Genomic DNA, 55,848 nt, shown 5'->3' on the forward strand with positions numbered 1-55,848 from the left:
GGCATTCTTTTCGCTGCTCACAGCCAGGCGAGGGGGGCACAGCGTTCACGCGGGCTACCAGGCCATGTACGGTGACAGCCCGTTCCCCAGGGTATTCGCCAATATTTCCCCGCTGGGCAATGAGGTGCCGACCTATGAATTCGCCTACACCGATGAGCGCTCCTATCAGCTGCGCTATGACTACAACTTCGCGGCCATGGGCATCCCGGGGCTGACGGCGACGGTGCGCTACATCACCGGTAACAACGTCGACACAGGCCAAGGGTACGAGGGCAAGGATCGCGAACGAGACATCGATCTGGGGTATGCGGTGCAGAGCGGTGTGCTCAAAGGGCTGGGAATTCGGGTGAGAAATGCCATGGCGCGGTCCAATTACCGCAGCGACATCGATGAGAACCGGTTGATCCTGGTATACACCTGGCAGCTGTTCTGAGCCCGTACCGGCCACGCGTTGTCACACAGCAGCAATTGCATCAACGGGGTTCGCAGGGTTAGGTTTCCAGTATTGCCCGCTCAGGAAACCTTCCCTTGGACTCCATTACCCAAGCCGTACTCGGCGCCGCGCTGCAAGGCACAGTGCTCGGCCGTATCCAGGGCCGCCGCTCGTTGATCTATGGCGCCGTACTGGGCACCGTGCCGGACCTGGACGTGGTCATCCGCTACGCCGACCCGGTGTCGCAAATGACCTACCACCGGGGCTTTTCCCACTCGATCTTCGTGCTGACCGGCCTGGCCCTGGCGCTCGCCTGGCTGGTCAACTGGCTGGGGCGCAAGCGCTGGCCTGACAAAGGCTATACCTTGCCCAGGCTGTTCCTGGCGTTCTGGCTGGTGCTGGTCACCCACCCGATCCTCGATTCATTCACGGTATACGGCACGCAACTGTTCTGGCCATTGCAGTGCACCCCGCAAAGCTGGGCCAGTGTGTTCATCATCGACCCTGTCTATACCGTGCCCCTGCTGGCGGCCGTGCTCTACGCTGCGGTCAGGGGCGTCAGCGCCCAGGCGCTGCGGCTGATGAGCCTGGCCCTGGTGTTCAGCACGGCCTACCTGGGTTTCGGCCTGGCCGGGCGCATGGCAGCCGAGCAGCGTTTTCAGGCGGCCCTCGACCAGCAGGGGGTTGTCGCCAGCGACGTGCGTGCGGTACCAATCGCGTTCAACAGCCTGGTCTGGCGCGTGCTGGCCAAAACCCCGGAGGGTGACTATTACGAGGGCATCAGCAGTGTGTTCGACCGTGCGCCCCCGGAAATGCAGCGTCTGCCGCGTAACCTGCAGCTTGCCGCTGCATTGGCCGACAACCCCCTGTTGCAGCGGCTGCGCTGGTTTACCGATGACTGGCTGCGCTACGACGAGGTGGGCGGTGCGCTGGTGGTCACCGACCTGCGCATGGGGATCCCGGGCAATTACACCTTCCGCTTCAACATGGGCCACCGCGATGCTCAGGGGCAATGGGTTGCCGACACGCCCACCGCGTGGCGTGGCAGCGGAGCAGGCTCGATGTTCAACCGCCACGACCTGGCGTTGATCTGGCGCCGCATCCTGGACCAGCAACCCCCGCTGCCGTTGGCCGCCTGGACCACCCAATACCTGCATCAGGCCGACGGCCCCGGGCGCTGAGGCGTGCGTTCGGCAGGGCTGGACCTGGTCAAGTGGACGGCGATCGTGACCATGGTCGCCGACCATCTACGTTTCATCTGGCCAGCCGCGGACGGGCTGTTCATCGTCGGTCGCCTGGCCTTCCCCTTGTTCTGCCTGGCGATCGCTGTGAATGTCGGGCGCAGCCCAGCGGGTCGGCTGTTCACCCGCACCAACCTGCGCTACCTGGGCTGGATGCTGACGTTCATGGTCCTGTCTGAAGGCCCTTACCGTTGGCTGGACGCCACCACCCAGACCTTCAGCGTGATCCCCACACTGACCTTGGGGCTGCTGGTGGCGTGGGCGGTGCACCACCCAACGGCGGCAGCGCGGCTGATCGGCCTTGTCGCCTTGGTGATCGCAACGTTGGGCAGCGCGCAGCTGATGTATGGGTTGCCCGGCGTCCTGCTGCCTAGCGCTTGGCTGATGGCGCGCAGCCGAGGTGGCGTGGCCTGGCTGCTGCCGTGCCTGTTGGCTGTGGCGGGCAACCTGACCAACAGTTGGTTGTTCGAACACCTGCTGGCACCGGTCACGTTGCTGACCATGGCCGCTGCAGCCCTGGCCATTCCTGTCGGGTGCAGATTGCTGCGCCACGACCACTGGCCCGTGCCTGCGGTGGGGCGTTGGGGGTATCTGTTCTACCCGGTGCACCTGCTGGTTATCAAGGGCCTGCAGTGGATGCTGTAACGACGCCCTTGCATTACTGCAATATGCACCCATCTAAGCGGGTCTTGAGTCTCTGCAGGTACCGGACATGGAACCCAACCGCTTCGGCGACATCACCGCTTTCGTCAGTGCCGCGAAGGCGGGCAGCTTTACCGCTGCAGCGGCGAGCCTGGGGCTGACCCGTTCAGCCGTGGGCAAGAGCATCGCGCGGCTGGAGGCGCGCATGGCGGTACGCCTGCTCAACCGTACCACGCGCAAATTGAGCCTGACCGATGAGGGTTTGGTGGCGTATGAGCGCTGGCGGCAGATTCTGGATGACCTGGACGAGGTGGAAACCACCATGGCCCAGCGGCGCGGCAAGCCCAGCGGCACACTGCGCCTGACCGCGCCGTTATCGTTGGGCCAGCGCCATGTGCTGCCGGTGCTCGATGCTTACCTCAAGCAATGGCCGGAACTGCGTGCCGAAATCCGCTTTACCGACCGGTTCGTCGACCTGGTCGAGGAGGGCATTGACGTGGCCGTGCGGATCGGTGCACCCAAGGAAGACTCACAGCTGCTCACACGCACTGTGGCCTGGCAGCAGTTCGTCACCTGCGCTTCGCCCGATTATCTGCGCCGGCACGGGGTGCCGCAGGTGCCGGCAGACCTTTACGGGCACGACAAGATCGCCTTCCTGACAGGTGAAAAATCCATGCCCTGGCGCTTTCACACCCAGGAGGGCCTGCACCTGTGCGAGGAGCCGGGGCGGCTCAATATCGACAGTTCCGAAGCCATGCTCGATGGTGCACGGGCAGGGTTCGGGCTGATTCACCTGCCCACCTACATCACCGGGGAGGACCTTCGCGCCGGCACCCTGGTAGAAGTGCTGCACGCCTACAGGCCGCCGGCGGATCCCATTCGGGTGGTGTACCCCAGCAAACGCCACCTGTCGCCGCGCGTACGCGGGTTCATCGATCTGCTGGTGGCGAGCTGGGAGCAGGGCGTGCCCTGGGAACAATGATTGCGCACGTCAGGCCCCTGAAGCCGGGTTCATCCCGGCTTCCTCTACGGCGTCTGATCCGTAGATGCGGGGCCGGTCATGCCATCAAGCCTGTTGCAGGAACGGGTAATCCGTATACCCCTGCGGCCCGTTCGCATAGTCGAACTGTGGCCGATGTTCATTCAGTGGCGCCTTGATCAGCAGGCGTTCCACCAGGTCCGGGTTGGCGATGAAGCTGCGGCCGAACGCCACGGCGTCGATCAATCCACGCCCGATCAGGTCTTCGCCTTTCTCGGCGGTATAGGCGCCTGCGGCAATGATCACGCCTGGGTAAGCCGCCCGGATAGCCTCACGGAAGCTATCGCGCAGCGGCTTGCCACCCGCCCAGTCCGGCTCGGACAGGTGCAGGTAGGCCAGGTTGCGCTTGGCCAGTTCCTTGATCAGGTACAGCCCTGCGGCCTCTTGATCTTCGCCATTGTCCACGCCATTGAAGCCACCCAACGGGAAAATGCGGATACCCACGCGCTCGGCGCTCCAGCCGGCAATGGCGGCATCCACCGCTTCGAGCACGATACGGGCGCGGTTCTCGACACTGCCGCCATAACGGTCCTCGCGCTGGTTGGCGCTGGGGGTGAGGAACTGATGCAAAAGGTAGCCGTGGGCGGCATGCAATTCGATGAAGTCGAAGTCGGCTTCGCGAGCATTGACCGCGGCCTGGCCGAAATCGGCGACGATGCCGGCGATTTCTTCCTCGCTCAGCGCACGCGGTGCAGAGGTCTCGGTGCGTACCAGGTTGCCTTGTTCGTCCCGCAACGTGGTACGGGCATTGGCAGCCAGGGCGCTGGGCGCCACAGGTGCCTGGCCACCAGGCTGCAAGGACGTGTGCGAAACACGGCCGGTGTGCCAGACCTGCACGGCGCTGTGGCCGCCTGCAGCATGAATGCCTTCGTTGACCAGGCGCCAGGCGGCGATCTGCTCGGCGCTGTGAATGCCTGGCGAGCCCGAGTAACCCTTGGCCTGGAAGGAGATTTGCGTAGCCTCGGTGATGATCAGGCCGGCACTGGCACGCTGGGCGTAGTACTCGGCCATCATCTGGGTGGGTACATCACCAGGCTCCCGGCTACGCAGGCGGGTGAGGGGCGCCATGAACACGCGGTTGGGCAACGTCAGTGGGCCGATCTGCAAGGGTTGGAAGAGTTTCATTGCCGCTCCGAAGGTGAAAAACCAATGGCGCGCACGATACCGGGATGATTGGGGAATGGGGGGACCGGCACCCCGGCTGCGGGCTCCCCAATGGTTTTTGTTCATGCAACTCGGCACCTTTTGGGCCGGCGAACGGCTGGCACACCTGTGTCATGCCTGCAGCAATTGTTTCATCGCTGCGCCAGTGGCACTGGCCTGGTGTTTCCCTGCAGGGCAGTGCAGAACCGCTCTGGCATGGAGGTTTGGCGAGCGCGTGCTATCAGTGGCACGGCCGTTGCTCTGCGTGTTACCGACGCCTGATGCGGTGTCCATAACAAGAACGGAGAACCGAGCATGAATCGAACAGGCCCACACCGTCGGCCTCTGCCGCATTTGCTGAGCTGCCTGGCCTTGAGCCTGGCGTGCAGCGCACCTGCTTTAGCCGCCGAAGTCGACGGCCAGCGCATCATCGACGCCGACAAGGAACCCGGCAACTGGATGAGCCACGGCCGAACCTATGACGAGCAGCGCTACAGCCCGCTCAAGGCGATCAACCAGGACAATGTCAACCAGCTCGGTCTTGCCTGGAGTTACAAGCTAGACCTTGACCGTGGTGTGGAAGCGACACCGATCGTGGTTGACGGGGTGATGTACACCACCGGGCCGTTCTCGGTGGTATACGCCCTGGACGCGCGCAATGGCGCACTGCTGTGGAAGTACGACCCGCAGTCCGACCGCCACCGCGCCGGTGAAGCCTGCTGTGACGCGGTCAACCGCGGGGTGGCGGTGTGGCAGGGCAAGGTCTACGTTGGCGTGCTCGATGGCCGCCTGGAGGCGATCGATGCCAAGACCGGCAAGCGCGTGTGGTCGGTGGACACCCGCGATGACACCAAGCGCAGCTACACCATCACCGGGGCACCGCGCGTGGTCAATGGCAAGGTGATCATTGGCAATGGCGGCGCCGAATTCGGTGTGCGCGGGTACGTGACGGCGTACGACGCCGAAACCGGCAAACAGGCCTGGCGCTTCTTCACCGTACCGGGCGACCCCAAGCTGCCGCCCGAGAACAAAGCCATGGCAATCGCCAGCAAGACCTGGCACGGCGACGCTTATGTCGAGTGGGGCGGCGGAGGTACCGCCTGGGACTCGTTCGCCTACGACCCGGAACTCAACCTGTTATATATCGGCGTGGGCAATGGCTCGATGTGGGACCCGAAATGGCGCAGCCAGGCCAAGGGCGACAACCTGTTCCTGTCCTCGATCGTCGCGGTCAACGCTGACACCGGCGAATACGCCTGGCACTACCAGACCACGCCAGGCGATGCCTGGGATTTCACCGCCACCCAGCACATGATCCTGGCCGAGCTGCCAATTGACGGCAAACCACGCAAAGTGCTGATGCAAGCCCCGAAAAACGGCTTTTTCTACGTGCTGGACCGTGCCACCGGCGAGCTGCTGTCGGCGAAGAACATCGTGCCGGTCAACTGGGCCAAGGGTATCGACATGAAAACCGGGCGGCCGATCCTCGACGATGAGGCAGCGGCCTACTGGAAGGACGGCAAGCGCAAGCTGGTGACGCCGGCGTTCTGGGGCGCCCACGATTGGCACCCGATGTCCTACAACCCCGACACGGGCCTGGTGTACATCCCGGCGCATATCATGTCGGCCTACTACGAACACATCCCCGAGGCGCCCAAGCGCAACCCGTTCAAGAGCGTTTACCAGCTGGGGCTGCGTACCGGCATGATGCCCGAAGGCGCTGAAGGCCTGCTGGACATGGCCAAGAGCTGGTCGGGCAAGCTGATCGCCTGGGACCCGGTCAAGCAAGCGCCAGCGTGGGAAGTACCGTACATCACCATCTTCAACGGCGGCACACTGAGCACTGGCGGCAACCTGGTGTTCGAAGGCAGCGCCGATGGCCGGGTGATCGCCTATGCCGCCGATTCAGGCAAAAAGCTCTGGGAGTCGCCCGCCGCCAGTGGGGTGATGGCAGCGCCGATCACCTATTCGGTGGACGGCGAGCAGTACGTGACGTTCATGGCCGGCTGGGGGGGGGCGTTCTCCACCTTTGCCGGGGCGCTGTCGCTGCGCGCCGGGGTGCAGCCGTTCGCCCAGGTGCTGACCTACAAGATCGGCGGTACCGCCAAGCTGCGCGAGCCGGCTCCACCGGCCGATGCACCGGAGCCGCCCGCGCTGAGCGCCGATGCGCAGACGGTCGCTGCCGGGGCAGCGCTGTATGACGGCAACTGCTCGCAGTGCCACGGTATTCACGCCGTCAGTGGCGGCGTGCTCCCCGACTTGCGCAAGCTCACTGCCGAAAAGCACCAGATGTTCCTTGGCATCCTCTATGGCGGCCGGGTCCCCGATGGCATGCCTTCGTTCGCCGACAACCTCAACCCCGAGCAGGTCGAGCAGGTGCACCAGTACCTGATCAAACGCGCCCATGACCTGAAGGCCGAAGGCGATGCATGGCAGCGCTTCAGCGCTAAGCCCGTCGCCCAGCCGCCCCTGGCCGACAACACACCACAGGAGTGACCCAAGCATGACTGACACGACCTACCAGAACTTCATCGACAACACGTTCGTGCCCAGCGAGGCGCTGATCGAGGTGTACAACCCGGCCAACGCTCAGTTGCTCGGCCGGGTGCCGGAAACCCCGGCTGAACAGGTGGAGCGCGCCATTGCCGCGGCGCGCAAGGCGCAAAAGGGCTGGGCGGCGAAGACAGCCATCGAACGGGCAGGCTACTTGCGCCAGATCGCCAACAAGGTGCGGGCCAATGCCGACCGCCTGGCGCGGATCATTACCCAAGAGGGCGGCAAGGTGCCGGCGTTGGCCCAGGTCGAGGTCAGCTTTACCGCTGACTACCTGGACTACATGGCTGAATGGGCGCGGCGCCTGGAAGGCGAGGTACTGAGCAGCGACCGCGCCCACGAACACATCTTCCTGATGCGCAAGCCATTGGGCGTGGTGGCGGGGATTCTGCCGTGGAATTTCCCGTTCTTCCTCATCGCACGCAAGATGGCGCCGGCGCTGCTCACCGGCAATACCATCGTGGTCAAGCCCAGTGAGGAAACGCCCATCAATTGCTACGCGTTCGCCCAGTTGGTGGCCGAGACAGACCTGCCTGCGGGGGTATTCAACGTGGTCGGTGGCAAAGGGGCGAGCGTTGGTCACGACCTGTCGAGCCACGCCGGTGTCGATCTGGTGAGCTTCACCGGCAGCGTTGCGACTGGTGCACGGATCATGGCTGCGGCGGCACCGAACATTACCAAGCTCAACCTCGAGCTGGGCGGCAAGGCGCCGGCGATCGTGCTGGCTGATGCCGACCTGGAACTGGCGGTGAAAGCCATCGTGGCCTCGCGCGTGATCAACACTGGCCAGGTCTGCAACTGTGCCGAACGCGTGTATGTGCAGCGCAAGGTGGCCGACGCCTTCGTCGACAAGGTAGGCCAAGCCATGGCGGCCACCCGTTATGGCGACCCCTCGCGCCAGGCCGACCTGGACATGGGGCCGCTGATCAGCCAGGCCGGCCTCGACAAGGTGGCGCAGATGGTGCGCACGGCTGTAGGGCAGGGCGCGCAGGTGGTGACCGGGGGGCAGGTGGCCGACCTCGGCGCCGGTTTCCATTACCAGCCGACCGTGCTGGCCGGGTGTACGGCGGACATGGAGATCATGCGCAAGGAGATTTTCGGACCGGTATTGCCGATCCAGGTGGTCGATGATCTGGACGAGGCGATTGCCTTGGCCAATGACAGCGAGTACGGGCTGACTTCGTCACTCTATACCCGTGACCTCAATGCCGCGCTGAAGGCCTGCCGCGAGATCGACTTTGGCGAGACCTACATCAACCGTGAGAACTTCGAAGCCATGCAGGGCTTCCACGCCGGTGCGCGCAAGTCCGGCATCGGCGGGGCGGATGGCAAGCACGGGTTGTATGAGTACACGCGTACGCAGGTGGTGTATATCCAGGGGTGAGCGATCACGGCATCTCGCTGTCGCCAGCCAGCTGAGTAGGGGTTGGCGACGGGCTGCAAAGCCGGCGCAAATGCTCGCTGGTCCCGTCGAGCGCGCTCGGGCTATTACAGCTCTGCTATGGGGGCTGCTGCGCAGCCCATCGCCGGCAAGCCGGCTCCCACCCCGACCGAGCAGTTCTTCTGGCCTGCGCTTTACCTGCGAAAGCAACGGTCTTACCCATTTCTAGAAGCCGGCGCAATCCAGGTGGGAGCCGGCTTGCCGGCGATGGGCCGCACCGGTCACACCATCAGGTTCGGCTGCACGATCCCGTAGCGCTTCATCTTCCGGTACAGCGTCGAGCGCGAAATGCCCAACGCCTGCGCCGCTGCACTCATGTTCCAGCGCTCACGCTTCAAAACCTCCAACAAGTGCTGCACCTGAAGGTCTTCCACCCGCTGCTCGAGCGCCCCAGGCGGCGCCAGCGCTGGGCTGTCCAGCAACTCCTGGGGCAAGTCGGCCAGCTCGATCACCCCGCCTTCGGCCAGCGCCACCGCCTGGCGCAATGCGTTGAGCAGTTGGCGCACATTTCCCGGCCACGCATGCTCCAGCAGGCAACGATGCGCCTCTGTGCTCAAACGCAAACGCGACCCCGCCGACACGCTACACAGCAGTGTATCGATCAGCTCGCGGCGGTCGCTGCGTTCACGCAGGGCCGGCAACCGCATGCGCATCCCGCACAGGCGATAGTAAAGGTCCTCGCGAAAGCGCTTCTCGCCAATCATGGCCTGCAGGTCCTGGTGCGTCGCCGATATCACCTGGATATCCAGCGGCACCGGTGTTTCGGCCCCCAGCGGTACCAGTTCACGTTCGGCCAGCACTCGCAGCAGCCGCGTTTGCAGGTGTGCAGGCATGTCACCGATCTCATCGAGAAACAGCGTGCCGCCATTGGCGTGCTCCAGCTTGCCTTTCATGCCTTTGCGGCTGGCACCGGTGAAACTGCCAGCGCGGTAGCCGAACAGTTCGCTTTCGATCAAAGACTCGGGTATCGCCGCGCAATTGAGCGCCACGAACGGCTTGGCATGGCGCTGGCTGGCCTGGTGCAGGGCGCGGGCGAACGCCTCCTTGCCAGTACCGGTTTCGCCGTTGAGGAGGATGGCGATGTCCTTGTCCAGCACCTTGCGCAGCCGGCGCACGCCTTGTTGCAGTTGCGCGTCCTGGCCGGCCAACTGATCGAGGCCGGGGTGGCCAGCCCGCGCTGGCATCGGCGGTGCAGCCCGCAGCGGGCGGTAGCCTGCCGGGACGCGCAGGCCCACGTCCAGTAAAAGCGGCTGAGCCGGGCCACGCAACTGGGTACCGCGGGCGCCGCCACGGGTGAGCTCAAGCAATTGGTCGATATCAGCGTGCAACAGCTGTTCGACAGGCGCCCCTAGTAACGTGCCGCCATACGCCAGGAAGGCTGCCCGATTGGCTCCGATCACCCGGCCACCCTCATCCAGCGCCAGCAACTGCTCGGCCGCCAGGTCCGAGAACTCGTCACGCGGTTTCAGCGCCAGGGTCAGGCGGTCGCGGTAGCGTTCGCGGAAATGGCTGTTCTCGATCAGCCGGGCGTAGAGGGTCACCAGTTGCAAGGTCAGGTGCTGTGCTTGCTTGGGGCCATCGTTGTACAGGCAGGTGGCATTGAGGCAACCGAGCAATCGATTGTGGGCATCGAAGATCGGCGACACCGAGCAGCTCAGGCGCGCGTTGGCGGCCAGGAAGTGCTCTTGACGGTGGATGGTCAAGGCCTGGCCGCACGCCAGCGCGGTGCCGATGCCGTTGGTGCCGGCTACCGACTCGTCCCAGCGCGCGCCAACGATCAGCCCCGAGCGCGTATAGCGTTGCGGGTCGGGCGGCAAGCGGGCATCGAGGGTAATACCCTCGGCGTCGCTGAGCAGCACGGCGAAGCCTGCATCCACCACCCGCCGCGCCAGGCCGCTGACACCCTGGCTGGCGATGGCCAGGTAGGCCTCATGCTGGGCTTGGTGCAGGCGGATTTCGGTTGCACTAAGTATGTTGTCGACATGCCGCAGTTCAGGGTCCAGGTGATGCTGGTTGATGCTGCGGTACCAGGACTCGGCGATAACAGGTTCTGGCATCAGGCCGCGTTCGGCGAAATGGCAATCGACGAACGCAGCCAGCTCACTGGCGGGGGGTGAGGCGGTGTGCGCGGCCATGGGCGCTCCACGAAATTCTTGTTATTGGAGGTGGGGAAAACCATAGCTGATTTTTGCAGGCTCGGCAGCCAGGCTGGCCCGTGGCGAAAGCGTTCAACCGATCAACTCAAGCGCCTGCGCCAGGCTCAGTGACCGCTTCATGCGCTGGGACAACTGCGCCATGGCATCGGAATAGCCCCTGGCGATCACCGCTTGCACCTGCTCACCTGCACATTGCAAGGCAATGAAGTCGCCTTGTTCCGGCTGCCCGACAAATTCGATGCGGTCCCAGTCGCGCGCATGCCCCAGTACTTCATAAGTGAGCCCATGCTGATAGGTCCAGAAGAACGGCACGTCGTCATACCGGCGCTGCTCGCCCAGCATGTTGGCAGCCGCGATGACACCGTGTTGCTGAGCCAGGCGCCAATGCTCGATGCGCACCGGGCGGCCGGTGAGGGGGAAGGTCGCGATATCGCCGGCAACCCATAGCCGATCGGCGGCCTGCAAGTGGGCGTCCGCTGAAATGGACCGGTCTTCGGCCAATTGCACGCCCTGCACGAAGGCAGTGGCCGGGGTGACGCCGGTACCGAGCAAGACCAGTGACGTGTCGAGGGTCTCACCGCTGCTCAGCTGCACGGCTTCGACGTGCTGCGTACCGACGAAGCGTTCGACCTCGGTCGGGCCATGAAACACCACGCCCTTGCCCTCATGCAGCGCGCGAATGGAGCGGCCGATGCGCTCCCCCAACGGCGTGCGTAACGGAACTTCGTGGCGGGTGACCACGTGGACCTGTGCGCCGTATGCGCACAGTGCCGATGCGGCCTCCAGGCCGATGAAACCGTCACCGACGATCACCACGGGCTGGCCGGGTTCGGCGGCATCGAGCAGGCGCGCTGCATCTTCGCGCGAGCGCAGCGTGAGGATGCCCGCCAGGCCTGCACCGGGCAGGTCTGGGCGTTTTGGCTTGCCGCCGGTGGCCAATAATGCTGCGTCATAATCGATGCGTTGGCCGTCAGCGAGGATGATCTGGCGCTTTTTGGCATCCAGCAGGCGCACCTTGGCCGAGCGCCGTTCCAGTTGGCCGGTGCGCAACTGGTCAGCGTCAAGCAGCGCCGGCACCTCGTCCGGCGGCATTTCGCCGGCAATCACGAATTTGCTCAGCGCGGTCCGGTCATACGCCGGTTGCCGTTCCTGGTCGAGCCACACCAGGCGCCCGCCGAACCCATGGGCCAGCAGCGTGGCAACTGCCGCCGAGCCTGCGGCACCGGCGCCGATGACGACGAAGCAGCGCGCATCGCTGTGGCGCGGTGGCTCGGGTTGCGGCAGAGGCTGGTCATCGACCCAGACATCGCCATCCTTGACCCAGGCGCGGTAGCGGCGCAGGTCTGCCAACGCCGGGGGCTCGCAGACCACACCCTCGTCGATGGCGAAAGCAGCCTTGTGCCAGGGGCAGACCAGCAGGCCGTCGCACACCACGCCTTCATCCAGCGGCGCGCCGGCGTGCGGGCAATAGGCCTGGTAGGCGCGGACCTGCCCGGCGCTGCGGATCAGGATCACTTCTTCGCTCCCGGCCTGTACCCGCAGGGGGCGGTTGGGGTCCAGCTGGTCGAGGCGGGCCACGGCGTAGGCGGTCATGGGAGTCTCCAAAGGGGGCCTTTGGGATCATTTGACGCCTCGGACGGGAGGGTGATGCGTCGACCTGACGACCGGAAGCGCCGAGTCGCTTCCCGGCGACACACGCCCCTGCGGCAGCCGCCTTGCCGTCAATGGGCCCGGGCCGTCGCCAGGGCACTGCCGCGCGTCACCCGCAGCGCCACGAGGCTCCCCAGCACGATCAGTGCTGCCAGTGAATACAAAGCGGCGTCGGTCGAACCGGTCTGGTCCTTGATGAAGCCAACCCAGTACGGGCTGAGGAACCCGGCCATCTGCCCCACCGAGTTGATGATCGCCAGGCCCGCGACCGCGGCACTGGCGCTGAGCAGTGCGGTGGGCATCGGCCAGAACATCGGCAGGCCGGTGAGGGCCCCCATGGTGGCGATCGACAGGCCCAGGATGGCGATGGCCGGTGTGGCGGCAAAGTTGACCGCAATCAGCAAACCGACAGCGCCCATCAGCATCGGGACCACCAGGTGCCAGCGCCGTTCGTTGCGCAGGTCCGCCGAGCGGCCACAGAGGATCATGAACACACCCGCCAGCAGGTACGGAATGGCGCTCAGCCAGCCGATCAGCAGCGGGTTGTCGAAGCCCATGTTCTTGATGATCGACGGCAGCCAGAAGTTGATCGCGTAGACACCGCTCTGAATGCAGAAATAAACGAAGCCGAAGGTCCAGATCAATGGGTTGGTCAGCACGGCGAGCACACCGTCGCCATTGGCGACGGGTTTGCTGGCGGCATCTGCCTTCAAGTCGGCCTCGATCAGCTGGCGTTCGGCGGGGCTCAGCCAGGCGGCTTTGTGGTAACCATCGCTGAGCATGCCAATGGCCAGGAAACCCAGCGCCACGGTTGGCAGGCCCTGTATCAGGAACATCCACTGCCAGCCTGCCAGGCCATGCTGGCCCGTGGCGAAGTGTTCGAGAATCCAGCCGGAGAAAGGCCCGCCGAGCAGGCCCGATACAGGGATCGCCGACATGAACAAGGCCATGATCCGGCCACGGCGGTCCGCCGGGAACCAGCGCGAGAGGTACAGCACCACACCCGGAAAGAAGCCTGCTTCAGCAGCGCCGGTCAGCAAGCGCAGGGTGTAGAACTCGGTCGGGGTGGTGACGAACAGCAGGCAGGTCGAGAGACTGCCCCAGGCGATCATCATCGCCGCAATCCAGCGCCGCGGGCCGAAGCGGTTGAGCGCCAGGTTGCTTGGCAGGCCACAGAGCACATAGCCGATGAAGAAGATCCCGGCACCTAAGCCGTAGACGGTTTCGCTGAATTTGAGCGCGTCGAGCATTTGCAGCTTGGCGAAGCCGACATTGACGCGGTCGAGGTAGTTGAACAGGTAGCAGATGAAAATGAACGGAATCAGCCGCAGGGTGATGCGCCGGTAAAGCGCGTTGCGGGTGATGTCTGTGCCTTGGTCAGGGGCAGGGCTGTGTGCCATGATCGGGTTCTCTATTGTTATGGTTGTCGCCGCGTCGCCTGTGCCGGCGCTCGCCCTGATGAGTCTCGGGCAGTGCGACGCAGCTGTCTTTGTGCTTTTGCACAGCCATCTGGGCACGGCGCTGTGCTCACGAACAAAGCCTAACACCCTCAAGGATCATCGAATGTTCGAACTGGACCATGACCTGGCGCAGGATATTGTCGATCGGGCAATGGCCATTCTGCCGTGCAATGTCAATGTCATGGACAGCCAGGGGCTGATCCTGGGCAGTGGCGAACCGGAGCGCATCAATACCCGCCACGAGGGCGCGCAACTGGTATTGGCCAACGGCCGAATCGTTGAGCTCGATGCAGAGGCCGCCAAGTGCCTCAAAGGTGTACAACCGGGAGTGAATTTACCGCTGATGCTCGATGGGCGGCTGATCGGGGTGCTGGGGTTGACCGGTGAGCCGCAGCAGCTGCGCACCTACGGCGAACTGGTGCGCATGACCGCCGAAATGCTCTTGGCTCAGCGCCACTTGCAGGTTGAACAGCAATGGCGGCGCCAGCGTTGTGACGACCTGCTGGCGTTGCTGCTCGGTGGCACCGGCGACTCGCCGCGGCTGCTGGACGAAGCGCAGCAATTGGGCCTGAAACCGCAATTGCCGCGGGTGCCGTGCTTGTTCGAACTGAGCGCCGGCCCGGCGGCCGAGGCCTTGGCCGCCTGGTTGATGAGCCGTTACCCGGACAGTTGGTGCGTGAGCCCGGCGCGCGATTCCTTGCTATGGTGCCGCCCGGCCGGTGTCGTGCTGGACGATCAGCGCCTGTTCGAGCGCGTGCAGCGCAGCGGCTGGCAGATCGAGCGCCTGGCGCTGGGCAGCCCGGCACAGAGCCTTGAGCAGTTGCGCCGCGGTTACCGGCGGGTCCATGATCTGCTCGCCTATGGCCGCGAAGTGTTGCCGGGCGAGAAACTGTTGAGTCTTGCGCGTTACCGTCTGCCGGCTTTGCTGTGGCGCCATCGTAATGAAGACGCGCTGGATGAGCTGCTTGAGCCGCTGCGCCGCATTGGCGCCAAGGATGCCAGCGGGCAATTGCTCGCCACCTTGCGCGCGTGGTGTGCGCATGATGGCCAGAGCCAAGCCTGCGCCGATGCCCTTGGCATCCACCGCAACAGCCTGCGCTACCGCCTGGAACGCATTGCCGAGCTGGGCGAGGTCGATCCGCTGCGTCTGGAGGGCATGTTGAGCCTGTACCTGGGGTTGCAGCTGTTGCCAGCGGCTTGAGCGGGGCAAAAAGGCATTTGCCCAAACAAGCTACCGGCCATTTGTGCATCCGACCGAGGCCCGCACGCCAGACAACTGTCAGCATGCGGCTATCTGGACAGGAGAATCCCCATGAAAATCGTCATCGCCCCCGACTCGTTCAAGGACAGCCTCGATGCTGCCGGTGTCGCCCGTGCCATTGCCGCCGGCCTGGCCGAAGCGCTGCCGACCGCCGAGTTGCTCGAGTGCCCCATGGCCGATGGTGGCGAAGGCACCATGCAGGCGATTGTCGCTGCCAGCCACGGCGAGCTGCGCCGGCAAACCGTTCGCGGGCCACTGGGCCAGCGCGTGCAGGCCAGCTGGGGCTGGCTGGCCGACAGCCGCACGGCAATCATCGAGATGGCCCAGGCCAGTGGTATCCAGCTGCTGCCGAGTGCGCAGCGCGATGCCTGCCGCAGCTGCACCTGGGGTACCGGCGAGCTGATCGACGCTGCACTCAGCGCAGGGGCACAGCGCATCGTCCTGGCGATTGGTGGCAGTGCGACCAACGATGGCGGCAGCGGCATGCTGCGGGCCTTGGGCCTGCGCTTGCTGGACGCCGACGGCCAGCCACTGGCAGACGGCGGCCTGGCCCTGGCCGGGCTGGCACGCATCGATGCCAGTGGCTTTGACCCACGCCTGGCGCAGGTTCAGGTCGACGTGGCGGCTGACGTCGACAACCCCCTGTGCGGGCCCAATGGTGCTTCGGCGATCTTCGGGCCACAAAAGGGCGCCAGCCCCGAGCAGGTCCAGGCCCTGGACAAAGCGCTGAGCCACTTTGCCGACCATTGTGCGCAGCTGCTCGGTCAAGACGTGAGAGCACTGCCAGGATGTGGCGCGGCCGGCGGCATGGGCTTCGCTGCCAAGGCCTTCATGCAGGCGCAGTTCCGCCCAGGCGTGGAAGTGGTCGCGGAGCTGGCCGGCCTCGATGCGCTGGTACAAGGCGCCGACCTTGTGATCACAGGTGAGGGCCGCTTCGATGCCCAGACCCTGCGGGGCAAGACCCCGATGGGCGTGGCCCGGGTCGCCAAGCGCCACGGGGTGCCGGTGGTGGTGCTGGCGGGCACGTTGGGCGACGGCTATCAGCAGTTGTATGCGCATGGCATCGATGCGGCCTTTGCCCTGGCCAGCGGGCCGATGACCCTGGAGCAGGCGTGCGCCGACGCCGCGCACTTGTTGCAGGCCCGGGCAAACGATATCGCGCGGGTATGGCGGTGCGCCCAAGGGCGTTGAAGCCTCTGCGGCAAATATGGCGATGCGCCGCGTGGGCGGCGCACGATCGCAAAGATGCGGATAAAGCCCTTGGCATGCCCTAAATACCTCACCTGCTCGACAGCCTGCCTGGCTGCGTGGCGATAGTGCTGCAGCCGGACACCCTTTGGGAAATACCAAAAACATCTTTATCTGATATCCCGCCGGATCCACGGCGCGATGAGGGAAATGCGTTCGGAAAAAGCGCACTTAATGATCAGGTTTTACCTGCTGAAGTTGCTGAATAATACCCCGCGCCTATCACCGGCGGTTTCAAATAAGTATTTTACTTGAGCCGGACGCTCGCCAATTCTCTGCGCTGTTCATTCGAGAGGGCGAGTCGATGTTAGTTCATAGCGACCAGGATTACGGCGTGCTGCAGGCCGCGGAACGCGAGCTTCAGCTGCAAGCGGGGCAGGTGCCCGACGCCGCATTTTATGAACGCAAGTTGCAAGCAGTTTGGACGCGAGCACAACACAGCGCCCATTACGCAAACATAGGTCCTTACAGTGCAACGGCCTTCCAGCAGTTGCCTGTGACCGCCAAGGCATTGCTCAAAGACCAACCGCTCAAGTTCTGCACCGTAGAACTCGGTGATGCGGCCAAGTATTACGCGACCACCGGCACCACTGGCGAGCCGACACCAACCCCGCGTGTGAAAGAGGACATCATCTGGAACGCCGTCAGCGTCGCCAGCCATTGGCGGACAGTGCTGCGCCCGGGGGCTCGGGTGGCCAACCTGATGCCATCGGACATCGTGCCGGTAGGTGACCTGATCGCCAATGTCTGCGAGTACCTGGACGTTTCCCACGTGCGCCTCTATCCCTTTACCACCGGTATTACCGACTGGGAGCGCGTGTGCAAGACCTTCGACACGTATCGGCCTACGGTGCTGTTCATCGCGCCGGGTGTCTTGGTGCAACTGACCCGCTACCTGAAACAGCGCGAAATGCTGCACAGCTTCGCCGGGTCGGTGCGCTCGATCATGTTGCTTGGCGAGGTCAACACCCAGCCGTTCCGTGAACGCCTGGCGCGTTGGTGGCAATGCGATGTGTTCGATGCCAGCTACGGCAGTACCGAAACAGGCACCCTGGCCGCAGTGGGCGAAGACCTGCAGATGCGCCTGGCCACGGCGAGCAATCATTTCGAGCTGCTGTTGCCCGACGGCAAGCTGGTGACCCCGGCCGAGGGCCTCACGGGCCGCCTGGTGGTTACGCCGCTGAACCTCTATGCGCGGCCGCTGTTGCGTCTGGACACCGGTGACAGCGTGACTATCACCTCGCCTTGGACGCCAGGCCGGATCAGCCCGACACTGCAGGTCAACGGGCGTGACAGCGACAGCGTCCGGGTGGCGGGGGTAGGCCTTGAAATCCGCGCGGTCGAGGAGGTGGTCTACGGCAGTTGCGATGCCACCGGGTATGTTATCGAAGTGGACCGCCAGGCTGACAGCGCCGCGCTGATCCTCGAACGTGACGTGGTCTGGGACACCCGCCAGGAAGCGCGCCTGCAAGCGCATCTGCTGGAGCGCTCCGAGCAGCACATGGGGGTGCGCTGGAGCCGTGTACTGTTCGTCAACAACCTGTCGGCGCTGAACAAGAGTGGCGGGTCGCAAAAGAGCTGGAAGAAAACCAACCTGCGCTACGTCGGTGGCCAGCAATGACGCCGCCACGCTTCCCTGCGGGGCAGGGCCTGGGCAACGGCCAGGCGGATTTGTGGTGCACCTATGCGGCCATCCGCAGCCTGGCCTGGGTCGAGCGCCTTGAGCAAGCCGATGCACCGGTATTGCAGGCCTACATCCTGTCTCGGCGTAACCGCGATGGCGGCTTTGCCTGGAGCAAGGGGATGCCGTCCGATGCCTGGGCGACGTTTTACTGCACCGAAACCCTGCACGACCTGGGCGTTGCGGTTGAAAAGAGCGACGAGACAGCCGCCTGGATCACTACCCTGTTCGATGGAAACGCCTATGCCATGTGCCCGGGGCAGACGGCGGACGTGTGGGCCAGCCACTACGCGCTGCGCACCCTGATCGAAGTGTGCAAGGGCCAGGTAGCGGACCCCGCGCCCCTGTATGAATGGCTCGAAGGGTTGCAGTGCGCCAATGGTGGCCTGAGCTGGTCGGCGGATTTCGCCCGACGCAACCTCGCCGACACCCGTGCCTGTTTCTACGGCGTGATGGCTGCGCGAGCGTTGGCGCGCCAAGGCTTGCCGGCGCCGCAATGGGACGTGCCACGCTTGATCGGCTGGCTGCAGGCGCAGCAGCTGGAGTGTGGCGGCTTTCGCTTCAGCGAAGCGGCGGCTGTGCCATGCCTGTGGGCGACGTATCGCGCCACCGCCAGCCTTGCTGCATTGCAGGCGCAACCGCTGGGCCGTCAGCGCTGCGCCGAGTGGATCGATGCCTTGCGCGGCCCGACCGGTGCGTTCGTACGCTGGGCCGGTTATGACGGTGAGGACGTCTGGGCGGCATTCTGCGCAGTGGGTTCACTCAAGGCACTGGGCGAGCCGCTGGCGCACCTGGCCGATGACGTGGCTGCATTCATCGCCACGTTGTGCATGCCCCAAGGCGGTTATTCGTATCGCCGCGCCGACACCGCCGCCGACGTGCTGACCACTGCGGCCGCTGTGCTGGGCGATCGCCTGGCCCCGCAGCAGCGCGATGCAGCCCTGCGCTGGATCGAAGGCTGCCAGATGCCCAACGAAGCCGGGATCATGTACATGCCAGGCCGCGGTGCCGAGGTGCGGTGCACCAACTGGGGCCTTGCAGCGGGCGCCTTCAGTGGCCAGCCCGGGCCTCGCCAGGCGATCGGCCGCTGGCTGGCCTCGCTGCAGAACCCTGACGGCGGCTTCGGGTTCTGGGAGGGGCGCGGCTCGGACATGGTGTCCACCGCATCGGCCGTGTCGATCGTGCGGCAGTTGGGCGATGACAACGGCGTGGACCTCGCGGCCATCGAACGCTTCGTCGGCAGCTGCCGGCAAGCCCATGGCTACGCATCGTTCCCGCGGGGCGAAGTGTCACTGCGCGCCGGGTTGCAGGCCCTGGCCTGCCTGGCCCACACCGGCAACGACGTCACTGAGGCGGCCGCCGCGTTACTGGCTGCGCACAAAGTGCGCCAGGGGGGCTTCGCCAACCAGGGGCAGCGCATACCTGACCTGCTCAGTACCTACCAGGCGGTGGCCCTGGCTGCCGAACTGGGCCTGCCGGTGGACCTTGCCCACCTGCGCTTTTTCCTCGACAAGGTGCACGGCGACGCCGGCCACGCCTGGTCGCCCTTGTTCCTGCAAGGGGTGGACGCGCTGTCCATTTGCCTGGGCCGCCTGCTCGACGCCTTTGCCCAAGGCCTGCGCCAACAGCTGCCCAGCTTGCAGTTGTCGTAAGGAGCCGCCATGCCCACCCTCACTGTTAGCTGTGCACCGCTGCAACCCTTGGAGCGCAAGCGCCTGGCACTGGCCTTTACCCGCCAGCTCAAGCAACTGGGCGCTGACACTGCGCATTGCATGGTGTTCTTCAACCCATTACCTGAGGCCAGTGTGTTCAGTGCCGGCATGCCGATGCCGGTTGCCGACCGCGACGGCGCACCGGCGCAGTTCCATGTGCGCATCACCCTGTCGCAGGCCCGCGATCGTCACGCCCACCAGGCGCTGGCTGAAGGGCTGCACGGCTGCCTGCGCACGCAGTACCCCAAAGCCTTCATTTACCTGCATTTCGATCCGATCCTGCCCGAGCACGTGTTCTTCAGTGCCGGAGCGGAATTGACCAACGCTGCCCACCAACAAGGAAAGACCGGCTCGTGAACGACCTCAGCATTGAACAGCGTATCCGCCAAACCCTCGGCCAGTTGCTTGGCGAGCACGTCGACGCGATCGACAAGCGCGACAGCTTTCGTGACTTTCTTGGTGAACGCTTCGACAGCCTCATGGCTGTTGAAGTGATCACCGCCATCGAAGGCTGCTTCGACATCGAAGTGGACTACCTCAGCGACGATGTGCGCTTCTGGTTCGAAACCCTGGAAAAGATGGAACGCTTCGTCGGGCAAAAACTGGAAGATCAACTGACCCTGCAGGCCGCCAAGTGAACGCCGAGCATCTGTTCACCACCTCCGGCTCAACGGGTGCGCCCCGGCAATGGCTGCGCAGCCAGGCGCAGATGGCGTGCGAAGCGGCCTTGATCCTCGGCCGCTGGGCGCCTGATGCACGGGAGATTTTCTCGTTCGCGCCGGCCTGCCACAGCTACGGCATGATCCTTGGCGAGGTCGGTGCGCGGGTTTTGCATGCGCGGTTGCACGCCTGTTCGCTGGAGCAGCAGCGCCTGCCAGCGCTCGAGGGTGACGGGCCGTGCGTGATTCTGGCCATTGCCAGTACCTGGCGCGTGCTGCCGGCGCTGCTGGCCCGGCTGAGCACCCGGCGTCAGGTACTGGTGGTGCACAGCGCCTCGCTGCTGCCCGCTGGTGCCATGGCCACGGTGCAGCGCCATGCCGGGCCCCAGGTACGTTTCATCGAACTGCTCGGTTCCACCGAAACCGGGGCCATGGCTTACCGCGAGCTGGATGCGCACAGTGACGCTGAGCAGCCCTGGACGCTGCTGGACGATGTGACACTGCTCAGCCCCCCTGGCCAGCCCTGTGCGCTGAACGTGGCCAGCCCGCGCATCGCCCGCCAGCCGGGCCAGGCACGCGCTGCCGCGACGCACCGTTGCGATGACCTGGTACGGGTGCTGGACGCACAGCGCTTCCAATGGTTGGGGCGGGCCAGCAGCCTGATCAAGGTCAATGGCCTGCGTGTCGATCTGGCCCGCCTGGCCAGTGATCTCGCCCAGCGCCTGGACTGCCCGACGCTAGCCTGCGTTGCCGTGGCCGATGCCTTGCGCGGCGAAGCGTTCGAGGTGCTGTACAGCGGCGAGACCCTCACCGAGCACGCGGTGCGGGAGGCTTTGCGCCAATTACCGCCGGGCCATCCATGGCCGGTTGCGGTACGCCGTGTCACCGATCTGCCTTTGTCCGCCACCGGCAAGCCTCTGCCGTGGGCGGCTTCTACCTCAGTCAAGGAATGCACCCATGAACCACGTTGACACCCAAGACGCCATCGCCCACTACCTGAGCAACTGCGGCGCCGACGCCACCCGCGGACGTGAGCAGCCCGAATACCTGGGATTGAGCCTGCGCAAACGCCATGAATTGCTGCAGCGCAACCCCGAGCTTGCCGCGGACTGGGCGCAGCAGTACGCACACTGGCGCGTGCATGCCGACAGCCACTACCGTTGCCTGACCAGCACCCGCGAGGTCGAGGCACCGTGGTACCGCCTTGGGGTGAAGGACACCGTCGATGTGCAAGGTTTGCCGACCCGCCTGGGCCTGCGCAGCTACCGCCACTACCCCCAGCGCAGCGCCGAGGCGCTGGCTTTTCTCGACCCGCGCATTGCCCTGACCTGTAAGGTCGCCACTACCGAGCTGAACATTGCCTTCGGCGCAGGCTGCCGCAACCCGCGCTTCCCGAGCATCGATCCGTCTGGCTCCAGCACCGGTTCGGCCGTGTCGGTGGCAGCGGGGCTGTGCGATATCTCGTTGGGCACCGATGTGCTCGGCTCGGTACGCTGGCCGGCCTCGCACTGCGGCATGGTCGGCCTGCGCATGACCCAGAAGCCGGAGAGCCTGGCCGGCGTGTTTCCGCTGTCACCGCGTATGGACGCGCTGGGGTGGGTGGCCCGCAGCGCCGACGATCTTGGCCTGCTGTTCCCGTTGCTGGGGCTGGAGCCGCTGCTCGGCGAGCAACAGCCACTCAAAGAGCGCTATCGGGTCGCCATGCTGGAGCATGCGCTGGACCCGGCGCTGACCAGCGCGGCCATGCTCGACATGCTGGGCCAGGCGCGCAACGCGCTGGCAGACCTGGGCATGACGCCCGGTGAGGTTGCCATGCCGGACCTGTGGGCCTGCCGTGGCGACGCCTGGCAGCTGTGCGCGCGTGATGCGTGGCTGGCCTCGGCTGCCTGGGCACGGCGCTTCGACTGCGAGCTGCACTGGTCCACGCTCAGCGCCCTGAAGGTGGGTGAGGGCGTGAGCGATGCTGACTACCGGCGCATCCACCAGCGCATGGACAACGTCCGCGCCGGTATCGACGCCTGGTTCAACGAGGCCCAAGTGGACTTCGTGGTATTCCCCATGGACCCAAACCGACCCTTCGACCGGCGCAACCCGCAGCCAGGCGATTCGACCATCCCTTCGCCCGCGGACGAAGGCTATGAGCAGAAAATCAGCTTCACTCCGCTGGCCAGTTTCAGCGGCCTGCCGGCCATTACCGTGCCGATCTGCCTGAGTGCCGACGGCAAGGCACCGCTGGCCGTGCAGATCATGGGCCGGCGTGACAGCGAGCGCCAGTTGCTGGATATCGCCAAGCGCCTGCAGGCCCTGACCGGCCTGCTGCCAACCCGTCGTCTTCACGTGTAAGGAGCACAGCATGTGCGGAATCACAGGCTGGGTGGACTACACTCGCAACCTGAGCCAGGCCGGCGAGATCATCGACGCCATGACCGATACCCTGGCACTGCGCGGGCCGGATGCCAGTGGCAGCTGGCGGCATCGCAATGCCCTGCTGGGCCATCGGCGGCTGGCGATCATCGACCTCAGCGGCGGCGTGCAGCCGATGACTTACCGCTGCGCCAGTGGCGAGGAAGTCGCGCTGATCTACACCGGCGAGGTCTACAACCACGACGCGCTGCGTGAGCGTCTGCGCCTGGCGGGCCACCAGTTCCAGACGCGCAGCGACACCGAAGTGGTGTTGCACGCTTATCTGGAATGGGGCGAACACTGCTGTGAGCACCTGAGCGGTATGTTCGCCTTCGCGGTGTTCGACGGGCGCGACGGCCACTTTTTGCTGGTGCGTGACCGGTTGGGGGTCAAGCCGCTGTACTACGCCCACCACCAGCAGGGGCTGCTGTTCGGTTCGGAAATCAAGGCAATCCTGGCGCACCCAGCGTTCGCCAGTGCGCTCGATGTGGTCGGCCTGGTGGACGCGCTGAGCCTCTCTCGCGGCACGGCGCGTACGGCCTTGCGCGGGGTCAGCGAACTGCCGCCAGGGCATCGCCTGTCCTGGCGGCCCAACGGGCGCGCCAAACTCAGCCGCTATTGGCAGTTGCAGCGCCGCGAACACCAGGATGACCTGCCCGGCACTGTGGCGCGCACCCGCGCGCTGCTCGGCAAAGCGCTGGGCGAGCAGTTGCATGCCGATGTGCCGGTCTGTTCGCTGCTCTCCGGGGGGCTGGACTCGACCATCCTCACGGCCATGGCGCAACAGCGCCTGACGGCAGCGCAGGGCGGCAGGGTCAATTCGTTCTCGGTGGATTTCGTTGGCCAGGCCGAGCAGTTCCAGAGCGACAGCTTTCGCCCGGAGCGCGATCAGCCCTATGCGCTGGCAGCTGCCGAACACATTGGCAGCCATCACCAGACCATCCTCATCGACAACGGCGAACTGGTGGCCGAGCCTGCGCGCAGCGCGGTGTACCGGGCCAATGATTCGGCGGCCACCTTTGGCGATGTGGATACCTCGTTGTACCTGCTGTTCAAGGCCATCGGCCGCCATTCGACAGTGGCCATTTCCGGGGAGGCAGCAGACGAAGTGTTTGGCGGCTACGCCTGGTTCCGCGACCCGCAGGCACTGGCGGCGCAGCGCTTCCCTTGGCTCTCGCGCATGCAGCTGCTGCAGCCTGAGCTGATCAACCCGGACTTCAACCGGCTGTGCGACTTTGCCAGTTACCAGGACGGGTGCTATCACCAGGCGCTGGACAGCGTCGAGCACTTGCCCGGCGACAGCCCGCAAGAGCGGCGCATGCGTGAGATCTGCCACATGCACCTGCAACGCTGGCTGCCGATACTGCTCGACCGCAAGGACCGCCTGAGCATGGCCGCCAGCCTGGAGGTGCGTGTTCCGTTCACCGACCATGAGTTGGTCGAGTACGTTTACAACGTCCCGTGGTCGATCAAAGGTAAAGACGGTGTGGAGAAGTGGCTGCTCAAGCTGGCCTGCGTCGATATCCTGCCACCGGCCGTGCTACAGCGGCGCAAGAGCCCTTATCCGACATCGGCCAACCTGGGTTACGAACGGTTCCTGCGTGAGCGGGCCAGGCGCCTGCTTGGGCGGGCGGACAGCCCGGTGTTCCAGGTGATCGACCATGGTCGACTGGGCGCTGAGCTGCATCAGCCCGAGGGCTATTTCAACTCACAGTTGCGCCGTAACAACCTTGAGACCGCTCTGGCACTGGATGCCTGGCTGCGCGAATACCGCTTAGCGGTGTGATTCGCGCTTGTCGCTGCCATCCAGAATGAACGGTTGCTGGATGGTGTCGACGAATCGACGAGGGGCCCCCAGGTCGAGCATCGATATGAAACTGCCCAAGGCTGGGGAGGCGTTCTGGATGTTCCAGTTCATGTACAGCCCCATGGTCGGCGTGGGCTGGTCCTTGATCGGCCGGATAGGGCGAAACTGCACGCGCTCGCGCAGCGTCGAGTAAGCGATCGATTCAGGCACCAGGGCAACCCCGAAGCCGCACGCCACCAGCCCGATCAGGGTGTGGATCTGCGCCGCTTCCTGCACCACTTTAGGGTAGAAACCGGCCGATTCGCACAGCGCGATCAGCTGGCTGTGGTAGCCGCTGCCAAGCGCTTGCGGGGTGAAGACGAAATCCTCTTCGGCAAAATCGCGCAGGTCGACCACAGGCTGATGCACCTTGGCGTGGCTGGCGGGCAGCGCCATGACGATCTGCTCATTGAGCAGCAATCTGGATTCGATGGTGTCTGGGGGCATCGGCAGCTTGCGCATGAAACCGATGTCCGCTTCACCGGCCATCAACGCCTTGGCCTGGGAGGCTGACGGCATTTCGCGAATGGTAAGCCGCACGTTCGGGTAGGTTTCGCGAAATTTCTTCAGGGTATTGAGCAGCGACTCGTAGTAAGCGATGGAGATGGCGGTGATGGTCAGCTTGCCGCAGATGCCCTCGGACACGTTACGGGCGTATTCGATGCCTTGCTCCAGCTCCTTGAGGGTACGGTAGGCGGTTTCCAGGAAGGCCATGCCTGCGGCGGTGAGCTTGACCCCGCGCTTGTTGCGCAGGAACAGGCTGAAGCCCAGCTTCTCTTCGAGTCGGTTGATCGCCTGGCTCAGGGGCGGCTGTGCCATGTGCAGGCGGATGGCTGCCTTGTGAAAGTGCAGCTCCTCGGCCACGGCAATGAACTGCCTGAGCAAACGTGTCTCGATCATTCTACGTTCCTTCATCGAGTCGAACGGGGGCCGGGAAAGCGTTCACCGGCGGCCGACCCTGCAAGGCGGCCATGATAGTGCGTGGCATCGCGGCGACAAAGCCTCTGCTGCAAACGGCTGATCCGGGGGCCTGAGGTTGCAGGTCGGGGTGTATCGGAAGATGGCAGGTCTCAGGTGATATCCAGCAGATATCAAAGTTGCATGCTTTTAATATTAAGTCATTGATTTTTTTATTGTTATCGTAAAAAAGGAGAATCGGAAGGGCGCTACAATGCCAAGCACAGACCCATTCAAAGATAAAGTCGCCATCGTCACCGGTGCCGCCCAGGGCCTGGGCCTGGATTACGCCATGGCGCTGGCCGCGCGGGGAGCGCGGGTAGTCATCAGCGACCTGGGCACTGACCGCTCAGGTGAAGGGCAGAACCCGGCGGCGGTCAGCGTCGCGCTCGAAACGCTGCGGGGGCAGGGTTTCGAGGTGGTCGCTCATGCCGGCCACCTGGAAAACGAAGACGATTGCCGCGAACTGGTGGAACTGGCCATCGCGCATTTCGGCGCGCTGGATATCCTTATTCACAACGCCGGTTGGGTCGATTATCAAGGCATCGAGACCCAGGAGCAGGCGTTTCTCGATCGCGCCCTGGGCATCAGCGTGCACGCCCCGGTCTGGCTGGCCAAGCATGCCTGGAAGCACCTCAAGCAAGCCGAAGCACCACGCATAGTGCTCACCACCTCGGACCGCGCCATGTATCAGCGCTATGCCCAGCCAGGCCTGGTCGCCTACTCGGCGGGCAAGATGGCCCAGGTGGGCATCATGAACGCATTGAGCATGGAAGGGCTGGAACACGGCATCCTGGTCAATGCGGTCTCGCCGGTGGCCAAAACCAGGATGTGGGGCGTGACCCAGCCACCGGAAGAACTCAAGCCGCAATGGGTGACACCGGGCGTTCTGTACCTGGCCAGCCCGCTTTGCCGGGATACCGGGTACATCCTGCGGGCCAGCAATGGCCAGTTCACCGCCACGCGTTTCAGCGAGAACAGCGGCGTGAGCTACCCGCGTGACCTGGCGCGCGTCGAGGCTTCCAGCCTGGGCGAAGTGGCCGAACGCTGGAGCCTCATCAAGGAATGCCACTATGTGCCGACCAAGGTCGCCAACACCCGGGCCGACCTGGGAGAGAGCCCTGTGTGGGATGCGCGCACCGGCGCGTTGTATTTCGTCGATATCACCGGCGGGCGGATTCACCGGCTGCTACCGGATGGCGAAGTCGAGACCCTCTATGAATCCGCTGCCCGTATCGGTGCCTTGGCACTGACCGACCAAGGCAACCTGATATTCACCGAAGATGCCAGCGTTGCCATTCTGGATATGTCGTCTTGCAAGGTGCGCCAGTACTCGGCGCCTGTGCATCACCGCCCGAGCTACCGCTTCAACGACGGCGCCTGCGACCCGCAAGGGCGCTTTGTCACCGGGCTGATGGACGAGGGCCCGAGCGGCAAGACCGGCGCGCTGCTGCGCTTTGACGGGGAACTGCACGATGTGGTGATCCATGACGGCATGGCGTTGCCCAATGGCATTACCTGGTCCGCCGATGGCAATACCGTTTTCTTCGTCGACTCCGCTGCTCGCTCGATCTACCGCGCCGAGTATCTGCCCGAAGGGCGGCTGGAGCAGGTCAGCCTGTTTGCCGAGACGCCTGCCGAACTGGGGCGCCCTGACGGCATCGCGCTGGATCGTGAAGGTGGGTTGTGGGTGTGTCAGTTCAATGGCAGTTGCCTGCTGCGCTATGACCGCGACGGCCATTTGACCGAACAGGTGGTGATGCCAGTGCCGCGCCCGACCAGTTGCTGTTTCGGTGGCGAAGGCATGAGCACGCTGTACATCACCACGGCCCGGGTCGGCATGTCGCCGACCGAGCTGCGGCATTACCCGGACGCTGGCGACCTGTATGCGATTCGCCCGGAAGTGGGCGGTGTTGCCCGCTACACGTTCACGGAATGAGCGCTTGCCCCTGGCTGGCCGGTAATACGGCCAGTTCGCCAAAACGCTGGCCCGAGTCGATATAGCGCAACGCCGATTTGGCATCCTTCCAGCCCACGTAACTCATCAGTGACTTCAGCTCCCAGCCGTTGGCCGTGGCCCAGGTGGCAAAACCACGGCGCAGGGAATGGCCGGTGTACAGCGCCGCCGGCACGCCGGCCCGTTCGAGCATGCGCCGCAACAGGCCGACCAGGCTGTTGCTGTTGAGCGCTGTGTCGCCCAGGTTGCCCCAGCGGTCGAGCTTGCGAAACACCGGGCCGTGGGCGATGCCCGCCACTTCGAGCCACTGCAGGTAGGCTGCGACAGGGCACAGCGCCTTCAGGGCCGGGGTGCGGTGTTGTACGCCTAGCGCTTCACGGTCACCTTTGCTGCGTGGCAGGAACAGGCTGATACCCACGCCGGCCTCGGCCTGGATGTGCTCCACCCGCAGGCGCGCCAGTTCGTCACCGCGAAACCCACGCCAGAAGCCCAGCAGCAACAGTGCAGTGTCACGCCGGGCGCGGCGCAGTGCTGGCAGGTCATGCTGCTCGCGGGCCAGCCTGGCCTCTTGTTCAAAATGCTCGACAGCCGTTTGCAGGTGCTGCAACAGCAGCGGGGCGGCCTGTTTCGGCGGTGTCGGGTGCAAGGTGCGGATGCCGCGCAGCACCTGGCGCACCAGCGGGGCCTTGGTCGGGTCGGGGAAGCCTTGGCTGATGTGCCATTGGCTGAGGGCCGCAAGGCGTTGGCGCAGGGTGCTGACCGCATGCTGCCCGGCGTGATCGGCCAGGTAGCGGGCAATGCTGTCGGCAGTGGCCGGGAGGAACCCGCCCCAGTGGGCTTCGAAATGCTCGATGGCAGCCTGGTAACTGCGCCGGGTGTTGTCACGGGTGGCGGCGCGGACGTAGCGCTCTATGTCGGTCATGTGAGGGTGGTGTCAGCGTGTGTTGCCACCACAATAAACCCTAACGTCTGGTCTGTCCCGGCTCTTTGACGGGTGCGCCCGCCCAAGGCTTCAGAGCACGCATGGCTTTTCCTCGATGCCGTTGAAGGGCGGGTATTCACGCAGTTGCGCCGGCGACAAGGGGCGGCTGAAGTGGTAGCCCTGGGCAATATCGCAGCCGGCAAGTTTCAGGCACACCACCTGCTCGCGCGTTTCGACCCCTTCGGCCACTACCTCCAGCCCCAGGCGCTTGGCCAGGATGATGGTCGAGGAGACGATCGGGCTGTCGTCGTGGCTGTTGCACAGCGGTGCGATCAGCGACCGGTCGATCTTGAGCTTGCTCAACGGCAGTGACTGCAAGTGGGCGAAGCCGGCGTAGCCACGCCCGAAGTCGTCGAGGCTGATGCCCAGGCCGGCCGCGCGCAGGCGGTGCAGATGCTCAACCGCCGTGCCTTCCGGGTCCAGAATGGTGGTTTCGGTGATTTCCAGCTCCAGCCGCTGCGGGCTGATGCCGTACAGCTGCAACTTGGCCAGCAGGCGGGTGCTGAAGTCGGCCTGGCGCAGCTGCAATGCCGATACATTCACCGCCAGGCGGTTGTCGCGGCCCTGCAGATCCCAACGTGCCAGCTCCTCGCAGGCCAGGCGCAGCACTTCCCAGCCCAGCTCGATGATGAAACCGCTACGCTCGGCCAGGCCGATGAAGCGGTCGGGGTAGAGCAGGCCGAATTCTGGGTGGTCCCAGCGCACCAAGGCTTCATAGCCCAGCACGCGTTGGGTATCCAGGCGGATCTGCGGTTGGTAGTGCAGTATGAACTGACGTTCGGCCAGGGCACTGCCAAAGGCTTGTTCAAGGGTGAAGGCGTGGATGTCGGAAAGATTCAGCGAGGGGTCGAAGAAACGGTACTGGGCACGCCCGGCCTGCTTGGCCGAATACATGGCTGCGTCGGCGCAGCGGATCAGGCTGTCGATGTCCTGGCCGTCGCGTGGGCAGATGCTGATGCCCACACTGGGGCTGGTATTGACCTCCTGGCCGTCAAGGGAGTAAGTGGCCGAAAGTTTCTGCACCAGTTCGCGCACCCAGGTATCGATCTGTTCTTCACTGCGTTCGCCGGCCAGCAGTACCACGAACTCATCACCGCCGAAGCGCGAGGCTTCGTCACCTTGCTCAAGCAGGCGCTGAATGCGCCCGGCCACGGCTTGCAGCAGCAAGTCGCCGATCTTGTGCCCGAGCGAATCATTGATCGACTTGAAGCGGTCCATGTCGATGAACAGGATCGCCATCAGCCGGCGCTTGCCGCGTTGGCGGGTCAGCGCAAGGCCCGCCACCTCGACGAACTGGCGACGGTTGTGCAGCCCACTAAGGTGGTCGGTGGCGGCGGCGTGGCTGCTGCGCCGGTGCGCATCTTCCAGGCGCCCGATCAGTTGCTGGTTGACCTGTTGCGCATGCTCAAGGGCGCTGAAAGCCTCCTGACGCTTGTGCAGCAGACGCAAGGTCCAGACCAGGCTGGCAAGGATCATCACCGTCATGCTCCAGTTCAACCAGAACTGGCGTGAATACGCCAGGGCGGTGGGGGCGAGGATTTCGTCGATGCGCTGGCTGACGATGATGCTGAAACCGCGCTCGTCGATGCGCCGGTACAGGCTCTGGTAGGGCTGGCCGGATGCATATTGGATCAGCAGCCCCGACTCGCTGGCAGATGCCGGCAAACCGGGTTCGAAATCGACATCGGCCATGACCACGCCGCGGGTGTCGATACGCAGGCGCTCCTGGCCGTCGTCCTGCAGCAGGCGCATGAGGCCGGTGGTGCCCAGGTCAATGTGCTGGAACAGCACCGCGAGGTAGCCGATATCGAGCTGCACCACCAGGATCTTGTCGATCTCCCGGCCTGGCAGGCTGGTCAGCGGCAAGAGGAAGGGCAAGCGCCAGGTGGGCAGGGCCGAAGGGCTGAGGCCCGGTTCCACACGCGGCATGAAGGGTTTGAAACCGTAGTGCGCGACATGCAGTTTCAACTGCTGCAGCCAGCCGTCCGGCAGCGCCGCCACTTCGTTGACGTGACTGGCTGACAACAACTTGCCATTACGGTCGTACAGGCCCATGCGTTTGAACACCGGGTCCTCGGCAAGCAGCCGCGCCAGGCTCAGGCTGCCTTGGGGTAGCGCCTTCATGTCGTCCTGAGTGACGCGGCCCACGGCCTGGGCACGATCAACCAGCTGACGCAGGCTCTCAGCGACGATGCGGGCGAGGTTCTGGTGCTCGGCTGCCTTGGCCATCAGCGCATCCTGACGCGCGGCGGCCTTCTGGCTGAAGTGCACCCCCCAAAGGAAGGTGAGGGTGGCGGCACAGAGCATCAGGATCAATAGGCGCAGCAGGCCTGCTGACGAGAGAAAACGGCGTATCACGGCTGGTATTCCCGACCCTGGGTGAAGGCCGGAAAATACGACAATAAGATGACAGGCTAATGACTGGTGGCTATTTGCTTCTACGCTGTCTCTTTTGCTGCCAAGGCCCTTGAAGGTGCGGCTGTCGCGGGCTGCTCGGGGTGATCTGCTCCGTGACAAAGGCACCGGAGGTGCTGTATACCTTCACGCCACCAAGGGGAGCCCGGCAACGGGCTGAGAAACCGCTGGCACTGCAGCGCGGTGACCCTTAGAACCTGATCCGGATCATGCCGGCGAAGGGATGGGACTGCCGACCTGCCTTTTTGCCGGCCTCATTGCGAGGCCGCCCCATGCGCCACCGTCAAGGCCTCGCTGTCACCCTAGGGAGGGCAGCACCATGAACGAACCTTTCACCCACGCCTTACGCCGCCAGAACGAACCGACCTGGTCGGCTGCAGTCGGCCACCGCTTCGTCACTGAACTGTGCAACGGTAGCGTGGCGGACCCGATCATGGTCCGCTACCTGGTGCAGGACCACCGTTTTCTCGACAGTTTCCTGACCTTGCTCGGCGCCGCCATCGCCACAGCCGACACCTTCGAGGCGCGCCTGCGGTTCGGCCGCTTTGCCGGGATGATCAGCAGCGATGAAAACACCTATTTCCTGCGCGCTTTCCAGGCGCTGGACGTGAGCCCGCAGCAACGCACCGAACCCAAGGACACGCTGCCGACCCAAGGTTTCAAGGCCATCATGCGCGAAGCCGCCGCGACCCGCTCCTATGCGGCGGCGCTGGCAGTGCTCAACGTTGCCGAAGGCCTGTACCTGGACTGGGCGCTCAAGGCACCGAAACCCTTGCCGGAAAACTTCGTCCATGCCGAGTGGATCACCCTGCATGACAACGCGGCATTCCAAGACTTTGTCGCCTTCCTGCAGGCCGAACTGGACCGCGTAGGCCCGCAGGAGCCGGCACTGGCGAGTGACTTCTACCAGCGCACCGTGGCGCTGGAACTGGCCTTCTTCGACGCCATCTACGACCAGGAGGCCTGAGCATGGATATCTTCGAGCGCCTGAAAGCGGCCAGCGCCCACCAGTGGTCGAGCTATGTGGAGCACGATTTCGTTCGGCAGATGGGTGAGGGCACCTTGAGCGAAGCAGCGTTCCGGACTTACCTGGTGCAGGACTACCTGTTCCTCATCCAGTTCGCCCGTGCCTGGGCGCTTGCCGCTTATAAAAGCAGGCTGCCGGCCGACATCCGCGCGGCACAAGCTGGCCTGGCGGCAATCCTTGACGAAACCGAGCTGCACTTGCGCCTGTGCGCCCGTTGGGGCTTGTCGCAGGCCGATATCCAGGCCGCGCCGGAGCACCAGGCCACGGTCGCCTACACCCGTTACGTGCTCGACTGCGGCGCTGCCGGCGACCTGCTCGAACTGCATGTGGCCTTGGCACCGTGCGTGATCGGCTATGCCGAGATCGGCCGCACCCTCGCGGCGCACATCGGTGACCTCAGTGCTCACCCTTACCGAGAGTGGATTGCCGAATACGCCGGGGAGGGCTACCAGAGCGTGGCCTCTGCGGCACGCAAGCACCTCGATGAGCTGGCCGCACGCAGCATGACCGAGCAGCGGTTCGTGGAGCTGGCGGCGATTTTTGGCCAGGCGTCGAGGCTGGAGGCGGACTTCTGGCAAATGGGGTTGGATGTGGCTGCCTGAGCCCGTTCAGGTTCTGTGCCGGTTACATCGGGGTTTGCACGATGTGACCGGTTGGTCGTTCAGAGGATGGGCCAGGACGGTCCTGGAATAGGGGCTGCTGTTTCGCTCACAGGATAATCGCGGGGCCTCCAGCGCGGCCGCCCCCGGTTTTTGCGCAGGCATCGCTAGCAATTACAACAACAAAAGCCTGCAGCAAAACTGAAAAGGGCCCATCGATGGCAACGCAAGAGCACGTTGAAACACCGCCGCTAGGCGTCACCGACCCGTCCAAGACTGCCGAGGCCAGGCAGGACCGCCACCTTGAAGGCAAGCTCGACTGGGCGGTGTTCGGCGTCACCAGCCTGCTGGCAATCGCTTTCATCACCTGGGGTGTCGTCAACCAGGCCAGCCTCGCTGCAAGCGCAACCTCTGCGCAATCCTGGGTCATCGTCAACTTTGGCTGGTTCTTCGTGCTGACCTCCACCGTGTTCGTCATCTTCGTGCTGTGGTTGGCCGCCAGCCGCTACGGCAGAATCCCGCTGGGGCGCGATGGCGAAGCACCGGAGTTTCGCACGGTGTCCTGGGTTGCCATGATGTTCAGTGCGGGCATGGGCATCGGCCTGATGTTCTTCGGGGTCGCCGAGCCGCTGTCGCACTACATTTCACCACCGCCCGGCACTGCCGCAGGCCAATCGGACGAAGCACTGCAGGTGGCGATGGCGACCACGCTGTTTCACTGGTCGCTGCACCCCTGGGCAATGTACGCCATCGTCGGCCTGGCAATCGCCTACGGCACGTTCCGCCGCGGCCGTTCGCAGTTGATTTCCACCGCGTTCCGGCCCCTGATCGGCAAGCATGCCAACGGCCCTGTCGGCCGCATGATCGACATGATGGCGATCTTCGCCACCCTGTTCGGTTCAGCGGCCTCGCTGGGGCTCGGCGCCTTGCAGATTGCCGGTGGGTTGGAATACAACGGCTGGATCGAGCACCCCGGCAAGCTGTTCTACATCGCCATCATCACCTTGCTCACCATTGCCTTCGTTGCTTCGGCCGTGTCTGGCATCGGCAAGGGGATTCAGTGGCTGTCCAATATCAATATGGTGCTGGCATTGGCGCTGGCGCTGTTCGTCTTCCTGGTGGGGCCGACGCTGTTGATGCTCAACCTGTTGCCCACGTCGATCGGTGTCTACATCAAGATGTTGCCCGAGATGATGGCGCGCACCAGCGCCAGTGGGGGGGATGCGATGGACGCCTGGCTGGCCGGCTGGACCGTGTTCTACTGGGCCTGGTGGATTTCCTGGACACCTTTTGTGGGTATGTTCATCGCCCGCATCAGCCGCGGCCGCAGCATCCGCCAGTTCGTCAGCGGCGTGTTGCTGGTGCCGGGGCTGGTCAGCCTGGTGTGGTTCAGCATTTTTGGCGGCGCCGGCATCGATGCCCTGCGCGAAGGCAGCTTCGTCCTTATCGACGGTGCGGTGAACAGCAACCATGCCCTGTATCAGTTGCTCGACAGCTACCCATGGGCCTCGGCGACTTCGGTGCTGGTCATGCTCCTGGTGGCGATCTTCTTCGTCTCCGGGGCAGATGCGGCGTCGCTCGTGATGGGTACCTTATCCGAACACGGCACCACGCAACCCTCGCGTGCGACAGTGATTTTCTGGGGGGCACTGACTGGCACAGTCGCGGCCATCATGCTTGCGTTGGGCGACCCGGGTAACCCCGGGGAGGCGCTTACCGGCCTGCAGAACCTGACCATTGTCGTGGCGTTGCCATTTGTGGTGGTGATGGTGCTGTTGTGCCTGGCGCTGTACCGCGACCTGCGCAAGGACCCGATGATGCTGCGCCATCTGCGCGGCAGCGAGCTGATCGAAAAAGCGGTGCTGTACGGCGCGGTCAAGCACGGCGAGGAGTTCTACATCGTGGTGCAGGAGAAGAAACCCTCGTTCAAACCGGCCCCCGGCAAAGCCCGGGTGACAGAGCCTTGATCGACCGGGCGCGGCTGCGCCCGTCAACCTGCGGTGAGCGATGCCAACACGCAGCTTGCGATCTGGGCGTCCTGCACGGCCACCCCGGTCAGGTCGGCGAGCGTGATCTGGGCGTCATGCTCACGGCCGGTGGCGCGGCCCTCGAGTAGGGCACCAAGCTCGGCCAGTTGCTGTTCGCCGATCAGGCCGGCCTTCAGCGCATGGGAGACTTCGCCGTACTGGCTGCACTGGTAGAGGGAGTCGACGATGATACGGTCGGCACATGCCACCAGCGCAGGATCGAGCTCCTGCTTGCCCGGCGCATCGGCGCCAACGGCGGTGATATGGGTGCCAGGTTGCACCCATTCACGCTGCAGCAGTGGCTCGCGGGAAGGTGTCGTGCAGACGATCAGGTTGGCGGCGTGTGCAACCTCTGCAGCGTCACGGGTTACCCGCACTTCATAGCCCAGGGCTTCGGCAAAGGTTTTGTAGGCTGCCAGTTCCCCATCACTGCGCCCCCACACCACTACGCTGCGGCAGGACGTAACTGCATCCAGTTGCTGCAACTGCATGCGCGCCTGGGTGCCAGTGCCCAGAATACCGATCGCTCTCACATTTGCAGGTGCTAACAGGCGGGCGACGATACGCCCGGCCAGCGCGGTGCGGATGCAGGTCAGCCAGCCCTCATCCTGCAACAAGGCAAGAGGCTGCCCGGTACTGGCCGAGGCCACCAGCATCAGGCCATCATTGCTTGGCAGGCCCTTTGACGGATTGTCGTAAAAGCCAGTCGACAGTTTGACCGTGAACGTGTCGCTGCCCTCGATATAGGCAGCCTTGATGCAGCAGTCGCCATTGGCCTGCGCAAAAGTGAATGCCTGTACCGGTGGCACCTGGGCCTTGCCTTGGGAGAAGGCGATGAAACCGTGCTCCAGCCATTGCACTGCCTGCTCCACGTCGAGCCGGGAGGTGATCTGTTGCTTGCTGAAAATGTTCATCGTACGGCCTCGAGGAATTTATCCAGCACGATGTTGCGGCCGCAAATGACGACCGCGACGCGCTTGCCGCGGTATGACTTGGCCAGCTTCTGCATGCCTGCCACCGCGACACCGGCAGCACCCTCGATGATCCAGCGCTCATGTGCGGCCACATCACGCATCGCCGCCTTTATCTCTGCCTCGCTCACCAGCACGGTACGCGACAGCAGCGCCTGGCAGAGCGGGAAAGTCACGCAGCCTGGCTCGACCCCGCCGGCCGTACCGTCGGAGATCGTCTGCTGCTCTTGCATGTCGATGATTTCCCCGGCTTCCAACGAGCGCTGCAGGGTAGGGGCATTCGCTGGCCAGCAGCCAATGATGTCGATGCCTGGGTTGAGCGCTCGCAGTGCTGCGCCGATACCCGAAATCATCCCGCCGCCGCCCACTGCGACGAACACGGCGTCCAGGTCCGGTGCCTGTTCAAAGAGCTCCATTGCGATGGTGCCCTGGCCGGCGATCACTTCAAGGTCGTTGTAGGGCGAGACAAAAGGCTTGCCCTGCAGGGCTGCTTGACGCCCCGCTTCAAGCTCCACGCCCAAAGGGTCCAGATCCAGGCTGACCACTTCGGCACCGAGCGCGCGAATTGCACCCAGCTTGTAAGCAGACGCCGAAGTGGTGGTGTAGACGGTGACCGGCACCCCCATCACCTTGCCGGCAAGCGCGAGCGCTTGCCCATGATTGCCAGAGGAGGCCGTGATGACGCCCAGTGCGCGCTGCTCGGCGGGTAGCAGGCGAAGCTTGTTACTGGCACCGCGGAACTTGAACGAGCCTGTGTGTTGCAGGTGCTCGCATTTCAGATACACGCTGCATTCGGTCATCGCCGAAAGCCCGGCGCTGAAGTTGAGCGGGGTGACACTCACTTCAGGGCGAAGTGTCTGGTGTGCATCTGCGATCGCTTGATACAGGGAAGACAGGTTGGGGGCATCGACAGGCATTGTGGCTACCGTTCATATATGGACTGTGCGTCCACGATAGACCCAATATCCACGCTGCACAAGTGCTAGTCATTCATTCAGCGGGCTGGCCCCTCAGTTCTTTGAGGTACTTGTAAACGGTCGCCCGGCCCATGCTCAGTACATTGGCCACATAGTCCGCCCCGCTGCGCCCCTCGAATGCGCCTTCGGCATGCAGGGCCTCCACCAACGTGCGCTTGTCTTTCATCTTCAGCGTACGCAAGGACAAATTGCGCGCCTTGAGCCAAGCGTGCAGGAAGGTATTGATCCGTTCTTGCCAGTCATCCTTGAACAGCGCATCGGGCTGCGGTACCAGGCGGCTGACCTGGAAAAATGCATCCAGCGCTTCACGTGCCTGTTCCAGCACAGAGAAGTTCAGGTTGATGCAGAGCAGGTACTGGGCTTCACCGTCCTGGTTGTACAGCACGGTGGTAATGGAACGGATCTTTTGACCATCCCAGTTGAGCTTCTCGTAAGGGCCGAGCTTGGCCGCGTTGCGGAAGTCGCCCAACTCCAGGTCCAGTGCCGAGTCATCGCCAACCTTGCGCCTGGAAAAGTTGTTGGCGATGTGGACGACCGTCTGACTCTGTACCTCGTGGACGATCACTTCGGCGTGGGGGAAGAGCAGCAGCGCAATGCTATCGGCGATTGCCTTGTAGTTTTCGATGTTCATCTTGAGCCGGGGTAGGTGCTGATTGGGCGGGTAGCCATTTTGTCCATGGTGGACGCAAGCACGATTCAACTTCAAGGCATGGGCCAGAACTCTTTTCAGGGCCTTTCGTACTGCTTGTGCTACGCCAGGCGCTTCGAATCCCGCTCATACCGCCATCTCATGCGATAAGCCGTGATTATTGAACCTTAGAAATGGCTTGAGTTGTGGCCTCAGAACAGCCAAAATCAGTACGTAAATACATGGTACGTACCATGACACGAAATCGTAGGAGCAAACATGGCCCGGGGTGGTATCAACAAGGCGGTAGTGCAGCAGGCAAGGCAAGTGCTGATTGCCCGGGGCGAGTACCCCAGCATCGATGCTGTACGTATCGAACTGGGCAACACGGGCTCGAAGACCACCATTCACCGTTATCTCAAAGAGCTGGAAGGCCAGAAACCTGCGGCGCTTCAGGGCGCGCCAGCGCTGAGCGATACGCTGGCCAAGCTGGTGGCGCAGTTGGCCGAACAGCTGCAGGATGAGGCCGATGGGCGGATCGAGCAGATCGAAGCGGCTCACAACGAGCAAAAGGAGCAGTTGCAAGGGCAGCTAAAACTGGCGCAGGAGGCCTTGGCCGCAGCGCATCAGCAACAGCAGATCCAGGCGGCGGCGCTGGCCGCCGAGTCGGAGCGGCTCAGCGCCACCCAGAGCACGCTGCAAGCCGAGCAGTTGCGTGGGGCCAGCCTGAACCAGGCGCTAGGTGAACTGCAGCTGCGTTTAACCGACAAGGACGAACAGGTGCGCTCGCTGGAAGAAAAGCATCAGCATGCCAGGGATGCCTTGGAGCATTACCGCAGCGCCAGCCGCGAACAGCGTGACCAGGACCAGCGCCGCCACGAGGCACAGGTGCAACAGTTGCAGCTCGAACTGCGCCAGCTTCAACAAGGCATGATCGTCAAGCAGGATGAACTGACCCGCCTGCACCGCGACAACGAGCGCCTGCTTGGCGAGCATCGCCAGGCCAGCAGCGAGCGCAAGGCGCTGGATGAACTGCTGGAGCAGCGTGATACACAGATTCAGGGCTTGCGCACGATCCTGGCGCAAGCGCAGGGCGCCAGTGACGAGATGCGCAGGCAATTGCAGGCCCAAGGCCAAACCCTGGAAGAAAAACGTGGGCAATGTGTGGAGCAGGGCAGGCAGTTGCAGTTCCTGGAAGCTGAACTGCTCAGGCGCGACGAGGCGCTGAAGGCGCTGCGCGAGGGTGCCAGGCCGTGACGGGTACGTTGCGGGGGGCGGAAAGCCAGCCCCCGCTACGCACCATTGAAAGGCTGGAAGGGTGACTCAGCCTTCCACCCGCTTCGCCGCCTCGACACCCGCTGCCGAGAGCTTGATCGGATAGCTGACGCTGAACTGCTGGTTGCTGTCGACCGTTACGCTGCCATCGTGAATCAGCCCATGCTCCTGCAGCGTCTTGAGCGCATCGGCAACGGCATTTTCACCACGGTAATTATCCAGCACTTCCTTGCCCAAGCCCTGTGGGTGGGCGTGCAGCAGGCGCGTCAGGATTTCGCTGCGCAATGTATCGTTACTCATGTGTGTCCTCCGATCACTTGCCATGTTTGGCCTGAAGAGCCTTGGCCTCTTCCAGGTGCTTCTCGAGCGTTGGCAGGGTTTCGCTGGCGAAAGCCTTCAGCTCTGGTTTGTCAGACGAAGCGGCTTCTTTCTTGAACAACTCCACGGTTTTTTCGTGGGCATCGACCTGGTTGTTGACGTAGGACTTGTCGAACGACTCCTCGCGCCATTCAAGGATCATTTTCTTCACTTTGTCGGTCAGCGCCGCCTCATCGGGCACGCTGATGTCCAGCTTGCGGGCGATGTCGCCGAGCTTCTGGTTGGCCTTGGTGTGATCGGTGACCACATGCTGGGCGAAGGTCTTGATGTCAGGGTTCTGGCTCTTTTCCAGAGCCAGATTGCCGGTGACCACCTCGGCGATACCAGCCTCGGTAGCGGCATCGACGAAGTCATCGGAGGAAGCCGCCAGTGCCTGCAGCGACGCCATGCCCAGCACCAGCGACAAACCTGCGCGCTTGATGAACAGATTGCCCATGTTTCACTCCTTGCTATCGGTGGCGCGACCTCAGTGTCGCGTACGGTTGAGCCGGGGAAGTGGGCATAGGTTTAAATTTTTTTCAGGTTTTTGTCTGGGCGAGCCAGCACCGCGGCGCCACGGTTGAACGATACGCAGTGCTAGCGCTCACACATTCAAAGGTTGCCGCGAAGGAGCAGGGCATGAGCATAGAGCGCAGCATTCCCGAACTTGAGGCTTGGTACGCGCAATACGATGATGACAGTTACCGTCGCGAATCCCCGGATGCCTACCATCACGAATTACTGCGCACCGCCGAAGCGCTGCGTGATGACGGCGCCATCGACTGGGATGACTGGTTGGCCCTCAAGGCCCTGGCAGACGAGGCCCATGTGGGTGCGCTGCAGGCGGCGGTGCAGAGCCACGTGGATGACCCTGGCACATGAAGCCCTTGCGCATCGCCACCTTCAATATCAACGGCATCGGCAGCCGGCTACCGGCGCTGCTGGCATGGCTGGAGCGGGAAAAGCCAGATGTCGCCTGCCTTCAGGAGCTCAAGGCAGCTGACGCGAAGTTTCCCCGCGAGGCCCTGGAAGCTGCAGGCTATGGCTGCCTGTATAGGGGGCAGCCTTCGTGGAACGGGGTGGCCATCCTGGCGCGCGACAGCCAGCCGCTGGAGGTCCGGCGCGGCCTGCCAGGCATGGAGAATGACGACCAGAGCCGCTACCTGGAAGCCGCGGTACAGGGTGTGCTGATAGGTTGCCTGTACCTGCCAAATGGCAACCCGCAACCGGGGCCGAAGTTCGATTACAAACTGCGCTGGTTCCAATGCCTGGTCGAGCATGCGCGGGACTTGCTCAGGAGTGGCCACCCGACTGTTCTGGCCGGTGATTTCAACGTGGTGCCGACCGATTTCGATATCTACAACCCCAAATCCTGGCTCAAGGATGCCTTGCTCCAACCCGAGTCGCGCAATTGCTACCAGGCGTTGCTTGAGCAGGGCTGGACCGATGCCATTCGTCATCTGTACCCCGACGAGCGCATCTACACCTTCTGGGACTACTTCCGTAACCACTGGGCGCGCAACGCTGGCTTGCGTATCGATCACCTGTTGCTCAGCCCGGATATCGCCTCGCACCTCAAGGCCGGCGGCGTAGATGCGTGGGTGCGCAACGAGCCCAAGCCCAGCGACCATGCACCGGCATGGATCGAGTTGGGTGCGCGCAAACGGCAGTGATCTATAGTGACAGACGGCAAACGCGTCAAGGCAAGGACTTCCATGAGGGCGGGCGGAACACAGGACGAAGACGGGCTCTTGAGCGTACCCAGCGAGGTGCGCGCGGTGGCGCTGTTTCGCTTGGTTCTGTCGTTCATGGCGGTTGTGATGTTGACCTTCGTGTCGATCGAAGGGTGGCGGATCTGGCGCGATTACAAGCAAGCTTTCGTCAATGCCGAAAACACGGTCAGCAACCTGGCCAGGGCCACGGCGCAGCACGCCGAGGACGCCATTCGCCAAGTGGACGCGATTACCGCTGTGCTGGCAGAGCGCCTTGAAGGAGATGGCTTCGATCATCTCGATCGCCCACGCTTGCACGCGCTGTTGGCACAACAGAAAACCATCATGCCGCAACTGCACGGTTTGTTCGTGTACGGCCCGGATGGCACGTGGATCGTCACTGACCAGGCTTCCATCCCGGCAAAGGCCAACAATGCCGACCGTGACTACTTCGCTTACCACCAGACCCACACCGACCGTGCCGTGCATATAGGCTCGGTGGTACGTAGCCGTTCCACCGGTGACCTGATCATTCCAATCTCGCGCAGGCTGGAGAATCGCGATGGCAGCTTTGCCGGGGTGCTGCTCGGCACGATCAAGGTGGACTGGTTCGTGCGCTACTACGGTGATTTCAAGATCGACAAGCGGGGCGCTCTGGTGCTGGCCAAGCGGGACGGGACGATCCTGGTACGCCGGCCGTTTGTGGAGGACGTCGTCGGCCGCAGCCTGGCAAACAGCGAAGTCTTTCGCCACCACCTGCCTCATGCGAGCGAAGGGCTGGTAGAAGCGGTGGCGGTCGTTGACGGTACGCCCCGTCTGTACGCCTATCGCGCCTTGGCGCGATACCCGTTGGTGGTAGAGGCGGGTTTGTCGCGCGAGTCGATCATTGCGCCCTGGCGGCAAGACGTCATCAAGTCAGCCGTGATCCTGCTGCTGTTGCTGGTGGGGTTGAGTGGCTTCGGCTGGGTGGTATTGCGCCAGTTGCGTGAGCGAATCGCTATCGAAAGGGCGCTGTACCAGGCCCACCAGACCCTCAGGTCGCTGGCCCTGACCGACAGCCTGACGGGCCTGGGCAACCGCCGCAGGCTGGACGCGGTGCTTGATGCGGAAATCCGCCGGGCGCGGCGACTGGGGCAGGCTGTGGCGCTGGTGATGGTCGATCTGGATTTTTTCAAACTGTACAACGACCGCTATGGCCACCCTGCGGGGGATCAATGCTTGCGCCGCTTTGCCGACTTGCTGCAGCAGGTGTTGAAGCGCCCGGCGGACTTGGCGGTGCGCTATGGCGGGGAGGAGTTCACGCTTTTGCTCCCTGACACCGATGTACAGGGCGCCGAACAGGTCGTCGATGACATCCTGCAACTGTTGCGCCGCCTGATGATCGAGCATGCCGGCAGCCCGCTAGGCCGCGTATCTGCCAGTGCCGGCATCGCCGTAGGGCACCCGGCAGTGGATGCAAGCAGCCCCGAAAGCCTGATGTCTGCGGCTGACGGGGCGTTGTATCAGGCCAAACGCCAAGGGCGCGATGGCTATGTCGTTGCTGGCGGCATGGCGATGAATGCCGGTCATTAGGCCTGTAGCTGCCAGCATACCGAACTGACACCTTTCTCCAGGCTTACCCGGCTGACCAGGCGCTCCAGCTGCGCCGGTGCTTGTGGGTTACCGAGCAACTCTGCGCGCACCTCCAGCCGCGCGGGGGTGGGCAAGTCTTCGCTGTGCAGCGACTGCAGGCGCAGTTGCGGGTCGCTCAGGCTTTGCAGCATCAGGCTGCGTACCTGAATTTCATCTTCGGCACGGCACACCACTCGTACCTCGAAACGGTGTTCGGCCTCGCTGGCCGGCACCACGCCTTGGCCGTCCAGTCGTTGGGCGATGTCGCGCAGCAGTATGTTGGCACACAGCACCACCAGGCTACCCAGGGCCGCCTCCAGCAGCAGGCCGAGGCTGCACAGCACGCCGACAGCTGCCGTGCACCACAGGGTGGCGGCAGTGTTCAGCCCGCGCACCGTGAAACCGTCGCGCATGATCACACCGCCCCCCAGAAAGCCAATGCCCGAGACCACATAGGCGGCAACCCGAGACGCATCGGTAGGGGCCATGCCCGGCACCGCCTGGGTGATCAGCACGAAGAGGCAGGCACCCGTGCTGACCAGCGCATTGGTGCGCAGCCCGGTCAGGCGCTGGCGCAGCTGGCGCTCGGCACCGATCAGGGCACCGAGCAGCAGGGCGATGCTTACGCGCAGCAAAAATACTTTCCAATCCATAGCGAACCTCTTGCGCGGGCACATGCCCGCTCTAACGCCATCGCAAATGGCGTGGTTGAAAAACCAGGAATGCGCAGGACCACGAGAGGAGGAAGGAGGAGGGCTCAAGCCGTATAGGCTGAGAAATCCACCGTCTGGCCAATAGCGAGACAGTGGCAGGAAGCTGCCGGACTAGCTCGCCGTGTGGGCCTGTCGCAAGCGACTGGGGCTACTGTCCAATGCAGGACTCCTGTTCAGGGATGCGAAATTGCGGGGCGAACATACGCCGCAGTGTGTGTAGGGTCAAGGGCGATAACATGACAATGGCTTCATAAGGAAATGCCCTACAGCAAGCCACGGCCGAATGGAAAAACCCGCCGTTACTCGTTACCCTTGCGCCATTCTTTGGCATCCCCCGGACCGTTACATGCTGCTCAATTTCGTTGTGCTGATCGGCACGCTGGTGGCCATGGAAGGTGTCGGCACGCTGGCCCACAAGTACATCATGCATGGCTGGGGCTGGTGGCTGCACCGTTCGCACCATGAGCCCCATCTGGGCATGCTGGAGACCAACGACTTTTATCTGCTGGCCCTGGGCATCATCGCAGCAGTCTTGATGGCCCTGGGCAAGGCCGGCCATGCGCCCTTGCAGTGGGTGGGCGGCGGCGTGGCGGGTTACGGAATACTGTACGTGCTGGCCCACGACGGCTTCTTCCACCGGCACTGGCCTCGCAAGCCGCGACCGATCAACCGCTACCTCAAGCGCCTGGATCGTGCCCATCGCCTGCACCATGCGGTAAAGGGGCGCACAGGCAGTGTGTCGTTCGGCTTTTTCTACGCACCTCCCCTCAAGGTGCTCAAACGCCAGTTACGGGCCCGTCGCCGGCGCAACTGAGACGTCAATTCACCGTTTCGCCCTTGCCTTGGGCCTCCCCCGTGTGGTGCCCACGGCTCACCCACCAGCCAAACCCCGCCGCCGTGAAGAACATGATCAAGCTATAGAGCGCCGCCGGCACCGCCATGGTGGCGTTGTTGAGCAGCGATGGGCTCAAGGCGACGGCGATCGCCAGGGTGCCGTTATGGATGCCGATCTCCATGCCAATGGCTATGGCCTGGCGCTTGGGAATGCTCAACAGGCGCGGCACCCAGTAGCCCACGGCGAGGCTGATCACGTTGAACAGCAGTGCCGCCAGGCCGACCACCGGGGCGTAGGCAACCACGGTCTGCCAATCCTTGGCCAGGGCCAGCGCAATGGTGAAGACCAGGAACAGCGCCGCCACCAGTTTCATGGGTTTTTCCATGCGAGCGGCAAAGCCTGGCGCCCAGCGGCGGATCATCATGCCCAAGGCGACTGGCAGCAGAACGATGGCAAATACCTGCATGACCTTGGCAAATTGCAGCGGGATGGCCTGGTCCGACGCCATGAACCATATCAGTGACAGGTTGACCAGCAGCGGCATGGTCAGGATGGCGATCAGCGAGTTGACCGCCGTAAGGGTAATGTTCAGGGCCACGTCACCGTGAGCCAGGTGGCTGAACAGATTGGCGGTGGTGCCTCCTGGGGAGGCGGCCAGCAGCATCAGGCCCACGGCCAGGGCCGCTTCGAGCCCAAAACCGTTGGCAATCAGGAAACAGGCCAGCGGCAGCAATAGAATTTGGCAGGCCAGGCCGATGACCACCGGTTTGGGGTATTTCACCACGCGCGCGAAGTCGGCCACTGTCAGCGACAAACCAAGGCCTAGCATGATGATGCCCAGGGCCAAAGGCAGGAAGGCGGTAAGCAAGGGCGAAGCGGTCATGATGGCTACTCGGGCAAGGGATCAAGCCAGTCTAGGCCGGGCCTGATCGATAGCTAATTGCAATGGGCCAGCACTTGGTAACCTTTTGTTACTGAAGCGCCTGATGGGCTGATGGCAAAGGGACTGCACCTCTCGTTGCGACCGGCCGCTGCGCGCAGTAGCATTCGCGCTTTTACCAAGGATTCGCCTGTCATGCCGTTCCAGCAAGGGCTGCTTGCCACCCCGGTGCCTACCCAGGCCCGCCACTTGTTCTTCACCCTGCAAGCCCCCGAGGGTTTGCCTGCAGCACTGGATGCGCTGCTGCCGCATGTGGATGGCGAACGCCTGATCATGGGCGTAGGCGCCCCCTTGGCGAAGGCCTTGGGCCGTGAAGTGCCTGGGCTGCGCGCGTTCCCCCAACTGGATGCAGCGGTGGAGAACCCAAGCACCCAGCACGCCTTGTGGCTGTGGTTGCGCGGCGAAGAACGTGGTGACCTGCTGCTGCAGGCCCACGCGCTGGAGCAGGCCTTGGCACCGGCTCTGCGCCTGGCCGACAGCATCGACGGCTTCCTGCACCGTGGCGGCCACGACCTGACCGGTTATGCGGACGGTACCGAAAACCCGGTTGACCAGGACGCAGTCGACGCGGCCATCGTCGCGGGCGAGCAGCCGGGCCTGGCAGGCTCCAGTTTTGCGGTTTTCCAGTTGTGGAAGCATGATCTGGAGTACTTCAAGTCGCTGCCCCAGGCGGACCAGGACAACATCATCGGCCGGCGGCTGAGCGATAACGAGGAGCTGGACGATGCGCCGGAGTCGGCACACGTCAAGCGTACGGCCCAGGAAAGCTTCGCACCTGAAGCCTTCATGGTGCGGCGCTCGGTTTCCTGGGCCGACCACCGTGGCGCGGGCCTGGCCTTTGTCGCGCTGGGCCGAAGCTTCGATGCGTTCGAAGTGCAACTGCGGCGCATGAGCGGGCTGGAAGATGGCATCATCGACGGCCTGTACCGCTTCAGCCGCCCGCTGACGGGGGGTTACTACTGGTGCCCGCCGATCACCGACGCACACCTGGATCTGAGCCTGCTGCTGAAGGCTTGAGCAAATATCCAGAAACAGAATCATCTGCGAGGCCGGGGTAGAGCGGCTAGTCTTGGAAGTTTCCGACTTATGACGGGAGCTTTGCCATGTATGCACGTCGCGATGTCCTACGCGCCGGCGCGACTTTGGGGCTGCTGGCTGCCAGCCCTTGGTTACGCGCTGAGTCCCGCTCCGGGCTGCTGACCCGCAAGGTGCCGTCCACCGGCGAGGCCTTGCCGGTCATTGGCGCGGGGACCTCTGGCAGTTTCGAGGTCGAGGCCGGCTCGGCCGATTACCAGCGACTGAAGGCCGTACTGAAAGCGTTTTTCGAAGGCGGCGGCAAAGTCATCGACACATCGCCGAACTACGGCGGGGCAGACCGTATCCTTGGCCAGTTGCTGGAGGAGGGCGGCTGGCACCGGCAGTGCTTCATCGCCACCAAAATCGCCGCCGACAGCCGGGCCGACGCCGAAGCGCAATGGGCGGGCACCCTCAAAAGCCTGCGCACAGACAAGGTTGACCTGCTGCAGATCCACAACCTGCGCGACTGGAAGACTCAACTGCCCTATGCCCGCCAGCTCAAGCAGCAGGGCAAGACCCGCTACGTAGGCATTACGCATTACCTGAACAGCGGCCATGACGAAGTCGCCAGCATCGTGCGCTCCGAACCACTGGACTTCATCCAGATCAACTATTCGGTCAATGCGCCCAACGCTGCAGACGAACTGTTACCGCTGTGCCAGGACAAGGGCGTGGCAGTGCTTATCAACCGGGCGTTCGATGATGGTCGCCTGTTTGCCAAGGTCAAGGGCCAGCCACTGCCTGCCTGGGCTGCAGAAGCGGGCGTGAGCAGCTGGGCACAGATTTTCCTCAAGTTCGCCTTCAGCCACCCGGCGGTGACCACGGTCATCCCGGCAACTGGCCGCCCCGATCGCCAGCTCGACCAGCTCAAGGCCGGCCATGAGCCGTTGTTCACCCCCGCGCAGCAAAAAGCGCTGATCGAACAGTTTGCCTGACAACATGACCGGCTGGCGCAAACGCCTGGACCACGGGCTGAATATCCAGCCTGGCGAAGGCCCGGCCGTGATCGGCGGTCTGGCCCTGTTCTACCTGCTGTTCACCGGGTATTTCATGCTGCGGCCGGTGCGCGAGACCATGGGCGTGGCGGGAGGTGTCGACAACCTGCAATGGCTGTTCACCGGCACCTTCATCGCTACGCTCACCTGCCTGCCGCTGTTCGGCTGGCTGGCCTCCAGGGTACGCAGACGGCACATCCTGCCTTGGACCTACGGCTTCTTCACGGCCAACCTGTTGCTGTTTGCCATGTTGTTTGCTCGCCAGCCAGATGACCTGTGGACCGCACGGGCCTTTTACATCTGGCTGTCGGTATTCAACCTGCTGACAATCTCACTGGCCTGGAGCGTGCTGACCGATCTGTTTTCCACAGAGCAGAGCAAGCGCCTGTTCGGGCTGCTGGCAGCGGGGGCCAGCCTGGGTGGGCTGAGCGGACCGGTACTGGGTACGCTGCTGGTTGCCCCGCTGGGGCATGCCGGGCTGGTGTTGCTGGCCGCTTTGTTCTTGCTGGGCAGCATCGCTTCCGCCGTCTATCTGCAACGCTGGCGGGATCGCCAACCACTGCCTGTGCAGAACCAACAACCCGCGTCGCGGCCACTGGGCGGTAACCCATTTGCCGGTGCGACGGCTGTACTGCGTTCGCCGTACCTCTTGGGCATTGCCCTGTTCGTGGTGCTGTTGGCCAGTGTCAGTACTTTCTTGTATTTCGAGCAGGCGCGAATCGTCAGCGAAACCTTCACCGACCGTACACGCCAGACGCAGGTGTTCGGCCTGATCGATACAGTGGTTCAAGCCCTGGCCATCCTCACCCAAGTGTTCATCACCGGTCGGCTGGCCAAACGCATGGGGGTAGGGGTGTTGCTGGTGGCAGTGCCGTTGGTGATGGCGGCAGGCTTCGTCTGGCTGGCCCTGGCACCGGCATTTGCGGTGTTCGTGGTGGTGATGGTGGTTCGCCGCGCAGGCGAATACGCCCTGGTCCGGCCGGGGCGGGAGATGCTGTTCACGGTGTTGCCCGCCGAGGACAAGTACAAAGCCAAGAACTTCATCGACACCGTGGTTTACCGAGGGGGCGATGCGTTGAGTGGGTGGGTCAAGCGTGCACTGGATGTGCTGGGCGACCATCCGCAACTGGCCATGATGATTGGGGCAGCGATTGCCCTGGGCTGGGGCCTCACCGGTGGGTGGCTGGGGCGGCGGCAGCGCACGCTGGATGCCCACGGCACACAACCGGCTGGCGCGCAAAATACATCACCGCCGGTTATTTAACGCCGCCGGTCCGAACGCCCGGCAATAAAACGAATCCCTCGCTATCGCCAAACTCCGAACCTATGTACGGCGCTTGCCGTGCATCCAGAAGTCACATGAGGTTTCAGACCATGGCAAATAAAGACAACAGCCGCACCGGCAGCCAGGGCGGCCAGGGTGGCACCAAGAACCCCGGCAACTTCGCCAACGACCGGCAAAAAGCCTCCGAAGCTGGCCGCAAGGGCGGGCAGTCCTCAGGCTCAGGCATGGCCCACGACCGTGAGTCGGGCCGCAAGGATGCCGATATGCACAAAGACCGCGAGTCGGGCCAGAAAGGCGGCCGCTCGTAAGTGACGAGAGCGCGGTGCCGGACGCTTCGGCACCGCGTTTGGTTAGAAAGAGGACGTCCCATGCGCACCACAGCCATCATCATTGCCTTGAGCAGCCTGACGCTGCTCGGCGGTTGTTTCGATCGTGACTCCGATCACGCGGCGGAGGATGCCGACCACAGCAAACCTTCGCTGCAAATGCAGCAGCCCGATGACAAGCCTGCGCCACAACCTGCACCTGGCCCTGAGCCGATGCCACGCGAAGGCCAGAGCCAATAGTCGACAAAGGAGCGAGGCATGACGGTTCTGACGCGCAGCAACCCCTCCAAGGCGCCGGCGCCAACCGCACAGCCGCTGAGCAGCCGCTACCATGCGTTTTTATCCGGTGATTACACCACTGCACGTCAGTGGCTCGCTGAGCAGTTTGCGAAGGCGAGCGCCATGGCCGATGACCTGCCGGACACGCCTGATCAGTTGCAGGCATGGAGCGCGCGTCACGCCGCACAGGTTGCAGCGGAACACGCCGCCTACCTGGCCCAGCGCCGTGAAGGCGCGCCTCGGCGGTATTTTGCCAACCGCGCCCACGCATTGTGGTTCCTGCAACAGGTTGCACCGACCAAGGTCGTCGATGGCGCCTGGCTTCATGGGGCCCTGCGCCACTGGCAAGACCCGCGCTACCACGGCCTGATCCGCACCTACCTCGAGGAGTTGGGCGACGGCGATCCGCATTGCAATCATGTGCTGATCTATCAGCGGTTGCTGGGCAGGCTCGGCTGCCTGGAGGGCTTGCCTCTGGAGGACGAGCGCTATTTGCAAGGGGCCGTGCAATTGGCGCTGGGCAGCTGTGTGGAATGGTTCCTGCCCGAAATCATTGGGTACAACCTGGGTTATGAGCAACCGCCTCTACATTTGCTCATCACCACCCACGAACTGGCTGAGCTGGGCATCGACGGCCATTATTTCCAGCTCCACGTCACGATCGACAATGCTGCCAGTGGCCATTCCAGCAAGGCCATTCAGGCGGTTCAGCAACTGTGCCCGGCACAGGATGCCGAGGTGTTCTACCGCCGAGTCAGGCACGGCTACCGCCTCAATGATCTAGGCACTGACACGCCGACGCTGATCAGCACCTTCGACCTTGAAGCCCAATTGCTGGCTGCGTTGGAGCGCAAGCGCGTGTTCGGGCAGTTCATGCACGCTGACCGTTGCCGACTGCAGCAGCGCACGGTCAACCAATGGCTTAGTGAACCCTCGGCGCTACCGGGATTCTTGCAAGCGCTCGTGGCGCAGGGTTGGATCAAACGCGGGCAGAACCCAGCCGACAGCCGCTGGTGGTCGCTGATCGATGGCCCGGGCGCGCCGATGTTCGGGGTGTTCAATGCCTACGAAAAGCAGTTGTGGCATGACTGGATTGCCGGCGACTGGCAAAGCACTGTGCGCCGCGTGCCGCCGGGTAGTTGGGAAGCTGCCTTGCACCAGCAGCCCAATGGCGAACAACGCCACGAAGTGATTGATATCGAGACCTTGATAGAGCGCATGGCAGGCAATCAGCACGCCCTGCCGCAGGGGCTTGCCGCCACTCGGGCGTACCTGCGTGCTACAGGCCTTGGCGAGGAGGGACCGCACTGATGACGCTTGACCCGCAACAAACCCGCGCCGATGAAGCCCTGCTTCAACTCGGCCGGCGCCTGCGCGCTGACGGTTACCGGTTCACCTGTGTGACGCCAGCCACCCATGGCTACAACAATGCCCGCGCCGGCGCAGAGCGGGCCGCCAACCTGCGTGACGTGTTTGGTTGGAGCCGCCCATTCCCAGCAACATTGATCAGCGCCGATGAGCTGGACCAGCTCAGTACCGCGCACGTGCTGTACGAGGACGGTGACCTGCTGCGCAGCCGGGTACGTTGGTCCAGCCTCGATGATCTGCTGCTAGTGCACTCTGCCTACCCGACCGAGGCCGCTGATGCGGTGTTCTTCGGCCCCGACAGCTATCGCTTCGCCCAGGTCATCCATGACCATCTACAACGCAGCCCGGTACGGGTCGAACACGCGGTGGACATTGGCTGCGGCAGCGGCATCGGTGCCTTGCTGATCGCGCGCGCGGCGCAACATGCCCAGGTCAGCGCTGTGGACATCAACCCCCTGGCACTGCGGTACACCGCGATCAATGCGGCGCTGGCGGGGGTGAGCAATGTATCCATTGCCCACAGTGACCTGCTTGCGGGCATCAGTGGCCATTTCGACCTGATCGTGGCCAACCCACCCTACATGCTCGATGACGGCCAGCGTACGTATCGCCACGGTGGCGGTTCTCTGGGCGCCGACCTGTCGTTGCGCATCATCGAGCAGGGGTGCGAGCGTCTGAGCCCTGGCGGGTCATTGCTGCTGTACACCGGCGTGGCGATTGTCGAAGGCCGTGATCCTCTGCTCGAGGCTATTCGCCTGCGCCTGGCGGGGCCTGAATGGGCCTGGGTCTACCGTGAGGTCGACCCGGACGTATTCGGCGAACAATTGCTCCAGCCAGGTTATGAGCATGTCGAGCGCATCGCTGCCGTGGCGCTGACGGTCAACCGCAGTGCGTGACGCGCTAGTGCGCCTTGCCACCACTGCGGGGCTTGCAATCAGTTAGCGTTCACCGACAATGGCAGCGCCCTTAGCTAGCCATTCGGAACGCCCTGCGCCATGATGCTGACCCAGCAATTTCCCGCCATTACCTTGGCCGATACCCTGTTCGTATTTGCCCTTGAGGCGGAAGCCGGCAGCGTATTCGCTGACGTCCATACCGTGTTCACCGGCATCGGCAAAGTCAATGCTGCCATCGCCCTGACCAAGGCAATTGAGCGCCAGCGGCCCAAACTGATCGTCAACCTTGGGTCGGCAGGCAGCCAGCGGTACGGCAAGGGGGAGGTGGTGTGCTGCACGCGCTTCGTGCAACGCGACATGGATGTGACTGCGCTGGGCTTCGCCCGCTACCAGACGCCGCTGTCGGACGTGCCGGTGCTGCTTGAACATGGCCACGCGATAGAGGGGCTGCCACTGGGCACTTGTGGCAGCGGCGACAGCTTTGAGGTCAGCCACGGTGATGCCCCGTACGACATCGTCGACATGGAAGCCTACGTGTTAGCGCTGATCGCCCGTAATGAAGGCATTCCGTTCGTGTGCCTGAAATACATTTCCGATGATGCCGGCAGCGATGCGGCCCAGGACTGGTCCGTGCAGGTGCATCTGGCAGCCGCGGCGTTCAAGCGTGTGCTGTTCAACAGCGAAACCTGATCAGGCATGACGGCCAATCCAGTGTCGGTAGCAAAGCCATAGGGCACTTGGGCTAAACCTTCCGCCCGCCGCGCAGTCATTTCAGGTAAGTGCCCGACATTTGCGGGCCAAGGAGGTGGCTGATGACCTTTGTCTGCCTACTGCGTGGCTGCCATTGGCGTGCCATGGTCAAACCCGAAGTGCCCGGGCTGCAGTGCCAGCTTTGCGAGCGTTGTGGTGCGCTGCGCTACTGCCAGCCCGGTCATCCCCTGCAACCCTAGGAGGCACGTCATGGCCAGGGCAATCTGGAAAGGTGCGATCAGTTTCGGCCTGGTGCATATCCCGGTATCACTGAACACGGCGGTGCGCACCGAGCGCGTGGACTTCGACTGGCTGGACAAGCGCAGCATGGAGCCGGTCGGCTACAAACGGATCAATAAGGTAACCGGCAAGGAAATCGACAAGGACAACATCGTCAAGGGCGTGGAATACGAAAAAGGCCGCTATGTCGTGATCAGCGAAGAAGAGATCCGCAAGGCGCGCCCAGAAGCGACCCAGACGATCGATATCTTTTCGTTCGTGGCTGCCAGCGAAATACCGCTGCAGCAGTTCGATACGCCGTACTACCTGAGCCCGGACCGCCGCGGCGGCAAAGTCTACGCCTTGCTGCGCGAAACACTGCAGAGCACTGGCAAGGTGGCGCTGGCCACCGTGGTGTTGCACACACGTCAACACCTGGCATTGCTGCGGCCGCTGGATGACGCGTTGGTGATGATCACCTTGCGCTGGCCGGAAGAAGTACGTGGGCTGGATACGCTGGAGCTGGACAAGAGCGTGACCGACACCAAGCTCGACAAGCGCGAACTGGCCATGGCCAAGCGCCTGGTCGAGGACATGAGCGGTTCGTGGGCCCCGGATGACTACCATGATGCGTTTCGCCAGACCATCATGGACCTGGTGGAAGAGAAGGCCAGCAAAGGCAAGATCAGTGTGGTGGACAAGGGCGAGGGGGGCGAAGCCGAAAAAAGCGCCGATATCATCGACCTTACCGAACTGCTCAAGCGCAGCCTCGGCGGCAAAGCTGCGAAAAAAGCACCTGCCGAAAAGAAACCTGCCAAGCGTACGCGTAAAGCTTCATGAAGGCTTGGGCGGGTTGCCTGCCTTGTTAGCACAGCATCATTCAGATAGAGCGCCATCCACGCGGCGCTCTATCTGAAGAATTCCGAAGAGCATGGTCCAGCTGATCAACCGCCCAAACGCACCTGCAGCCCTGCCAGAAAATCCCCAAACCCTTCACGCGCCCGGCTGTCCCTTCGGCTGCTGGTCGCAACACTGTGCTTGGCTGTCCAGACGATCTGCGCGCCGCTGGCCTCCAGGTCGCGGACCAGCTGCACGTCCTCGTGCGCCGCCAGCGGTTGAAAGCCGCCCACACGTTCATAAGCGCGGGCACAGACCCCCAGGTTGGCCCCATGAATATGCCGGTGGCCTTCACAGGCCTGATACCCGCTGCGGTACAGCTTGCGCAGCGCCGCACGCTGCCACGGCTGCCAGTGTTCGATATGTACCGTGCCGCAGACCACCTCGGCAGTGCACGCCAGTTGCCACAGCAGCCAGTGCGAGGGCACTTGGCTATCGGCATCGGTACAGGCCAGCCACTGGGCGCCGCGCTCCAGCATCAGGGCCGCGCCAAGCCGGCGGGCCATGCCGACACTGCCAGCTTCCACCGCCAGCGTGCGTACACCGAAGCGCGCGGCCACCGCCGCACTGGCATCACGGCAACGGTCCAGCACCACCAACACTTCAACCTGATGCCCTGCCTGCTCGGCCAAGGCTACCGCCGATGCCATGGCCTTAAGGCAGCGCCCCAGCCGTCGCGCTTCGTTATGGGCAGGAATGACGACGGCAATCATGAGCATGTCTCGTCCAGGTCGACCACGCTGGGCTCGGCTGACCAGTATTCCAGCAAAAAGTCCGCCTCTTCATGGCGAAACACCGGGTACAACGGTACATGCTTGGCCAACAGCTGGTGCACCTCACGCCCATCCTGGGGGCAGCCTGCGATCGGATGGCGCCAGTGACAGGCCAGCAGGCCACCGTCATAGGTCAGGCTCGCAACCGACTGCTCGATCACCTGCAACCAGTCGGTAGGGTTCAGGTAGTAACCCACTTCGCTGAGCACGATCAGGTCGAAGCTGCCGCCCGGCCAGTCCGCCGGCAAGCGGCCAGCGACGACTGAAGCATTGGGCAACCCCGCCAGGCGCTGGCGGGCCAGGGCAACTGCAGTAGGGTCAAGGTCCTGGCACAGCAGCTCGGCACAGCGATCGGCCAGCGCTGCGCTCAGCTCGCCATTGGCACAGGCGGGTTCGAAGACCCGTTGGTAGCACTGGCGCGGCAGGCTGGCCATCAGCAGGTCACGCTTGCGGCGTTCGTACCAACGGGTGCGAAACGCCCAGGGGTCGTCATTGCTGGAATACAGGTCGGCGAAATATTGCGCATCGATACTCATGACAACTCCTTCACAGGAATACCAGTTCGAAGGGTTGCAGCATGCAATCGAGCAGGTCGGCAGGCAGCACCGGCGCCCGCCCTTGGTCGGGCTCCAGCTGGCTGTGATACGCCGCCAAGGCCTGACGCTTGCGCGCAACCCGTGTTTCGTCCAGCTCGATGCGATGTGCCCGTTGCCAGGGTAGGCGCGGGTCGTCAGGCTGTGCCCAATGCCAGGCCCACACAGGCACCTCCACCAGTTGCACCTGGCGCGCGAGGGCAGCCTGCGCTGCCGCCCGGCCAAGCGCTTCGTGGTCGCAGTGGCCGTCGCCGCGCCAGGTAGTCATCAGCACATCATCGGGCTTGAGCAGTTGGTTAAGGTGATTGACCAGGAACGCTTCGTCGCGTGACAGCGCGCCGTCCTTGAGGTGCAGGCGCCGCCAGTCCAGCCGGTTGAGGTCCAAGTCCAGCTGCTGCAGGGCGTGCCGGCTTTCAAGTGGCCGTTGACGGCGCAGGCGGTGCTCGGTCCAGGTCGCCGATTCTGGGTGGCTTCCTTCACCATCGGTGACGGAGATCAGCAACACGTCCTGTTCGCGGCCGTGCAGCCCGGCCAACAGTCCACCGGCCATGAGGATCTCATCATCGGGGTGGGGCGCCAGCAGTACCAAGCGCCGGCCTGCGGGTAGTAATTGCTCCGGCGTGATCCAGCTCGCCCGCGCCAGGTGTGCAGACTGCTGCCACTCGGCCCACGGCCTGCCTTCACTGGCCTTGATCAGGTTCTCACTCATAGTTGCCAGGCTCCTGCCGGCACCAGGGCCAGCTGTTGGCCAAGTGCGGCCAGGTCACGTTCTGCATGGCTTTGGCGCAGAAAGACCGGGAGGTCGGCGCTCAGCCGTGCAAAGTGGCTACTGCGGCAGAACGGCGTTGCGCCCAGCGCACGCCCCACATGGTGGATCACCTGCTCTACAGCCTGCTCTACCTGGGCACGCACGCGGCGCACCTCGAAGCTGGCGTCGGCGCTGGGCTGGCGGTCTATCCATGTGGCGCATTCGCGCAGTGCCGCACGGGCACCGTACAACGCGGCATCCACTGCCCCCAGGTGTGCCTGGGCGTGGGGATCCGAGTTTGGCTTGCAGCAACGCTCACGCAAGTAATCGGCCAGCGCCTGCGCCGCGCCGTACCAGCAGGCGGCGATGCCCGCACCGCCGTGCCAGAAACCGGGGCGCGACAGGTACTGCCCGGGTTGGCCTACGGCGATCCCGGGCGCATCCTCGAAGGTGATTTCAATGCTGGCGGTCGTCGCCATGCCCACCGCTTGCCAATGATCGACCTGCACCCCCTGGCTGGGATGGGCCAGTTCGATCGCCACCAACTGCGGCTGGTCGTCATCCTCGGCCCAGGCCGTGATCAGCGCGCGGTCTATCTGCAAGGCACCTGAGCACCAGGCCTTGCTACCGGCAAGGCGCACCTGGTCGCCGTCACGACCGATGATCCGAGCCCGCGCATCAGGGGGCTCGGCGGCCCACACACCCCATATTGCGTTGCCCGCCAGGTGTGCGGCGCCGCATTCGGCAAGGATCGCCAGTGCGTCGGTATGGCCTTCGTACACTTTGGCCAGCGCCAGGTCGCAACCGGCAATGCGTGCCAGCGTCTGCCAGCGCTGCAAGGTATGCCCTTGGCCCGGCAGCGGCAGTTGGTCGAGATGGTCCGCCTTTAGCGCCTGCATCAGTTGCGACAGCTTGTTGTCCAGGTTCAAAGGCTGCGCGCGCTCGCTGAACGTACGCAGCAGGCTATCGAGGGTGTTCAGGTCAACATCCTGAGTGATGCTCATGTCATTCCCATCTGTTTGCGCATGCGCGCTGTGATCGACTGTCGGGTCTTGCCCATGTCCGCCCAAGGGTCATCGACCTCGGCCAAG

The 55,848-nt window shown here is 63.7% G+C and carries 53 protein-coding genes, 1 pseudogene and 1 riboswitch (2 of these 55 only partly in view); of the genes and pseudogenes, 35 read left to right on the forward strand and 19 right to left on the reverse strand.

The features are described 5' to 3' along the window. The 4 genes from ACIPZH_RS13370 to ACIPZH_RS13385 all read left to right on the forward strand — a co-directional run. Nucleotides 1-433, forward strand: partial view of an OprD family porin gene (locus tag ACIPZH_RS13370; RefSeq protein ID WP_400636424.1) — the end only. Its footprint begins 818 nt before the window's first position; 433 of the gene's 1,251 nt are visible here — the last part of the coding sequence; its start codon lies off the left edge, out of view; the stop codon is at nt 431-433. Nucleotides 434-528: 95 nt separating this feature from the next. After that, a complete protein-coding gene (locus ACIPZH_RS13375) occupies nt 529-1,614 on the forward strand; it encodes a metal-dependent hydrolase (protein ID WP_400636425.1) in 1,086 nt (361 codons plus the stop codon). 3 nt (nt 1,615-1,617) lie between these two features. Then, nucleotides 1,618-2,319 carry a TraX family protein gene (locus tag ACIPZH_RS13380; protein WP_400636426.1) on the forward strand — a complete coding sequence of 234 codons (702 nt, stop codon included), beginning with the start codon at nt 1,618-1,620 and terminating at the stop codon, nt 2,317-2,319. A gap of 67 nt (nt 2,320-2,386) precedes the next feature. Next, complete coding sequence (locus tag ACIPZH_RS13385; protein WP_400636427.1) at nt 2,387-3,298, forward strand: LysR substrate-binding domain-containing protein; 912 nt, start codon at nt 2,387-2,389, stop codon at nt 3,296-3,298. An 84-nt stretch (nt 3,299-3,382) separates the two neighbouring features. On the opposite strand, the gene ACIPZH_RS13390 is transcribed toward ACIPZH_RS13385, so the two are convergent. Further along, nucleotides 3,383-4,480 (reverse strand): alkene reductase, encoded by a 1,098-nt coding sequence (locus ACIPZH_RS13390; protein WP_241803468.1) that lies wholly within the window; start codon nt 4,478-4,480, stop codon nt 3,383-3,385. A 333-nt stretch (nt 4,481-4,813) separates the two neighbouring features. Between ACIPZH_RS13390 and ACIPZH_RS13395 the strand changes: the two genes are divergently transcribed. Next, the gene (locus ACIPZH_RS13395) at nt 4,814-6,994 is read left to right on the forward strand and encodes a PQQ-dependent dehydrogenase, methanol/ethanol family (RefSeq protein WP_400636428.1); all 2,181 of its coding nucleotides are present in this window, start codon (nt 4,814-4,816) and stop codon (nt 6,992-6,994) included. A 7-nt stretch (nt 6,995-7,001) separates the two neighbouring features. After that, nucleotides 7,002-8,435, forward strand: a complete 1,434-nt coding sequence (gene aldA / locus ACIPZH_RS13400; protein ID WP_400636429.1) for an aldehyde dehydrogenase — start codon at nt 7,002-7,004, stop codon at nt 8,433-8,435. A 278-nt stretch (nt 8,436-8,713) separates the two neighbouring features. Here the strand turns inward: aldA and ACIPZH_RS13405 are convergent, their stop codons facing one another. The 3 genes from ACIPZH_RS13405 to ACIPZH_RS13415 all read right to left on the reverse strand — a co-directional run bounded on the left by ACIPZH_RS13405 (nt 8,714) and on the right by ACIPZH_RS13415 (nt 13,698). Continuing rightward, nucleotides 8,714-10,627, reverse strand: a complete 1,914-nt coding sequence (locus ACIPZH_RS13405) for a sigma-54-dependent Fis family transcriptional regulator (RefSeq protein WP_400636430.1) — start codon at nt 10,625-10,627, stop codon at nt 8,714-8,716. 93 nt (nt 10,628-10,720) lie between these two features. Then, nucleotides 10,721-12,241, reverse strand: coding sequence for an FAD-dependent oxidoreductase (locus tag ACIPZH_RS13410; RefSeq protein ID WP_400636431.1), 1,521 nt, complete (start codon nt 12,239-12,241; stop codon nt 10,721-10,723). Nucleotides 12,242-12,369: 128 nt separating this feature from the next. Then, nucleotides 12,370-13,698, reverse strand: a complete 1,329-nt coding sequence (locus ACIPZH_RS13415) for an MFS transporter (protein ID WP_400636432.1) — start codon at nt 13,696-13,698, stop codon at nt 12,370-12,372. 163 nt (nt 13,699-13,861) lie between these two features. Here ACIPZH_RS13415 and ACIPZH_RS13420 point away from each other — a divergent pair, with 163 nt between their 5' ends. The 9 genes from ACIPZH_RS13420 (at nt 13,862) to asnB (ending at nt 24,508) form a co-directional block, all read left to right on the forward strand. Beyond that, nucleotides 13,862-14,959: a sugar diacid recognition domain-containing protein gene (locus tag ACIPZH_RS13420; protein ID WP_400636433.1), complete on the forward strand. Its 1,098-nt coding sequence runs from the start codon at nt 13,862-13,864 to the stop codon at nt 14,957-14,959. Between the two features lie 111 nt (nt 14,960-15,070). Continuing rightward, nucleotides 15,071-16,210 carry a glycerate kinase gene (locus ACIPZH_RS13425; protein WP_400636434.1) on the forward strand — a complete coding sequence of 380 codons (1,140 nt, stop codon included), beginning with the start codon at nt 15,071-15,073 and terminating at the stop codon, nt 16,208-16,210. A gap of 361 nt (nt 16,211-16,571) precedes the next feature. After that, complete coding sequence (locus ACIPZH_RS13430; protein WP_400636435.1) at nt 16,572-17,888, forward strand: phenylacetate--CoA ligase family protein; 1,317 nt, start codon at nt 16,572-16,574, stop codon at nt 17,886-17,888. Beyond that, nucleotides 17,885-19,600 (forward strand): prenyltransferase/squalene oxidase repeat-containing protein, encoded by a 1,716-nt coding sequence (locus tag ACIPZH_RS13435; protein ID WP_400636436.1) that lies wholly within the window; start codon nt 17,885-17,887, stop codon nt 19,598-19,600. The genes ACIPZH_RS13430 and ACIPZH_RS13435 overlap by 4 nt, the downstream gene beginning before the upstream one ends. A gap of 9 nt (nt 19,601-19,609) precedes the next feature. Further along, nucleotides 19,610-20,017: a hypothetical protein gene (locus ACIPZH_RS13440; RefSeq protein ID WP_241803458.1), complete on the forward strand. Its 408-nt coding sequence runs from the start codon at nt 19,610-19,612 to the stop codon at nt 20,015-20,017. Continuing rightward, on the forward strand, nt 20,014-20,298 hold the full coding sequence (locus ACIPZH_RS13445; protein WP_267816008.1) for an acyl carrier protein: 285 nt from the start codon (nt 20,014-20,016) through the stop codon (nt 20,296-20,298). Before ACIPZH_RS13440 ends, ACIPZH_RS13445 begins: the two co-directional genes overlap by 4 nt. Then, nucleotides 20,295-21,290 (forward strand): AMP-binding protein, encoded by a 996-nt coding sequence (locus ACIPZH_RS13450; protein ID WP_400636439.1) that lies wholly within the window; start codon nt 20,295-20,297, stop codon nt 21,288-21,290. Before ACIPZH_RS13445 ends, ACIPZH_RS13450 begins: the two co-directional genes overlap by 4 nt. After that, entirely contained in the window at nt 21,277-22,662 is a 1,386-nt protein-coding gene (locus ACIPZH_RS13455; RefSeq protein WP_400636440.1) for an amidase family protein, read from the forward strand. Before ACIPZH_RS13450 ends, ACIPZH_RS13455 begins: the two co-directional genes overlap by 14 nt. Before the next feature lie 10 nt (nt 22,663-22,672). After that, entirely contained in the window at nt 22,673-24,508 is a 1,836-nt protein-coding gene (gene asnB, locus ACIPZH_RS13460) for an asparagine synthase (glutamine-hydrolyzing) (protein ID WP_400636441.1), read from the forward strand. Here the strand turns inward: asnB and ACIPZH_RS13465 are convergent. After that, nucleotides 24,497-25,468, reverse strand: coding sequence for a LysR family transcriptional regulator (locus ACIPZH_RS13465; protein WP_241803453.1), 972 nt, complete (start codon nt 25,466-25,468; stop codon nt 24,497-24,499). The genes asnB and ACIPZH_RS13465 overlap by 12 nt on opposite strands. A 271-nt stretch (nt 25,469-25,739) precedes the next feature. On the opposite strand from ACIPZH_RS13465, the pseudogene ACIPZH_RS13470 reads away from it, so the two are divergent. Further along, a pseudogene (locus ACIPZH_RS13470) lies at nt 25,740-26,360 on the forward strand (SDR family NAD(P)-dependent oxidoreductase); the annotation flags it as partial. After that, nucleotides 26,355-27,464 (forward strand): SMP-30/gluconolactonase/LRE family protein, encoded by a 1,110-nt coding sequence (locus tag ACIPZH_RS13475; RefSeq protein WP_400636525.1) that lies wholly within the window; start codon nt 26,355-26,357, stop codon nt 27,462-27,464. The pseudogene ACIPZH_RS13470 and the gene ACIPZH_RS13475, both read left to right, overlap by 6 nt. Here ACIPZH_RS13475 and ACIPZH_RS13480 read toward each other — a convergent pair. Next, nucleotides 27,454-28,404 carry a site-specific integrase gene (locus ACIPZH_RS13480; protein WP_400636443.1) on the reverse strand — a complete coding sequence of 317 codons (951 nt, stop codon included), beginning with the start codon at nt 28,402-28,404 and terminating at the stop codon, nt 27,454-27,456. The genes ACIPZH_RS13475 and ACIPZH_RS13480 overlap by 11 nt on opposite strands. Before the next feature lie 90 nt (nt 28,405-28,494). Continuing rightward, nucleotides 28,495-30,822, reverse strand: a complete 2,328-nt coding sequence (locus ACIPZH_RS13485) for a putative bifunctional diguanylate cyclase/phosphodiesterase (protein ID WP_400628157.1) — start codon at nt 30,820-30,822, stop codon at nt 28,495-28,497. Between the two features lie 184 nt (nt 30,823-31,006). Continuing rightward, nucleotides 31,007-31,120: riboswitch (TPP riboswitch) on the forward strand. Between the two features lie 78 nt (nt 31,121-31,198). Between ACIPZH_RS13485 and ACIPZH_RS13490 the strand changes: the two genes are divergently transcribed. The 3 genes from ACIPZH_RS13490 (at nt 31,199) to ACIPZH_RS13500 (ending at nt 34,472) form a co-directional block, all read left to right on the forward strand. After that, nucleotides 31,199-31,846 (forward strand): TenA family protein, encoded by a 648-nt coding sequence (locus ACIPZH_RS13490; protein ID WP_400636444.1) that lies wholly within the window; start codon nt 31,199-31,201, stop codon nt 31,844-31,846. Next, complete coding sequence (gene tenA / locus ACIPZH_RS13495; protein WP_400628286.1) at nt 31,843-32,508, forward strand: thiaminase II; 666 nt, start codon at nt 31,843-31,845, stop codon at nt 32,506-32,508. Before ACIPZH_RS13490 ends, tenA begins: the two co-directional genes overlap by 4 nt. A gap of 215 nt (nt 32,509-32,723) precedes the next feature. Further along, entirely contained in the window at nt 32,724-34,472 is a 1,749-nt protein-coding gene (locus ACIPZH_RS13500; RefSeq protein ID WP_400628154.1) for a BCCT family transporter, read from the forward strand. Between the two features lie 23 nt (nt 34,473-34,495). On the opposite strand, the gene ACIPZH_RS13505 is transcribed toward ACIPZH_RS13500, so the two are convergent. The 3 genes from ACIPZH_RS13505 to ACIPZH_RS13515 all read right to left on the reverse strand — a co-directional run bounded on the left by ACIPZH_RS13505 (nt 34,496) and on the right by ACIPZH_RS13515 (nt 37,111). Then, nucleotides 34,496-35,446, reverse strand: coding sequence for an ornithine cyclodeaminase family protein (locus ACIPZH_RS13505; RefSeq protein ID WP_400636446.1), 951 nt, complete (start codon nt 35,444-35,446; stop codon nt 34,496-34,498). Then, nucleotides 35,443-36,420: a threonine/serine dehydratase gene (locus ACIPZH_RS13510; RefSeq protein WP_400636447.1), complete on the reverse strand. Its 978-nt coding sequence runs from the start codon at nt 36,418-36,420 to the stop codon at nt 35,443-35,445. Before ACIPZH_RS13510 ends, ACIPZH_RS13505 begins: the two co-directional genes overlap by 4 nt. A gap of 73 nt (nt 36,421-36,493) precedes the next feature. Then, a complete protein-coding gene (locus ACIPZH_RS13515; RefSeq protein ID WP_400636448.1) occupies nt 36,494-37,111 on the reverse strand; it encodes a transcriptional regulator in 618 nt (205 codons plus the stop codon). 276 nt (nt 37,112-37,387) lie between these two features. On the opposite strand from ACIPZH_RS13515, the gene ACIPZH_RS13520 reads away from it, so the two are divergent. After that, nucleotides 37,388-38,365 (forward strand): DNA-binding protein, encoded by a 978-nt coding sequence (locus ACIPZH_RS13520; RefSeq protein ID WP_400636450.1) that lies wholly within the window; start codon nt 37,388-37,390, stop codon nt 38,363-38,365. 66 nt (nt 38,366-38,431) lie between these two features. Here the strand turns inward: ACIPZH_RS13520 and ACIPZH_RS13525 are convergent, their stop codons facing one another. Both ACIPZH_RS13525 and ACIPZH_RS13530 read right to left on the reverse strand, forming a co-directional pair. After that, the gene (locus tag ACIPZH_RS13525; protein ID WP_241803444.1) at nt 38,432-38,683 is read right to left on the reverse strand and encodes a hypothetical protein; all 252 of its coding nucleotides are present in this window, start codon (nt 38,681-38,683) and stop codon (nt 38,432-38,434) included. 13 nt (nt 38,684-38,696) lie between these two features. After that, the gene (locus ACIPZH_RS13530) at nt 38,697-39,197 is read right to left on the reverse strand and encodes a DUF4142 domain-containing protein (protein WP_241803443.1); all 501 of its coding nucleotides are present in this window, start codon (nt 39,195-39,197) and stop codon (nt 38,697-38,699) included. 182 nt (nt 39,198-39,379) lie between these two features. On the opposite strand from ACIPZH_RS13530, the gene ACIPZH_RS13535 reads away from it, so the two are divergent. From ACIPZH_RS13535 to ACIPZH_RS13545, 3 genes are read left to right on the forward strand one after another with little or no spacing between them, the layout of a single operon-like run. Next, nucleotides 39,380-39,622: a hypothetical protein gene (locus tag ACIPZH_RS13535; protein WP_241803442.1), complete on the forward strand. Its 243-nt coding sequence runs from the start codon at nt 39,380-39,382 to the stop codon at nt 39,620-39,622. After that, nucleotides 39,619-40,413, forward strand: a complete 795-nt coding sequence (gene xth, locus ACIPZH_RS13540; protein ID WP_400636451.1) for an exodeoxyribonuclease III — start codon at nt 39,619-39,621, stop codon at nt 40,411-40,413. The genes ACIPZH_RS13535 and xth overlap by 4 nt, the downstream gene beginning before the upstream one ends. 42 nt (nt 40,414-40,455) lie before the next feature. After that, nucleotides 40,456-42,024, forward strand: coding sequence for a diguanylate cyclase (locus ACIPZH_RS13545; protein ID WP_400636453.1), 1,569 nt, complete (start codon nt 40,456-40,458; stop codon nt 42,022-42,024). Here ACIPZH_RS13545 and ACIPZH_RS13550 read toward each other — a convergent pair. Continuing rightward, on the reverse strand, nt 42,021-42,716 hold the full coding sequence (locus ACIPZH_RS13550) for an MgtC/SapB family protein (protein ID WP_400636454.1): 696 nt from the start codon (nt 42,714-42,716) through the stop codon (nt 42,021-42,023). The two genes, ACIPZH_RS13545 and ACIPZH_RS13550, sit on opposite strands and share 4 nt — an antisense overlap. A 406-nt stretch (nt 42,717-43,122) precedes the next feature. On the opposite strand from ACIPZH_RS13550, the gene ACIPZH_RS13555 reads away from it, so the two are divergent. After that, nucleotides 43,123-43,590 (forward strand): sterol desaturase family protein, encoded by a 468-nt coding sequence (locus ACIPZH_RS13555; RefSeq protein ID WP_400636456.1) that lies wholly within the window; start codon nt 43,123-43,125, stop codon nt 43,588-43,590. A gap of 4 nt (nt 43,591-43,594) precedes the next feature. Here ACIPZH_RS13555 and ACIPZH_RS13560 read toward each other — a convergent pair whose 3' ends face one another. Further along, nucleotides 43,595-44,494 carry a bile acid:sodium symporter family protein gene (locus tag ACIPZH_RS13560; protein ID WP_400636458.1) on the reverse strand — a complete coding sequence of 300 codons (900 nt, stop codon included), beginning with the start codon at nt 44,492-44,494 and terminating at the stop codon, nt 43,595-43,597. A 192-nt stretch (nt 44,495-44,686) separates the two neighbouring features. Between ACIPZH_RS13560 and ACIPZH_RS13565 the strand changes: the two genes are divergently transcribed. The 10 genes from ACIPZH_RS13565 (at nt 44,687) to ACIPZH_RS13610 (ending at nt 52,586) form a co-directional block, all read left to right on the forward strand. After that, nucleotides 44,687-45,568, forward strand: coding sequence for a Dyp-type peroxidase (locus tag ACIPZH_RS13565; protein WP_241803436.1), 882 nt, complete (start codon nt 44,687-44,689; stop codon nt 45,566-45,568). Nucleotides 45,569-45,654: 86 nt separating this feature from the next. Further along, nucleotides 45,655-46,563, forward strand: a complete 909-nt coding sequence (locus ACIPZH_RS13570; RefSeq protein WP_400636460.1) for an aldo/keto reductase — start codon at nt 45,655-45,657, stop codon at nt 46,561-46,563. A 4-nt stretch (nt 46,564-46,567) separates the two neighbouring features. After that, entirely contained in the window at nt 46,568-47,887 is a 1,320-nt protein-coding gene (locus tag ACIPZH_RS13575; protein WP_400636461.1) for an NTP/NDP exchange transporter, read from the forward strand. Between the two features lie 110 nt (nt 47,888-47,997). Beyond that, nucleotides 47,998-48,216, forward strand: a complete 219-nt coding sequence (locus ACIPZH_RS13580; protein ID WP_241803433.1) for a general stress protein — start codon at nt 47,998-48,000, stop codon at nt 48,214-48,216. Between the two features lie 60 nt (nt 48,217-48,276). Next, nucleotides 48,277-48,474 (forward strand): hypothetical protein, encoded by a 198-nt coding sequence (locus ACIPZH_RS13585; RefSeq protein ID WP_400636463.1) that lies wholly within the window; start codon nt 48,277-48,279, stop codon nt 48,472-48,474. Nucleotides 48,475-48,492: 18 nt separating this feature from the next. Beyond that, nucleotides 48,493-49,824, forward strand: coding sequence for an iron-containing redox enzyme family protein (locus ACIPZH_RS13590; RefSeq protein WP_400636464.1), 1,332 nt, complete (start codon nt 48,493-48,495; stop codon nt 49,822-49,824). Further along, a complete protein-coding gene (locus tag ACIPZH_RS13595; RefSeq protein ID WP_400636466.1) occupies nt 49,824-50,777 on the forward strand; it encodes a methyltransferase in 954 nt (317 codons plus the stop codon). Before ACIPZH_RS13590 ends, ACIPZH_RS13595 begins: the two co-directional genes overlap by 1 nt. Before the next feature lie 99 nt (nt 50,778-50,876). Then, nucleotides 50,877-51,467, forward strand: coding sequence for a 5'-methylthioadenosine/S-adenosylhomocysteine nucleosidase (locus tag ACIPZH_RS13600; protein WP_241803429.1), 591 nt, complete (start codon nt 50,877-50,879; stop codon nt 51,465-51,467). Nucleotides 51,468-51,589: 122 nt separating this feature from the next. After that, nucleotides 51,590-51,727, forward strand: coding sequence for a PSPA7_2676 family Cys-rich small protein (locus tag ACIPZH_RS13605; RefSeq protein WP_241803428.1), 138 nt, complete (start codon nt 51,590-51,592; stop codon nt 51,725-51,727). A 10-nt stretch (nt 51,728-51,737) separates the two neighbouring features. After that, the gene (locus ACIPZH_RS13610) at nt 51,738-52,586 is read left to right on the forward strand and encodes a Ku protein (protein WP_267815965.1); all 849 of its coding nucleotides are present in this window, start codon (nt 51,738-51,740) and stop codon (nt 52,584-52,586) included. A 104-nt stretch (nt 52,587-52,690) separates the two neighbouring features. On the opposite strand, the gene ACIPZH_RS13615 is transcribed toward ACIPZH_RS13610, so the two are convergent. The 5 genes in view from ACIPZH_RS13615 to ligD are tightly spaced (at most 10 nt apart) and all read right to left on the reverse strand, a layout consistent with a single transcriptional unit that may run on beyond the window. After that, nucleotides 52,691-53,356 (reverse strand): glycosyltransferase, encoded by a 666-nt coding sequence (locus tag ACIPZH_RS13615; protein WP_400636467.1) that lies wholly within the window; start codon nt 53,354-53,356, stop codon nt 52,691-52,693. Continuing rightward, complete coding sequence (locus ACIPZH_RS13620; protein ID WP_349975355.1) at nt 53,353-53,952, reverse strand: class I SAM-dependent methyltransferase; 600 nt, start codon at nt 53,950-53,952, stop codon at nt 53,353-53,355. The genes ACIPZH_RS13615 and ACIPZH_RS13620 overlap by 4 nt, the downstream gene beginning before the upstream one ends. 10 nt (nt 53,953-53,962) lie before the next feature. Next, on the reverse strand, nt 53,963-54,718 hold the full coding sequence (locus ACIPZH_RS13625) for a PIG-L deacetylase family protein (protein ID WP_267815961.1): 756 nt from the start codon (nt 54,716-54,718) through the stop codon (nt 53,963-53,965). After that, nucleotides 54,715-55,761 carry an acyl-CoA dehydrogenase gene (locus tag ACIPZH_RS13630; protein WP_400636469.1) on the reverse strand — a complete coding sequence of 349 codons (1,047 nt, stop codon included), beginning with the start codon at nt 55,759-55,761 and terminating at the stop codon, nt 54,715-54,717. The genes ACIPZH_RS13625 and ACIPZH_RS13630 overlap by 4 nt, the downstream gene beginning before the upstream one ends. Continuing rightward, on the reverse strand, nt 55,758-55,848 hold the 3' end of the coding sequence (ligD, locus tag ACIPZH_RS13635) for a DNA ligase D (protein WP_400636470.1). 2,408 nt of this gene lie beyond the right edge of the window; the window shows 91 of its 2,499 coding nt (coding positions 2,409-2,499); the start codon falls outside the window, past its right edge; it ends in the stop codon at nt 55,758-55,760. Before ligD ends, ACIPZH_RS13630 begins: the two co-directional genes overlap by 4 nt.

Origin of the sequence: Pseudomonas sp. NPDC089758 (assembly GCF_044748705.1) — a bacterium.
Classification (GTDB): domain Bacteria; phylum Pseudomonadota; class Gammaproteobacteria; order Pseudomonadales; family Pseudomonadaceae; genus Aquipseudomonas; species Aquipseudomonas putida_X.

Excerpts from the sequence above, each read along its gene's own strand:
- ACIPZH_RS13385 (WP_400636427.1), top strand. The coding sequence starts at position 2,387 with ATGGAACCCAACCGCTTCGGCGACATCACCGCTTTCGTCAGTGCCGCG.
- ACIPZH_RS13390 (WP_241803468.1), bottom strand. The coding sequence starts at position 4,480 with ATGAAACTCTTCCAACCCTTGCAGATCGGCCCACTGACGTTGCCCAAC.
- ACIPZH_RS13395 (WP_400636428.1), top strand. The coding sequence starts at position 4,814 with ATGAATCGAACAGGCCCACACCGTCGGCCTCTGCCGCATTTGCTGAGC.
- aldA (WP_400636429.1), top strand. The coding sequence starts at position 7,002 with ATGACTGACACGACCTACCAGAACTTCATCGACAACACGTTCGTGCCC.
- ACIPZH_RS13405 (WP_400636430.1), bottom strand. The coding sequence starts at position 10,627 with ATGGCCGCGCACACCGCCTCACCCCCCGCCAGTGAGCTGGCTGCGTTC.
- ACIPZH_RS13410 (WP_400636431.1), bottom strand. The coding sequence starts at position 12,241 with ATGACCGCCTACGCCGTGGCCCGCCTCGACCAGCTGGACCCCAACCGC.
- ACIPZH_RS13415 (WP_400636432.1), bottom strand. The coding sequence starts at position 13,698 with ATGGCACACAGCCCTGCCCCTGACCAAGGCACAGACATCACCCGCAAC.
- ACIPZH_RS13420 (WP_400636433.1), top strand. The coding sequence starts at position 13,862 with ATGTTCGAACTGGACCATGACCTGGCGCAGGATATTGTCGATCGGGCA.
- ACIPZH_RS13425 (WP_400636434.1), top strand. The coding sequence starts at position 15,071 with ATGAAAATCGTCATCGCCCCCGACTCGTTCAAGGACAGCCTCGATGCT.
- ACIPZH_RS13430 (WP_400636435.1), top strand. The coding sequence starts at position 16,572 with ATGTTAGTTCATAGCGACCAGGATTACGGCGTGCTGCAGGCCGCGGAA.
- ACIPZH_RS13435 (WP_400636436.1), top strand. The coding sequence starts at position 17,885 with ATGACGCCGCCACGCTTCCCTGCGGGGCAGGGCCTGGGCAACGGCCAG.
- ACIPZH_RS13440 (WP_241803458.1), top strand. The coding sequence starts at position 19,610 with ATGCCCACCCTCACTGTTAGCTGTGCACCGCTGCAACCCTTGGAGCGC.
- ACIPZH_RS13455 (WP_400636440.1), top strand. The coding sequence starts at position 21,277 with ATGAACCACGTTGACACCCAAGACGCCATCGCCCACTACCTGAGCAAC.
- asnB (WP_400636441.1), top strand. The coding sequence starts at position 22,673 with ATGTGCGGAATCACAGGCTGGGTGGACTACACTCGCAACCTGAGCCAG.
- ACIPZH_RS13465 (WP_241803453.1), bottom strand. The coding sequence starts at position 25,468 with ATGATCGAGACACGTTTGCTCAGGCAGTTCATTGCCGTGGCCGAGGAG.
- ACIPZH_RS13475 (WP_400636525.1), top strand. The coding sequence starts at position 26,355 with ATGTGGGGCGTGACCCAGCCACCGGAAGAACTCAAGCCGCAATGGGTG.
- ACIPZH_RS13480 (WP_400636443.1), bottom strand. The coding sequence starts at position 28,404 with ATGACCGACATAGAGCGCTACGTCCGCGCCGCCACCCGTGACAACACC.
- ACIPZH_RS13490 (WP_400636444.1), top strand. The coding sequence starts at position 31,199 with ATGAACGAACCTTTCACCCACGCCTTACGCCGCCAGAACGAACCGACC.
- ACIPZH_RS13500 (WP_400628154.1), top strand. The coding sequence starts at position 32,724 with ATGGCAACGCAAGAGCACGTTGAAACACCGCCGCTAGGCGTCACCGAC.
- ACIPZH_RS13505 (WP_400636446.1), bottom strand. The coding sequence starts at position 35,446 with ATGAACATTTTCAGCAAGCAACAGATCACCTCCCGGCTCGACGTGGAG.
- ACIPZH_RS13510 (WP_400636447.1), bottom strand. The coding sequence starts at position 36,420 with ATGCCTGTCGATGCCCCCAACCTGTCTTCCCTGTATCAAGCGATCGCA.
- ACIPZH_RS13515 (WP_400636448.1), bottom strand. The coding sequence starts at position 37,111 with ATGAACATCGAAAACTACAAGGCAATCGCCGATAGCATTGCGCTGCTG.
- ACIPZH_RS13520 (WP_400636450.1), top strand. The coding sequence starts at position 37,388 with ATGGCCCGGGGTGGTATCAACAAGGCGGTAGTGCAGCAGGCAAGGCAA.
- ACIPZH_RS13525 (WP_241803444.1), bottom strand. The coding sequence starts at position 38,683 with ATGAGTAACGATACATTGCGCAGCGAAATCCTGACGCGCCTGCTGCAC.
- ACIPZH_RS13530 (WP_241803443.1), bottom strand. The coding sequence starts at position 39,197 with ATGGGCAATCTGTTCATCAAGCGCGCAGGTTTGTCGCTGGTGCTGGGC.
- ACIPZH_RS13535 (WP_241803442.1), top strand. The coding sequence starts at position 39,380 with ATGAGCATAGAGCGCAGCATTCCCGAACTTGAGGCTTGGTACGCGCAA.
- xth (WP_400636451.1), top strand. The coding sequence starts at position 39,619 with ATGAAGCCCTTGCGCATCGCCACCTTCAATATCAACGGCATCGGCAGC.
- ACIPZH_RS13545 (WP_400636453.1), top strand. The coding sequence starts at position 40,456 with ATGAGGGCGGGCGGAACACAGGACGAAGACGGGCTCTTGAGCGTACCC.
- ACIPZH_RS13550 (WP_400636454.1), bottom strand. The coding sequence starts at position 42,716 with ATGGATTGGAAAGTATTTTTGCTGCGCGTAAGCATCGCCCTGCTGCTC.
- ACIPZH_RS13555 (WP_400636456.1), top strand. The coding sequence starts at position 43,123 with ATGCTGCTCAATTTCGTTGTGCTGATCGGCACGCTGGTGGCCATGGAA.
- ACIPZH_RS13560 (WP_400636458.1), bottom strand. The coding sequence starts at position 44,494 with ATGACCGCTTCGCCCTTGCTTACCGCCTTCCTGCCTTTGGCCCTGGGC.
- ACIPZH_RS13565 (WP_241803436.1), top strand. The coding sequence starts at position 44,687 with ATGCCGTTCCAGCAAGGGCTGCTTGCCACCCCGGTGCCTACCCAGGCC.
- ACIPZH_RS13570 (WP_400636460.1), top strand. The coding sequence starts at position 45,655 with ATGTATGCACGTCGCGATGTCCTACGCGCCGGCGCGACTTTGGGGCTG.
- ACIPZH_RS13575 (WP_400636461.1), top strand. The coding sequence starts at position 46,568 with ATGACCGGCTGGCGCAAACGCCTGGACCACGGGCTGAATATCCAGCCT.
- ACIPZH_RS13580 (WP_241803433.1), top strand. The coding sequence starts at position 47,998 with ATGGCAAATAAAGACAACAGCCGCACCGGCAGCCAGGGCGGCCAGGGT.
- ACIPZH_RS13585 (WP_400636463.1), top strand. The coding sequence starts at position 48,277 with ATGCGCACCACAGCCATCATCATTGCCTTGAGCAGCCTGACGCTGCTC.
- ACIPZH_RS13590 (WP_400636464.1), top strand. The coding sequence starts at position 48,493 with ATGACGGTTCTGACGCGCAGCAACCCCTCCAAGGCGCCGGCGCCAACC.
- ACIPZH_RS13595 (WP_400636466.1), top strand. The coding sequence starts at position 49,824 with ATGACGCTTGACCCGCAACAAACCCGCGCCGATGAAGCCCTGCTTCAA.
- ACIPZH_RS13600 (WP_241803429.1), top strand. The coding sequence starts at position 50,877 with ATGATGCTGACCCAGCAATTTCCCGCCATTACCTTGGCCGATACCCTG.
- ACIPZH_RS13605 (WP_241803428.1), top strand. The coding sequence starts at position 51,590 with ATGACCTTTGTCTGCCTACTGCGTGGCTGCCATTGGCGTGCCATGGTC.
- ACIPZH_RS13610 (WP_267815965.1), top strand. The coding sequence starts at position 51,738 with ATGGCCAGGGCAATCTGGAAAGGTGCGATCAGTTTCGGCCTGGTGCAT.
- ACIPZH_RS13615 (WP_400636467.1), bottom strand. The coding sequence starts at position 53,356 with ATGATTGCCGTCGTCATTCCTGCCCATAACGAAGCGCGACGGCTGGGG.
- ACIPZH_RS13620 (WP_349975355.1), bottom strand. The coding sequence starts at position 53,952 with ATGAGTATCGATGCGCAATATTTCGCCGACCTGTATTCCAGCAATGAC.
- ACIPZH_RS13625 (WP_267815961.1), bottom strand. The coding sequence starts at position 54,718 with ATGAGTGAGAACCTGATCAAGGCCAGTGAAGGCAGGCCGTGGGCCGAG.
- ACIPZH_RS13630 (WP_400636469.1), bottom strand. The coding sequence starts at position 55,761 with ATGAGCATCACTCAGGATGTTGACCTGAACACCCTCGATAGCCTGCTG.